Origin of the sequence: Mesorhizobium sp. KR2-14 (assembly GCF_040049255.1) — a bacterium.
In the GTDB taxonomy this organism is placed as follows: domain Bacteria; phylum Pseudomonadota; class Alphaproteobacteria; order Rhizobiales; family Rhizobiaceae; genus Pseudaminobacter.
In genome coordinates this window covers 790,173-845,456 of record NZ_JBDZDR010000001.1, presented here as the reverse complement: position 1 = coordinate 845,456, position 55,284 = coordinate 790,173, and the positions used below count along the sequence as shown (strand labels likewise).

The window sequence follows — 55,284 nt, the reverse complement described above, 5'->3', positions numbered from 1 at the left end:
CTGCCTTGGTAGCGCCGTCGACCTGCAGATAGGCGACCAGGCCGCCGAGAACCTTCGGCGCGGGGCTGGGTTGAGGCTGCATATTGGCATCGTTCATGATGGTCCTCCGGTTTCATGCTGGGCTTATCGCTCCAATGACGACTGGGAACGTGTGGCGCCGACAGCGGCGGTCAATTTTCTGCGCGGTGTTTGTTGCAGGCGCGGCCGAAGTTCATGGCTCAAGCGGTGAGCTTCGGCTTAATCACCCGCTTGTCATCACAAGTTGGCCTGCAATTTTGCAGGCCCATATTGTGACAGTTCTGTGAACGGTTTATGTCGATCCCGGGGCAGATGTGGGAGCAGGGTGTGCGCTCCTTGCCCATTGCGGGGCATAAAATGATCAGAACCAAGCGCGTTGTTCTGTTTCTTTTCCTGATGTCGTTTTTCTATCCGATAAGGATGATCTTCGACTTGCACGGGCGTCAAAGGATTCTCTACATCCTGTCAGCGCTATGCGCCGCGCTGTTGTTCAAGCTCTATGACGACAAGGACACTTCAAGGAAATCTCTGTTTCTGTGGAGCTTGATCCCGGTTATATTCTTGTCTGTCTATGTTTTTGTCTTTGCCGTGTTCGGCAGCTTCGATTTCGGTGCGGTCGTCTACCACTTGCAGTCCGGCATGCGCGGCGGGCACCCGGACATTCGCAGCACGAAGTTACTGTATGTCGCGCTCTCCCTTGGCGGGTTCATTTTCTCGCTGCTCTATCTCAAGCGCCGTGACAGGCGTTTCCACTATGTGGATATCAGCCTCGCTTTGGCCTTGCTGGCTGCAAATCCCATCTTCTGGACCGCTGCCGATTTCTATCTGAGCCCGCCAGATCCTACGCTGACCAACTTCTATGCCGCTCCTCCGAAGCACTTCCCCGATGGGCTGAAAAAGAAAAACGTCATTATCGTCTACGCGGAAAGCGAGGAGCGGACGTTTGCCGAGATCAGCCGGGGTCCCGAGACTTTCGCGGAAATGCTGGAAGTGGCGGCCACCGGCATCGAGGTTCAGGGAATACGCCAGGTGACGAACACCGGCTGGACCATGGGCGGTTTCATTTCTTCGCAGTGCGGTGTGCCGCTTCAGCCGCGCGGCTTGTTCAGCGAGAACAATTTTTCGAAGCAGCCGAGTTTCTTCAGCGGCATTGACTGCCTGAGCGACGTTCTGAGTGCGAACGGCTATCACACGGAGTTCATGTATGGCGGTGAAGGCTCATTCGCTGGCATGGCCCTGTTCCTGAACGGCCACAATTACAGCTTCCGAAGCGGTTTGCCGGATTATCGCGAAATCGCGGGCGACTACGTCAATACATGGGGGCTCTACGACGACACGTTGTTCGAACTCGCGCAGACGCGCATTGAAGCGCTGCAGGACCAAAACAGACCCTTCGCCTTTTCCATCGCCACGATCGGCGGGCACGCACCCAAGGGCCATGTAACACGGACTTGCCGGCAGAATCTTGAGCAAGGCGAACTGAGCGAAATGCAGTTCGCCATCAAGTGCACCGGTTATCATATCAAGAGCTTTCTGGCTCACCTGGCGCAGAGGGGCCTTCTGGAAAACACCATCGTCGCCATTCAAAGCGACCATCTTATCATGGACAACGAGCATTCCCGCGAGCTGAACCGCAAGCGGCGGATGAACTATTTCAGCATGTCAGGGGATGGCATCGCTCCCGCCGTGATCAATCGCGAGGCGGCAATGTTCGACGTTTTCCCGACACTGCTGCAGGCGCTGGGTATGGATCTGCCCGGCGGACGCGCGGGAATAGGTGTTTCCTTGTTTGCCAAGGAACAGAATCTCGTCGAAACTTATGGAGAGGACAAGCTGAGCGGAATGCTTCGCCGCGACTGGATGCTCAGCCGCAGATTGTGGGGCGACCCGGAGAGCTAGTGCAGGAACGCGCGCGATGAAGCGGCGCAGCATTCTAGGAAACTGCAATTCCCGAGTCGGGGGAGGAGAAAAAATGCGGCGGGCTGTCGGATAACGTACGGCTGGCGCGTCCTTGCCAGGTAACCGATGTGAGGAGAACCGGAATGTCCTATGTCGACGGCTTCGTAGTTGCGGTCCCCCGGCAGAAAATCGAATCCTACAAGGAACTGGCGCGGAAGGCCGGCGAGATCTGGAAGGAATATGGTGCGCTCGCCTATGTGGAGTGCATCGGCGATGACGTGCCCTATGGCGAATTGACCTCGTTTCCGCGGGCCGTTCAGGCCAAGGAGGACGAGGTGGTGGTCTTTTCCTGGATCGTCTACGCCTCGCGCGCGGACCGCGATGCCATCAACGCAAAGGTCATGGCCGACCCGCGGCTGGAGCGCGAGATGAATTCCATACCGTTCGACGGCAAGCGCATGATCTATGGCGGGTTCGAAGCCTTCATGGGGCTGGACTAGCGCGCGCTTCCCATTCTGCCGCCGGCTCCAGTCCTGCGGGAGCCGGCGCGGGGCTGCGCGGGTGCCGGCCGGCGCCCTCAGTCCTCCAGGACGAAAGTGATTTTCAGGTTGACGCGGTATTGCGTGATCTTCCCGCCGCTGACCGTCACCTGCTGCTCCTTCACCCAGGCGCCGGCTATGTTCTTCAACGTCTTGCTGGCGCGCTCTATGCCCAACTGAATGGCGTCTTCGAAACTCCTGTCGGACGAGGCGCTGATTTCAGTGATCTTGGCGACAGTCATGGCATCCTCCCTGATCTTTGATGCGCGGGCCGAGGGCCTGCGCAGGAGGAAGCTAGGGCGTCCCCGGCCGATGTCATCGGCCGGCTATCCTGTCGAGCGGGATTTGTGGGGTCGCGCGGGAGGCGGGGCAAGCGCCCCGCCCGGTCAATGCCCCGGCCGGCCGGTCTTGCCCGGACGCCGCTTGGCGGCGCGCTCATCGGCGGGGTCTTCGTAGGAGCCTACGCCGATCTTGGCGCGCTTGATCGGCTTGGCGCCTTCCACCGGCTGCTCCGTGCGGCGCACGGTCATCTCGTCCAGGCTGTTCTTGCGGAACAGGGATTTCGTGCTCTTGCCGTGATCGTCCGGCAGGCCGTAGTCGGCACCGTGGGCTTCCTGCGCCGACTGCTTCTTGAACAGCGAACGCGAGACGGCGCCGGCAGGCTTGGCCATGTCGGTGCCCGGGCCCATGTCGTCGATATGCGGCTTCTGGAACAGCGACTTGCCGCCGGTGTCGTCGACTGCCCGGTGCTTGGCGATGCCCTTGTTGTGCTTGCCCTTTTCGCGTCCGGAGACCGGGCTTTCCATCTCGGCATATTTGGCCAGCGGGTCGTCCGAGACGGAAAGTTCCAGCTCGCGCAGGCGCTTGATCTCGTCGCGCAGGCGCGCGGCGCGCTCGAAGTCGAGATCGGCGGCGGCGTCGCGCATCTGCTTGTCCAGCGCTTCCAGATGCGCCTTGAGATTGTTTCCAACCATGTTGCCGTCGGCGGCGAAGTCGGAAATGTCTGCGCGGACGTGGTCCTTCTCGTAGACGGACTCAAGGATGTCGGCGATGCGCGACTTGACGCTCTCGGGCGTAATGCCATTCGCCTCGTTCCACGCCACCTGCTTCTCGCGGCGCCGCGTGGTCTCGGCCATCGCCCGTTCCATCGAGCCGGTTATGTTGTCGGCATAGAGGATGACCTTGCCGTCGACGTTGCGCGCGGCGCGGCCGATGGTCTGGATGAGCGAGGTTTCCGAACGCAGAAAACCTTCCTTGTCGGCGTCGAGGATGGCGACGAAGCCGCACTCGGGAATGTCGAGGCCCTCGCGCAGCAGGTTGATGCCGACCAGCACGTCGAAGGCGCCGAGGCGCAGGTCGCGCAGGATCTCGATGCGCTCCAGCGTGTCGATGTCGGAGTGCATGTAGCGCACCCGAACGCCGTTCTCGTGCAGATATTCGGTCAGGTCCTCCGCCATGCGCTTGGTCAGCACGGTGACCAGCGTGCGATAGCCCTTGGCCGTGGTGGCTCGGATCTCGCCCAGCACGTCGTCGACCTGACTCTTGGCCGGGCGCACCTCGACCGGCGGGTCGATGAGGCCGGTCGGGCGGATGACCTGCTCGGCGAAGACGCCGCCGGATTCCTCCAGTTCCCAGCCTCCGGGCGTAGCCGAAACCGCCACGGTGAGCGGGCGCATGGCGTCCCACTCCTCGAACCGCAGCGGGCGGTTGTCCATGCAGGAAGGGAGACGAAAACCGTATTCGGCCAGCGTCGCCTTGCGGCGGAAGTCTCCGCGATACATGGCGCCGATCTGCGGCACGGTGACGTGGCTTTCGTCGATGAACACCAGCGCATTGTCGGGAATATATTCGAACAGCGTCGGCGGCGGCTCGCCCGGCGCGCGGCCGGTGAGATAGCGCGAATAGTTCTCGATGCCGGCGCAGGAGCCGGTCGCCTCCAGCATTTCGAGGTCGAAGCGGGTGCGCTGTTCCAGCCGCTGCGCTTCCAGCAGGCGCCCGGCCTTTTCCAGTTCGACAAGGCGGTGCTGAAGTTCTTCCTTGATCGACTTGATGGCCTGGTTCAGCGTCGGGCGCGGCGTCACATAGTGCGAATTCGCGTAGATCTTCACGCTCTTCAGGTCGCCGGTCTTCTGGCCGGTGAGCGGGTCGAATTCGGTGATCTGTTCGATCTCGTCGCCGAACATGGAGATGCGCCAGGCCGAGTCTTCCAAGTGGGCCGGGAAGATCTCGATCGTGTCGCCGCGCACACGGAACGAGCCGCGCACGAAGTTGATGTCCTGGCGCTTGTATTGCTGGGCGACGAGGTCGGCGAGCAACTGGCGCTGGTCGAGCCGGTCGCCCACCTGCATCTGGAAGGTCATGGCCGTATAGGTCTCAACCGAACCGATACCGTAGATGCAGGAAACCGAGGCGACGATGATGACGTCATCGCGCTCCAGCAGCGAGCGCGTGGCCGAGTGGCGCATGCGGTCGATCTGCTCGTTGATCGACGATTCCTTCTCGATGAAGGTATCGGTGCGCGGCACATAGGCCTCTGGCTGGTAATAGTCGTAATAGGAGACGAAATACTCGACCGCGTTGTCGGGGAAGAACTTCTTGAACTCCGCATAGAGCTGCGCGGCCAGCGTCTTGTTGGGCGCGAGGATGAGGGCGGGGCGCTGGGTCTCCTCAATCACCTTGGCCATGGTGAAGGTCTTGCCCGAGCCGGTGACGCCGAGCAGAACCTGCGTGCGCTCGCTCTGGCCTACGCCTTCGACAAGGTCCTTGATCGCGGTCGGCTGGTCGCCGGCCGGCTCGAAGTCGGAGACCATCTTGATGGCGACGCCGCCTTCGGACTTTTCTGGGCGTTCAGGCCGGTGCGGCACCCAGGCCTTGCCATTTTTGTGCAGCGGGTTGCCGCTCTCGATCAGTGCCGAAAGCGCTGCCACGGTGGCGGTCACGCCGGCAGGCGCGAGGGTTTCCGCCTCTTCCAGGCTGATGTCCATGCCCGCGACCGGATTGAGGCCGGCGGCGGCGCGCTCCTTGGCGGTGGCGGCACCGCCCATCGACGTGCCGCGCGCCGTTCGCGCGGGCGCGGCGGAGCGCTCGGGAACCTTCTTCGCGGCCTTGGGCTTGGTCTTCTCTGCCTCCCTGGAAATCTCTTCGGCCCAATCCGCGATGGAGCCACTCAGGGGCGTGCCTGATAGCTCAGGCTGCGGGGCTTCGCCAAAACCCTTGCGCTCGAGGGGCTCGGCTGCGTCGAGGAAATCGGTCAGCGCGCTTCGGCGTACGCCCTTCGCAGGGCGATCGTCGCGGCTCGCCGGCGGGCGCAGAGATTTTTTTTCGGGGGATTTGGCCATGACCGGGAATATGGTAGGAGTTCGAAAAAATGAAAAGAGCAAGCAGGACAAAAGACCGCTTGGACTATAGCTGCTGACAGGGCGGTGTCAGGAAAGCAGGACCAAGCTCGCAGATCATCGACTCTACGTGCTTACGCCAATGGATCGGAGCTCCGTAGGGAGCGCTGCACTCCGTGGCAACGCCTGCAAACCCTGAACCGGTCCGAAAATTCATGAAGATTGCCCATCTTATGAGCCATCCGGCGCTGAACGGCGTGGCAACCAGCACGAAGATGCTGATCGATCAGCAGCTTCGGGCAGGGTATGAGGTCATGCTGGTTTGCCCGCGCAATTCCTGGATCGCGAAGCAGAGCTTTGCCGGTCGGCTGACAATGATGGCGAGCACCTTCAAGACCCTTCCGGCCGATCTGCGCAATACGGGCTATCCGATCCGCGATTGGGGCCGCACGCTCGTGCATGCGCATGGCAGCAGGGCCAACAAGATGGCCATGATCTTCACGCTGTCGGACGGCGCGCCGCTGGTGATGACTGCGCATGCGCGCCAGTTCCAGATTCCATGGCGGTTTGCCCACGCGGTTGTCGGGCTTTCGCGACAGACGGCCGACTATTACACGCGCCGGCTGCTGGTTTCGCCGCGCCGCATGCATATCGTTCCAAACATGTTCGATATCGGCCCGCTTCAGCCGGTTACGGCGGACGCGAGGGTCGAAGCGCGCCAGAAGCTCGGCATTCGCCGGGAGGCGCTGGTGCTGGGCAGCGTCGGGACAGTCGGTGCACGCAAGCGGCAGGTGGACATGCTGCGCGTCCTCAAGCGCGTGGTCGCTTCGGGCGTCGACGCGGAACTGCTGCTGATCGGGGGGCTGGACGAAGGCGATGTCATGCGAGGGTGGCGCGAAGCCATGGACGATCCTGCCGTGAGCGGGCGCGTGCACCTCGCTGGCCAGCGCACGGACGCCGTCGCACTTGTACCCGCCATGGACATCTTTCTTTGCACATCGGTTCGCGAGGAAGCCCCGATCGCGCCCCTTGAAGCCATGGCACAGGCGATTCCGGTGGTTTCCACCGATGTCGGCAACATGGTGGATCTGTTGCCTTCAGAGCGCGTCCGCCCGATCGGCGACGTAGAGGGTATCGCTCGGGCCGTGGAGCCGCTTGCCGGGAACGATGGGCTGCGCGTGCGCGAGGGGCTGCGCGACCGCCAGATAGTGGCCGACAAGCTCGCGCCATCCTCCATCCTACCGCAGATCGAGGGCATCTACCGCGCTGCGCTCGGCCGGGCGCGTGATCGCGGCTGGAAGCATTTCAAGAACCCCGCCGATCGATGGCGACCCGAAGGGGAGTAGCCGCCGGCAAGGGCTTTTGCCGGTCGGCCTGGAGACGAGTGCGCTGACTGGGGCGATCGTTCACCCGTAACGCCATTTCAGGCCGAGTATGGTGGCGATGAACAGGAACGTCACCACGTTGGACAGTATCACCGGCCACGAGCCGATGAACACGCCGTACACGACCCATAGAACGACGCCAGCAGCCAGCGCGCCGGTGGTGGCCCATGAAATGTCGGTGGCTTGCCTGTCGCGGAGGATTTTCGAGATCTGCGGCAGCCAGGCGAAGGTGGTCATGGTTGCGGCGACCGAACCGACAAGCTCGATGGAAGGAAACAAGGCAAGGGCTTTCGAAACAGGAGAGGATTGCAGGATCCATTGCAGAAAGCCTGATTCGTGTGAAGTTATGATGAGGGGCCGCTGCTCCAACCGGATGAAACTTCCGTGGCTTGTTTTCCGCCGCCCGCGTGATCGGCGCCTCTTCCAAATTCGGCGCAGGAATGGCTGTAACACGGCAGCGGCCTTTTTCGCCCAACGCCAGTGTTTTGAAGGGGGTTGGTTGAAACATTTCCCGTCATGGAGTGGCAGCGAAGCAGTCCGACGGCCTCGCGTGCTGCCAAATATGACTTAAATAAGCCTCTGTTTTAGTTCGGTAAATTCACTTTTCGTGATTTGCGGTTCTCGGTCTGCGTCGCCTATCTCAGGGATGTCCGGTGCATGAGCCGTCTTCCACGAAGCGCGCTGCAGAGCCGGGCGAAAACCAGAACGGAGTATTTGTCATGAAGAAGATTCTTGTAGCCGCCGTCGCTTCTCTGGCCTTCATGGGTGCCGCTTATGCCGGAACCGTCGAAGGCGTGGTGCAGTCGGTCGACACGACGACAAAGACAATCACGCTCGAGGACGGCACGCAGGTCGTCGCCGGCGCGGACATGGCCGCAGAATCCCTCGACGCGCTGAAGGCCGGCACCAAGGTCAAGGTGACGCTCGACGAAGGCTCGACCAACGCCACGGCCGTGGAAGTGGTGGAGTAATCTCCTCCGCTCTGACTGGGGATATCGGGCCGGCCCTTCGAGGGCCGGCCCATTTTGCGTCTGGTAACATCTGGGCGATCCCCGCCGATTGCGGAGCAACCCATTCGGCTGTGGCGCGTTACCGGCTGGTCGTGCGCCCGGATGCGCCGATCTCGGCGCACTTCCGGCGCAAAAACGGGAGAAGACCTCATGAAGACCATCCTCGGAACCATGCTCGTGTCGATGTTGATCGTGGCGCCGGCGCTTGCTGGCGAAATGCAAGGCAAGATCAAATCGATCGACATGAAGAAGCACATGATCATGATGGACGACGGCATGTCGGTCACCGCGAAGCCCAATGTGAAGCTCAACCAGCTCAAGGCCGGCGAGCGGGTCAAGATCACGACCGACAGTGACCAGATGGCAACTTCGATTGAGAAGATGCAATAATCTCGCTGCAGACTTCAAAGGCCGGCCTGTATCTCAGGCCGGCCTTTGTGTGGCATTTCGCGGCTGCGCCTCCAAGCGCTGATGCGCTGCACCTTTCCAGTTCAAGGAAATAGCGGCTCCTGCGCCATCTGAAGGTGCAGTTCCGCGCCGGCCCAGGGATGCGCCTCGCACACCGCCTCGTTGAGCTCGACGCCTAGGCCGGGCTCCTTTGATGGAATGACCTTGCCGTCTTGCCACTCGATCTTCTTCTTCAACAACTTCTCGTGGAAACCGTCCCACTGCTTGAGCGATTCCAGGATGAGGAAGTTGGGCAGCGTTGCTGCAAGCTGGATGTTGGCCGCGCCGACGATCGGCCCGCAATAGCAGTGCGGCGCGACCTGGATGTGGTAGGCCTCGGCCATGGCCGCGATCTTCTTGGTTTCCAGAATGCCGCCGGAGCGGCCGAGGTCCGGCTGCAGGATGGAGGCGGCGCGGTTCTCGATGACGCGCGCGAATTCCCACTTGGTCGTTAAGCGCTCGCCCGTGGCAATGGGAATCGACGTGCCCCGCGCAACCTGCGCCATCACCTCCGGCATGTCCGGCGGCACCGGCTCCTCGAACCACAGCGGATCAAAGGGCTCTATTGCCTTTGCCATGCGCAGCGCGCCCGAGGCCGTGAACTGGCCATGCGTGCCGAACAGAAGGTCGGCGCGGTCGCCCACCGCGTCGCGGATCGCTTTCAGCATGCGCACCGAGAGATCGATGTCACAGAGGCGCGGTTGGTGGCCGTCGAAAGCCGTGTATGGCCCCGCCGGGTCGAGCTTCACCGCATTGAAGCCTTGCTCGACATAGGCGAGGGCGCATTGGGCCGCGAGGTCGGGGTCGTTGTAGACGTTCTTGTCCCGGTTTTCTGCTTCGGCCGGCACCACGCTGCCGGCGGTCGGGTAGAGATAGGTGTAGGAGCGCAGCGCCTCATGCACCTGGCCGCCCAAAAGCTTGTAGATGGGCTTGCCGGCTTCCTTGCCGATGATGTCCCAGCAGGCGATTTCCAGCGCCGAAAAGCAGCCCATGACGGAAATGTCCGGCCGCTGCGAGAAGCCGGACGAATAGGCGCGGCGGAAGAAGGTTTCGATGTCGTGCGGATCGCGCCCGACCAGATAGCGCTCGGCGAGGTCCTCGATCATGCGGGCGGTGACATGCGGGCCGAAGGTGGCGTTGTAGGCCTCGCCATAGCCGACCACGTTACTGTCGGTCGTGAGCTTGACGAAGATGAAATAGCGGCCGCCGATCCCCGGAGGAGGGTTGCCGACGACGAAGGTTTTTACGTCGGTGATCTTCATGCGTGGTCCTCCAAAATCATCTCCGCGCCCTTCCAGCCGGTCATGATGGAAGCTGCATTGGTGTTGCCACTGATGTTGTCGGGGAAGATCGAGGCATCGACGATGCGCAGGCCCGCAAGGCCATGCACCCGCAGGCGCGGATCGACCACGGACTGCGAGGCGTCCGGTCCCATGCGGCAGGTCGAGACGGGGTGATAGACCGTGCCGCTGCGCTTGCGGAAATCGGCGATCTGCTCGTCGTCGCTCACGCATTTCGGGCCGGGCAGCACCTCTTCCGTGATCACCTCGCTCATCGCCGGCATGGACGCGATCTTGCGCACGAATTTTACCGCCGCGAGCATTTCGGCCACGTCTACCTCGGTGGAATAGGCGTTGGGCACAATCTTTGGATAGGCGAGCGGGTTTTTGGAGCGGATCGTGATCGAGCCGCGGCTCGACGGCCGGCAGTTCGACAGGCCGATGGAAAAGCCCGGCCAGGGGTCGGGCGTCAGGATGGGGCGCTCGCCCGGCTTCGGCAGCACGGTCGAGAACGCCTGGAAATAGAGCTGCATGTTGGGGCGCGGCTGGCCTTCATCGGTACGGAAAAAGCCGCCGCCCTGGTTCATGCTCATCGACAGCGGGCCGGTACGCAGGAGAAGGTATTGCATGCCGACCAGCATCTTGCCCCACCACGGCCGCAGGGTCTGGTTCAGCGTCGGCAGCCGGCCCTTATAGGTGTAGTTGATGCCGAGATGGTCCTGCAGGTTGGCCCCGACATGGGCATTGGCGAGCACCACCGGGATGCCGAGGTTCTTCAAGAGATCGGCCGGGCCGACGCCGGAAAGCTGCAAGAGTTGCGGCGTGTTGACCGAGCCGCCGCACAGCACCACTTCGCGGCTGGCGCGCGCGGTAACCGTGCGGCCGTTATTCAGATATTCGATGCCGACGGCGCGCGTGCCCTCGAAGAATATCTTCGTCGCCAGCGCGTTGGTGACGACTCGGACATTGGCGCGCTTCATGGCCGGGCGCAGGAAGGCGCGGGCGGCGGACCAGCGGCGGCCGTTTTTCGTGTTGATCTGATAGACGCCGACGCCTTCTTGGGCAGCGCCGTTGAAATCCTGATTGAGGGCGAGGCCTGCCTGCTGGCCGGCCTTCAGGAAGCGGTGGGTGAGGGGATGCACGCGGCCGCGATTGTCGGTCACGTGGATCGGACCGCCGCGGCCGCGCCATTCGTCGGCGCCGGCCTCGTTGTCCTCTATTGCCTTGAAGATCGGCAGCAGGTCGTCAAAACCCCAGCCGGGATTGCCCGCCGCTGCCCAGCCATCAAAGTCCTCGCGCTGGCCCCGGATCCAGACCATGGCATTGATCGAGCTGGAACCGCCGAGCAGTTTTCCGCGGGGCCAGTGGTCGGCATTGCCGGCAAGGCCGGGGTCGGGCTCGGTCTTGTAGTTCCAGTTCACCGCCGGGTCGAAGAAGGTCTTGCCGTAGCCCAGCGGCATCTGCACGAAGAAGCGGCGATCTGTGCCGCCGGCCTCCAGCACCAGCACCGAAAACCGCCCGTTGGCCGACAGTTTTTCGGCCACCACGCAGCCTGCGGAGCCAGAGCCGACGACAATGAAATCATGATCTTGCATGAGAAATCCAAGGCGGTCCGCAAACTGGCTGAAGTATCGATTCAAGCCTAGACCTCATCTCGTCGCCTCGGCCTATGGGCTACCGGCATGGCTTGTGAAAAAAGCGACGGGTGGAGCTGTCGCGAATGACGAAACTTGCCCCGCACGGCTGCAACTGCCATCCATGGCGCAGACATGTTCGGAGATTCCAGATGCCCCATTACGCAGACGGCCAGCCGACGGGCGAGCTTACCTTGCGCACGCTGGCGATGCCGGCCGACGCCAATGCCGCCGGCGACATTTTTGGCGGATGGGTGATGGCGCAGATGGACCTTGCCTGCGGCATCCGCGCCGCCGAGCGCGCCAAGGGCCGCGTGGTGACGGCGGCTGTGAAGGAAATGTCGTTCGCCAAGCCGATGAAGATCGGCGACACGCTGTGCATCTACACGCATGTCACGCGCGTCGGCCGCACCTCGGTGACGTTGAAGGTGGAAGCCTGGGCGCAGCGCTATCTCACCGACCTGATGGAGCGGGTTACCGACGCAGATTTCGTCATGGTGGCGCTGGACGGCGAGGGCAAGCCGAAGCCTGTGCCGTTGGAGGCTTAAAACTCCTAGCGCAAAGGCCACTCTGTCAGTAAGGCAATGAGTGGCTCAGGCAGTGGCTGGCCGGGCAGGTGTTCAAAATGCTTGATATCTGTTCGGCCATCGAAAAACCGATAGAACTCGTAATGGTCGTCGTGAATTTCGACTTCGATCGGGGCAGGCTTCGCCTCAGTCCAATGGGCCGAAATCGTGGCCCAGTAGCCTTCTCCCACCTCGTTTGGCGGTAGCAATCGACCACTGGCAAATGCCAAAAAGTCTTCAGTGTTCTTTGTCGTCTCGGCCGAAAAATCCCTGACCTTTTCAGCTATCAGCCGCTCGATTTCAGATATCGCTTCCTGCCACGACGTGATCATGGCTCCGCCTAGCTTTTCGGGTTCGCCAGATCGAACTTCATCCGCGCCTCGGTCACGCGCGCGGTGTTCTTGCGTGCCCATTCCCCTAGCGCGGTGACCGGCAACAGAAGCTCGCGGCCCAGGCCGGTCAGCTCATAGTCGACGCGCGGCGGGGTGGTGGGCAACACGGTGCGGGTGACGAAGCCGTCGCGTTCCAGCCCGCGCAGGGTCGTGGTCAGCATCTTCTGCGAAATGCCGCCGATGATGTGGCGCAGCTCGTTGAAGCGCATCGGGCCTTTGCCCAGCTGGCTGACGACCAGCACCGTCCATTTGTCGCCCACGCGCTGCAGGATATCGCTGACGGCCCTGCAATCCTCGCTGCGATGCTGGTGCCTCGGTTTCAAAAAAGTGCCTCCTTGCGCACCTGAAAGGTGGTTTCCTATATAGTTCTAGTATCCATTGGATACCAGATTTCAAAAGGAGAGAATTACAAATGCCAAAGCTTAAGATCGGTATTGTCGTGGGCTCGACGCGCGCCGCGCGCTTTGCCGACAAGCCAACCGAATGGATCGTCAGTCTGGCCAAGGCGCGCGGCGATGTCGAGGTCGAAGTTGTCGACCTGCGCGACTATCCGATGCCATTTTTCGATGAGGCGGTTTCGCCGGCCTGGGGCCCCTCGCAGAGCGAAGTCGCTCGCAAGTTCCAGGAGAAGGTCGCTTCGCTCGACGGCTTCATCTTCACCGCGGCCGAATACAACCACGGCCCGACCGCCGTGCTGAAGAACGCGCTGGATTACGCCTACAACGAGTGGAACAAGAAGCCGGCCGGTTTCATCGGCTATGGCGGCGTGGGCGGGGCGCGTGCCGTGGAGCAGCTGCGCATGCATGCGGTGGAACTGCAGATGGCGCCGACCAAGGCTGCCGTTCACATTGTCTGGGGCGACTTCCTCGCTATTCGCGAGGGCAAGAAGATCGAGGAATTCGAGCACCTGAACCAGGCCGGCAAGGCCCTGCTGGACGAGACGATCTGGTGGGCCAAGGCGCTCAAGGCTGCGCGCGATGCCGATGCGGCTGCCGCCAGCAAGGCTGCCTGAGCAGCAGGAACACTTCCTCCCAGGGACGGGCAGGGCGGCAGCGATGCCCCCCTTTTTGTCGGTTCGCTCTCGGCCATCGTGAATGGCGTCCTGAAACCCGCCGTTCCTGTTGGAGTGCATTTTGCGGTGCCTGCACCGTTGTCGATTTTACCGGTGGTGAGGCATGGATTCCCGACACTCTCCGCTCGTTTCACTCGCTCACGAGGTCGGGAATGACGGCTGCACCGGGGCTGTCAACGGTACTTCGACGTTGGTGATTTGCAGAGGCAATCCGTACACGCCGTCATTCCCGACCTTGTGAGCGAACGCAGTGAGCGGAGAGTGTCGGGAATCCATGCCTCGACCGGCGGCAGCCAGATGCGGTTCAGAACGACATCCCCGTCGCGCGATCAGCTCGGAGATAGCGAAACAACCGTCGGGCTGCATTCCCGCCGTGATTCAAGCCGATCCCGCAACTGGCTGTCTTGTAACGCGAAATGCACCGTCAAGCGGTGCTCATGCGCCCGCCAGCTTGGCCGCCAGCACCTTGTCGATGCGGCGGCCGTCCAGGTCGACGACCTCGAATCGCCAGCCCTGCGCGTCGACGCATTCGCCCGTGGTCGGCAGGTGGTGCATATGCGCCAGCACATAGCCGGCGACGGTTTCATAGTCGCGGTGCTCGGGCAGCTCGATGCCGAGATGATCGGCCATTTCATCCGCCGGCATGAAGCCGGCCAGCAGCCATGAGCCGTCCTCGCGCTGGACGGGCGCAAAATCGTCCTCGTCCGCGTCGGCGCGGAACACGCCGGTGATGGCTTCCAGGATGTCGGCCGGGGTGACCACCCCCTCGAAGTGCCCGTATTCGTCGTGCACCAGCGCCATCGGCACGTCGGATTGCTTGAGGATGGTCAGCACGTCGAGCGCGTCGGCCTGGTCGTGGACGATCGGGGCGGTGCGCACATGCTTGGCGGGGTCGAATGGCTGGCCGGCCAGGATCGTAGCCAGAATTTCGCGCGTCTGCACCACACCCACCATGGCGTCCACGCTGCCCTCGCCGGCAGGGAGACGGGAATGGTAGGTCTCTATCAGCATCTTGCGGATCGCGGCTTCGTCGGAGTGAAGGTTTAGCCAGTCGACTTCGGTGCGCGGGGTCATCAATACGCGCACGGCGCGGTCGCCGAGCCGCATCACGCCGGCGATCATGCGGCGCTCGTCGGATTCGATGGTGCCGTGATGCTCGGCCTCGGCAACCAGCATCTTGATCTCTTCGTCGGTAACCTTTTCCTCGCTGGTGCCGCGCTGGCCCAGAAGCCACAGCACGGCGCGCCCGGAGACATCGAGCAGCCAGACCAGCGGCGCGCCGATCATCGCCAGCACGCTCATCATGGGCGCGACGCGCGCAGCCACCGTCTCCGGGTTGCGCAGCGCGATCTGCTTGGGCACGAGCTCGCCGATGATGAGCGAGGCAAAGGTGATGATCGCCACGACCACACCCACGCCGAGCGTATTGGCAACACCTGTCGATACGCCGTTTTCCAGGAGGAACTGGCTGAGGCGCTGGCCGAGCGTGGCGCCGGAAAAGGCGCCGGACAGGATGCCGACCAGCGTGATGCCGAACTGCACCGTCGAGAGGAAGCGGCCGGGATTGGAGCCGAGTTCCAGCGCGTGACCGGCACCCTTCACGCTGCGGTCGATCATCGCCTTGAGGCGGGCCGGCCGCGACGAGACGATAGCCAGTTCCGACATGGCCAGAAGGCCGTTCACGCAGATGAGGACAAGAACTATCGCAAGTTCGACGTATAGCATCGCCGCTCCATAGCACCACGTCAGGCCAATCGGAAATAGGGCGGCTGCGTTATTTTGCGCCGAAGGCGCGGCTGGCCTTGTTGAAACTGCTGCCCAGATTGCTAGCGGCAGGCGACATAGCCGTTCCGGCGCGGCTTGATGTCGAAATGAAAATGGTTGCGGTGGTCGTAATTGTATCCCGGTCCCAGCACCGTTGTGAAATAATCGCAGCCATCAGCGCGCACGGTGTTGAGAAAGCCCTTTTCGCGGAATGCGAACCAGCCCGGCTTGCGCACGTCGATGTCGCGCCCATTGCCGAGTTCTATGCGCATGACATCGAGAGCATTGCCCCTGGAATGCTCCGATGGCGTGGTGGTACGCGCGATGCGCCGGCAGGAATAGCTCGAGCCCTGATGGATGGTCTTCACGCCCGACCAGTAGCGCCAACGTGCGGCGGGCACCAGCTCGTTGCGGGTCCAGCGCGAGAAGCTTGCAGCCATGCGGCAGCTCAGCGTCGCGGCGGGCTTCATCTTCACGCTGCCTATGGCCGAGACCTGCACCGGATAGTCCACCCGGCAGGCGCCGCCGTCGTTGATCGGGGCGAGGTCGCGAAAGGTCACGCCGAGCCGCTTCAGGTCGTTGCGGCAGGCGACTTCATCAGCCGGCAAGGCAGTGCCGGGCTTCAATGGCGTATCGAGCCGCGGATAAGCGACCATCATCGGGTTGGAGGGCACCAGCGTTTGCAGGCCGGTCGTGGACGGTCGCGCGACGGGCACGCGCGGAACGGCGGCGGCAAGCGTCACGGACGATTGATCCGGGGGCGGGGCGGGCTCGAACGGCTGTTGCGCCGAGGCCTCGCCGAACTCCTCGTCTTCGATGTCCGGAATGGCAAAGGTCGGCTCGGGGGAGTTCGGGATTGGATCCGGCGGTGCGACATTGGCCACGGGCAGCGCGGCGGTCCGCATCCCGACATCGACTTCCGGGCGCAGCGTCATCACGCCGTCGGTGCTGCATGAGGCGACTGCGGCGACGACCATCGCGGCCGAGGCGGTCGCCAGGGCGCGTGCGACGCCGAGCCGCCGCGCGCCTTTGCGCCAAGCTCGAAATTTGCGGGCCATCGACTGGCTCCCTGTCCTGAAAGCGGCAGGATAGGGCGCGAGAGTAAATGAAAGGTCAGCGGGCGTGTTTACGGCTGCGGCGAGATTGCGGCGCAGCGCTTAAGGCTTTCGTTGGCAGGCAGAGAACGGCTTTGCTCAGGCGCCGATGGCTTCCAGACCTTCCTCGAGCCAGTCGCCCAGCATCGGCATGCCGAGCAGATATTTCGCGGTGCGATTATTGCTTCGCCGCCGCGCCTCGGCCACCGCCTCCCGGAACTCGGAGGCATCGTAGTCGCCTCGGCCCACCCAGGTCAGCGCTACGAGCTCGGCCGCCTCGTCCACATTGAGGTCGTCGATCAGTTCCCGAAGCTCTTCTTCGGTGAAGTTGACGGCTTCTTCCTCCGCCAGGCCGTCATGGGCGTGGGTGTCGCGCGTATGGCCGTTGAGCTCGATCTCGTGCTCGCTGCCGTCGGTGTAATCCTCGTTGACTGCCGCGCTGATCGCTTTTGCCTTTTCGATGAAAAGACGCACAGTGTCAGGACCGATTGTCAGTTCCCACTCCCTTTCGGGCTTGTGCTCCACGGGCGTCGTCCTCATCGACCTCCAGCGGATGATATCCTATTTGCGAGCCACGTCACGCGGGATGTTTGCGCGGGGTCCAGGCGGGCGCATTGACTTGCCGATGCGATGCCCCGAAATGTCCGATCTTCCAAGCAAGGGCCCGCCGAATGAACCTTCTGTTGTCTCCCAAAGTCCTCCCGATCCTGATGCTGGTGGCATCGAACGTCTTCATGACGTTCGCCTGGTACGGACATCTGAAATTCAAGACGGCGCCGCTCTATGCGGCGGTCGTGGTGAGCTGGATGATCGCCTTCTTTGAATATTGGCTCGCCGTGCCCGCCAACCGCATCGGCAGCGAAGCCTATTCGGCAGCCGAACTGAAGACCATCCAGGAAGTGGTCACGCTTACCGTGTTCGCGGTGTTTTCGGTGTTCTACCTGAGAGAGTCGCTGACCCTGAACCACGCGCTCGGTTTTGCCATGATCGCGGGCGGGGCGGCGCTGATCTTCAGGGCGTAACCGCTGCCTTCCTTGCCAGCATGGCGGGCAACAGCTCGACGGCAAGGATGGCAACGAAGATGAGTCCACAGCCCGTCAGCCCAGAGGCGGGCAGACGTTCGCCCAGGAACAGCGCCCCAAACAGCGCGGCGAAAAGCGCTTCCGAAGACAGGAAGATCGCGGCCTGCGGCGCCGTGGTGTAGCGCTGGCCGATCACCTGCAGCGTGAAGGCGATGGCGCCGGAGAAGATGCCGGCATAGACGATTTCCGGCGCGGCAACGCGGATCGCGCTCCAGTCGATCGGCTCATGGACCAGCGCAATGGACATCCCGGCGACGGCGCATACGGCAAACTGCGTGACCGCCAGCGTGATCGGCCGCCCGGTGCCCGAGGCGGCGCGGGCGATGAAGATGACCTGCAGCGCGCAGAAGGCGGCGGCAATGACCGTGAGCCAGTCGCCAGGGGTGAGTTGTTCGATCGAGCCGCCGGAAAGGAACCAGATGCCGGCGAGAGCCGTCAGGGCCGCCGGCCAGACGATCGGATGCGGCCAGTTGCGAAACAGGATTACCGCAGACAGCGGCGTCATCACCACATAGAGCCCGGTGAGGAAGCCGGAATTGGTAACGGTGGTTGAGAGAAGGCCGATCTGCTGGAAGGCGATGGCGCCCAGCATCATCAAGCCGACCCAGAGGAAAGCAAGCCAGTTGCGCGTGGTGAGCGCATGTTCGGCGCGGCGCGCCTCGCGGATCGCGAAGGGCAGCACCGCAAGCGTCGCCAGAACGAAGCGCAGGCCGATGAATACGAACGGGCCGACCGACTCCATGGCGGACGACTGGGCAACAAAGCCCATGCCCCACATGGCACCGGCAAGCAGAAGAAGCAGATTGGCCTGAAGTCGTGTCATTTTAAGTGGGAACCGGCGCTCGAATGGTGGAGAAGAAAGGCGGCTTGTCATAGCATCGCGGCCCGTGGCGGCAAGGGCCAGAGTCGGCATTGCTGAGGCCACGCGCGAATGGGGGCTTTTACGATGCGGCCGTTTCTGATCACGGCGTTTCTCTCGCTTTGCGGTGTGTCCGCGGCATCGGCCGACGCCTACAAGGCGATCAAGGATTTTGAAGTGCTGTGTTCGGCGGCCGTGACATGCCGCATCCAGACGCTGGCGAAGTCGCCGGCGCAGCCGGTGGTTGCCTCCTTTTCCATGGTGCGCAAGGCCGGGCCCGATGCGCCGCTCGATCTCGTGGTGACGGCGCAGGATGAGTTGAAACCGGGCAGCGCCGTTGCATTCGCGGCCGACGGCAAGACTGTGCTGACCCTGCCGGTGGCAAGGGCCCGCCGAAGCGAGGATGGCGAGTACAGCTTTGCCGGTGACGCCGAGACGCTGACGCTGCTCGATGCACTGCGCAAGGCCAGCAAGCTTGAGCTGACCTATGTTTCCGCAGCCGGCGAGGGGCGCTCGACCTTCTCGCTTTCCGGCCTGGTCGGATCATTGATTTTCGTTGACGAGGCGCAGGACCGCCTCAAGGCCCGGGATGCCCTGCAGGTCAAGGGCGAAGGCGCGAGCCCGACCATCGACGTGCGGGAAGTCTTGTCCATAGCGGATATTCCGGAGGCCCTGCGCGGCCGCTTCCAGGAGGGCGGCGAGTGCGGCTTCGACGATGAGAGCCGCTTCGGCCCGGGCGGATTCGACGCCGGTTTCGATGAGGGCTTCCGCCTGCTCGCACTGCCCTGCGGCGAGGGCGGTGCCTACAACCAGCCCTTTGCGTTTTTCCTGGAGCGCGACGGTGCCTTCGAGCGGCTCGCCCTGCCCGACATGTCGGAAGAGGGCCCGACCACCGTTTCCCAAGCTTGGAACATCGAGTGGAACCACGCGGTACGCACTTTGACAGCCTTCTTCAGAGGACGCGGCATCGGCGATTGCGGAAGCTGGAACAAATGGCGGCTGCGCACCCAGATGGAAGGCCCGGCCTTCGTGCTGAAGGAAGCCCGCGCCAAGGGCGACTGCGACGGCAACTACGCCGGCGGGCCGATGGAATGGCCGGCAACATGGCCGGTGGCCAAGAAATAGCTGGCGGAAACAGCCGGCAGTGCCTTGCCGCGCGGCCGGCTATTTCGCCCGCGACAGGCGAATGACCTGGCCGTTTTCCTCGTCGGTCAATAGCCAGACCGAGCCGTCCGGTGCCACCCTCACATCGCGGATGCGCCCGAAGGCATTCTTGAACATGCGTTCCTCGCCGGTGATCTTGCCCTGGGCGTTGCGGGTGAGCCTCGCGACCAGTTCAAATTTCAACGCGCCGACCAGGAGGTCGTCCTTCCATTCGGGGAACATCTTTCCTTCGTAGATGGCAAGCCCGGAAGGCGCGATCGAAGGGTCCCAGTAATAGAGCGGCTGCTCGTAACCCGGGGCGGCGGTGCCGATGCCGATCTTGGCGCCGGAATAGTCGCGTCCGTAGGTGATGACCGGCCAGCCATAGTTCTTGCCCGCTTCCGGCCGGTTGACCTCGTCGCCGCCCTTCGCGCCGTGCTCGGTGGTGATGAGGCCACTGGTCAGCGGATCGTAGGCCGCGCCCTGAATGTTGCGATGGCCTTTGGACCAGAGCGCGGGCAGGCCCTTCTTGCCGTCGGAATAGGGATTGTCGGGCGGAATGGAGCCGTCGGGTTCGATCCGCAGTACTGCGCCCGCGCTGTCATGCATGTCCTGCGCGCGCTTTGCGTCGCCGCGGTCGCCCGTGGCTACGAAAAGGGTGCCGTCCGGGGCGAAAACGAGCCGCGAGCCGAATTGCAGCGGCGAGGCGGTCTTGCGCGCCATGGAGAAGATGACTTTCACATCTTCGAGACGGGCGCTCTCGCCCTGGCGCACGAGTCTTGCCCGGGCCACGGCGGTGCCGGCGCCGCCCTTGCCTGGCTGCGCAAAGGAAAAGAAGATCAACTGGTCGGTGGCGAAATGCGGCGACAACACCACGTCCAGCAGGCCGCCCTGGCCAAACGCCGCAATCTCGGGAAGGCCCTTGACGGGCGCGGACAGCTTGCCCTGAGAAAGGATGCGCATGCGCCCCGGCCGCTCGGTGATCAGCATGTCGCCTCCTGGCAGGAAGGCGAGGGCCCATGGATGCTCCAGCCCGCTGGCCACGACTTCGGCGCTGACCCGAGCCTTCTGCGTGTTGAAAATCTTTGGTGATGCAAGGCTGTTGCCGGCCGTGAGCAGGCCGAAACCGAGCAGGAGCCAAAGGACGCCAAGGGCGAGGGTTCTTCTCAAGGCCATAACTCCGACATAGGCGACATTGCCTCCCGGGCAAGAAGACGTCGATGCCGGGGGGCTTGGCCGGCGCCGATCGAAGCGCTCTTCCCAAGCGCGCAACCCTAACGGTGCATGATCGGCGTTATACCGTTTTTTAAGGTGAAAAATTTGCGAACGTCGCTATATTGGGTCGAAATGCATCAACGGTTCGTGCGGCCCTTGCCGCTGGACCGTTTTCTTTTTGTGCCGGCCCACGTTTTTTCAAGCAGGAATTGCAGCGGGGGAAGGTGTTTTGAGGAAAGGCTGACTATCATGAACAAGGTCCCCATGACCGCCGCCGGATTCGAAACGCTGAAGGAAGAACTGCGCTGGCGCCAGCAGGACGAACGTCCGCGCATCATCGAGGCGATCTCCGAGGCGCGTGCCCATGGCGATCTGTCCGAAAATGCGGAATATCACGCCGCCAAGGAAGCGCAGAGCCTGAACGAGGGGCGTGTCAACGAGCTCGAGGATCTCATTGCCCGCGCCGAGGTGATCGACATCTCCAAGCTGTCCGGCGACAAGATCAAGTTCGGCGCTACGGTCAAGCTGGTCGACGAGGAAACGGAAGAGGAAAAGACCTACCAGATCGTCGGCGACCAGGAAGCTGACGTGAAGGCGGGACGCATCTCGATTTCCTCGCCCATTGCGCGGGCGCTTATCGGCAAGGAAGTCGGCGAGAGCGTCGAGGTCAATGCCCCGGGCGGGCCGCGCGGCTATGAAGTCGTCGAGGTCCAGTTCATCTGAGGTAGCCAAAGTGGCCGGACATGAAAACGCAGCCCGTGGTCCGGCCACGGCCATCGGCGAGCCTGCTCCCGACATGGCCCGCGTCGAGGTGGTCGCTCCCAACCTCAAGCGCCGCCTTTCGGGCGTGACCAGCACGATCATCCAGCTGGTTCCCATCCAGTCGCAAAGCGTGGGCATCGCCACCTTCGGGCCAGGCCTGCCGGATACGCTGCCGCGCATGCGCTGGTGGCAACTCTTCTCACTATGGAAGCGGCCAGGCTCGGGGCGCAAGCGCATCTGGCATGCAAGGCGCAACACCGAGATGCTGACGGGCCTGGTGCTGAAGCTGCTTGGGGCGCCGCTGTCGCTTGTCTTCACCTCCGCCGCGCAGCGCGAACACACGCGCTGGACCAGGTTTCTGATCCGGCAGATGGATGCCGTGATTGCCACCAGCAGCAAGGCAGCCGCCTATCTCAAGGTGCCCAGCACCGTGGTGATGCACGGCGTCGACACCAGCAGATTCACGCCGCCAAAGGACAAGGCCGCCGCGCTGAGCGCGCTCAGGCTCGATCCGACGCGGAACTATGTCGGCTGCTTCGGCCGTGTGCGTCATCAGAAGGGGGTCGATCTCTTCGTAGACGCCATGATCGAGCTTCTGCCGGGCCGGCCCGGCTGGTCGGCGGTGATATCCGGACGCGCGACTGCCCAGCACGCCGGGTTCGAGCAGGAACTGAAACAGAAAGCCGCCGCAGCAGGACTTGCCGACCGCATCCTGTTTGTCGGCGAGGTTGCGGACATCACGCCCTGGTTCGGAGCGATGTCGCTCTACATCGCACCCCAGCGTTGGGAAGGGTTCGGGCTCACGCCTCTCGAGGCGATGTCGAGCGGCGTGCCGGTTGTGGCGACCGATGTCGGTGCCTTTTCTGAGCTGGTCGTTGAAGGCGTGACCGGAAACGTCGTTGACCGCGAGGACCTGCCGGCAATCATCGCGGCTGCCGGCCGCCTGATGGATGACGAAGCCGTCCGCAAGGCCGCGGCTGAAGCGGCCCTTGCGCATGCACGCTCAGCCTTTCCGCTGCGGCGCGAAGCCGATGGCATTCGCACGGTCTATGACCGGGTCTGGTCGAATGGGTAGGGCAATGGTCCCGAAAGGTTGCCTTTCGGCCAGGCCGGCTATTCCGAAGGCATGCCATCCTTCGAGAGACGATAGAGCTTCGCCTCGGTCATGAAGACGTAGCTCGACAGCATCACGGAATAGATCAGTCCCGGTGTGCCGCACAGGAAAAAGCGCTGGGCGAGATAGAATTTGAGAAACTGCGCTAGCGGCTTCAGCATGATCTTTGAGAAGCTGGAGGTCTTCCCGCGCTGGTGTCCGGCAAGTGCCTTCAGCCTCGAATAGCCATTCATCTTGCCAAAATCCTGATTGATGGAAAGGTTGCGGAAGTGAAGGATGCGACCTCGCGTCAGCTTCCTGACCTGACCTTCGACCCTCAGGGATTCATGCACGGCCAGGCCCTGGTCGTAGCTCGCCCTGTCCTTGCGCACCAGGCGTACGAGGTGCTCTGCATGCACGGCGGCCGGGGGGTAGCCGTAGCCCGGAAGATATTCCGGCCGCTTGATCGAATACCCCGCAACGTCCGGGTGATCGAAATTCCCGGCCAACAGCTCGGCCCTCAGTTGCTCGTCCAGGCGCTCGTCGCAGTCCAGGTTCAGGCACCAGGCTGAGGTGCACTGCTCCAGCGCAAACTGCTTCTGTTGGGCAAAGCCCGGCCATTCCCGCTGGATGAGGCGGATTGGAAAGCCGCGAGCCGTGTAGTCTGCAATCAACTCCAGCGTGCCATCGGTCGATCCTGAATCGACGATGACGATTTCCCGGCAGATATCGAGGCTGTCGAGGCAGTCCCCCAGCACCGATGCTTCGTTCTTGGAAATGATGTAAGCTGAAATCGGAGCGATGTTACGCGTCATTTTTTTGCCTAGGGCTGCCGATAATGCGGTGGCTTGAGCTCGAATGTGTGCAGTTTCTTTAGGGAATGCCGCGGCGATGGTCCAGACCGCGCCTCGGAACGAATATTCAACAGTATTCGGATCCTGGCATGAAACTCTACCTGATCAATCTCGACCGATCTGCCGACCGTCTCGCCTGGTTCAGGAAACAGATCGAAGGCATGTACATCGACCTGGTGCGGGTGCCGGCGGTGGACGCCAGGGAACTGCCCGACGCGGAGCTGGAACGGCTTCGCGGGCTGTCTTCGGGGCGCAATTCCTTATCCGCTGGTGAAATCGGCTGCTTTCTGAGCCACCGCAAAGTGTGGGAAATGGTCGTCGCGGAAAATGCGCCCTGGGCCTTCATAGCCGAGGACGACATCCATTTTTCCAGTGATGCGGGGAACTTCTTGCGTTCGCACGAGTGGATTCCGGCTGGTACGGATATCGTCAAGGGGGAGGCTACGCTGAAGCGGGTCGAGATGGGCCACGTGGTGGAGGCTACGCCGTTCGGGCACGAGTTGCGCCGACTGATTTCGTATCACTTCTGCGCGGGAGGGTATTTTGTGACACCCCGGACAGCTCGGCGATTGCTGGCCGCAACCGAGCGGAACTGCGAGCCGGTCGACGAGATAATCTTCTCCCCGAAATACGGAATTCTCGGTGAACTCCATGCCCTGCAGTTGGTGCCCGCGATCTGCATGCAGCACAACCTCGTTTTCGGTTCGTCGGCAGACGAACAGATGGCCAGCACACTGGAGACGGATAGGGTCAGCTTCCATCGCCACGATCCAAGAAGCCCCAGGCTTCGGGGGTGGGGCAAAATTCCTCGGGAACTTGGCCGCGTCGGGCGTCAGATCGCCGTTTCCGTGCGCAGGGCAGCTCTTCTCGCGACCGGTCGCCTCATTTTCCGGACCGTACCCTTCAGCCCCAGGGGATGAGCATTTCTCTCGTCATCCAGCCGGCCGGGCGTGCGCGGAGGCCTATCCACGCACGCGCCCATGCGGGGGTTACATCGGCCTGAAATCGGGGGCGATCCTCAGCGCTTCCTGACGCCAGACATCCCCGTATTCGACATCCTGCCAGTCCTTGAACCAGGGACCGCCGCTCGTGTAATGCACAGCCTTGGGCGGGCCATCGGCCGGTTTCTCGTTCCATCCCTCCAGCCAATTCCACTCCATCGGCAGATCGCCGATTTCGTCGTCTTCCGCCCACTGCATGCGATGCAGGTAGGCACCGGATTCGCGGTTGGCGAGTTCCGCTGTCAGCCTGCGGGTCGATGGATGGGCGCAGTTGAAAAACATGAAGGAAGACCAGTTCTTGCGCGGGTAGCTCGTCTGCGCCTTGCCGTCCATCTTCAACCCTTCCTTCGGTCGGTAGTCATGCTTGACGCACATGACGGCCTTGGTCGGGTCCTGATAATCTCGCAGTTCGGCAAGGTCCCCGAAGAACAGAAAGTCGCAGTCGCAGAACAATGCCCATCCTTCGAAATTGGCAAGGTGTGGCGTAAAAAAGCGTGAATATGTAAATTCTGTCGAGGCAAGTGGATCAATGTCGCGAGAGTAGAGGCCTCTGGCGACAAGGTCGTTCAGCTTGATCGGCTGAATGTCCAGTGGAGTAGAGGCATTCTTCAGGGCTGTGCTTTTCGCGACCTCGTATGCGATTGACTCACGAGAATCCCAGCCGATGAATATCTTCAGCGTGTCGTTCATGCCGAGTATCCAATCTGATTGTTCCCCAGAAAGGATTATGCACGAATTTTTTTCGCGAAGAACTGATATTTATTCCAGTATTATTACGCGGCCGTGATCCACCTGTTCCAAGACCCATCGGCGCTCGTCGGCCCAGGTATGTTGCTGCCATCCCTCCCAGGTGAAGCCGCAGATTTCTATGCGCCACTCGTCTGCTGGGTGGTGTTCGAGAGCGTGCCAAATCCCGAAAAAACCGGTGCTTGGAAAGAACTCGCGCATTTTGGCTTCCGGCAATCCGAGTGCGCGGCAGCCCTGTTCGTAGAACTGCGGAGGCATGATCCGTATTTCCTTGCCCGCGCCTCCGAACACCTCGATGCCTTTGAGCGTATATTCGGCTCGTTTGCCCTTCAGGCGGGACAGAAACGAGACCTTTATGAAATATCGCCGAACTATGAGCGGGTGATAGGGAAACACCAATTCCCTGGCGGCCTGAAAGATAGGCGAGGTGATCAGCTCAGGAGTTTTCAGCCGCCGCCGCATGGGTGGTCCGGTGTTGGCCATCAGCAACCGGTCGGTCTTGACCCCGCTCAGGCCAATTCCGGCCTTCGGATCATTGAAGCGGATTACGAAGTCGGCGCTGTCGACATGCTCGGAAAGGTCGCGCGAAAGCGGACCATTACCGACGATTACCATGCGTTTTCTGGTATCGGTCGTTCCCAACGTTTCTCCTTGCGGAATTCTCGCTAACTATATGCTTCTATGGCCACCAATCCTTCGTTCTTCACCTGGCGGATGGTCAGAGCAGTGCGCACGGTATCGACATTGGGCGCGGAGGCAAGATCCTCGATCACGAAGTTCTGGAAGGTGGTGAGGTCGCTTGCCACGCAATGCAGCATGAAGTCGGAGTCGCCCGAGACCATCCATGCCTGGCGCACGATCGGCCATAGGCGCGTCCGGTCGGCAAATGCCTTCAGCTCCGCCTCGGCGTGGTGATGAAGGCCCACCAGGCAGAAGGCCACCACGTCCATACCAAGCGCGGGGGCGTTGAGCAGGGCGCGATAGCCGCGGATAATGCCGGAATCTTCAAGCCGCTTGACCCGCCTGAGGCAAGGCGGGGCCGAGATGCCCACCCGCCGCGACAGCTCGACATTGGTCATGCGCCCTTCATTCTGCAGTTCCTGCAGGATCTTCCAGTCGATCGCGTCGAGGTCGGCCTTCAGCGGCATGTTGGTTTTCCAGTGCGGTGGCGCAAGAATCTGTCGCCATCGTGTAATTAAACTATAAGCGGGGCGGCGTCAGGCCCACGCAGCGAAATTTTCTACTGCCTTTCGGGGGTGCTTCGCTGCGTCAGGGGCCGCGCGGGCAAAGCTTTCCGGGGACGGTCGATTCGTCGCCTTGCTGCCTGCGCCGCCAACACTTAGATTAGCGCGAAATATCAATCCGCATCGCTACGTGCCGCCCCAAGTTCATGAAGGCCTTTACATGACGACCAAACATGCGCCCGTCCTTATCATCGGCTCCGGTCCTGCAGGTTATACGGCTGCCATCTATGCGGCGCGCGCCATGCTGAAACCCGTGCTGGTGGCCGGGCTGGAGCAGGGCGGCCAGCTCATGATCACCACCGATGTCGAGAATTATCCCGGCTTCGCAGACCCCATCCAGGGTCCCTGGCTGATGGGCGAGATGCTCAAGCAGGCTGAGAATGTCGGCGCCGAAATCGTCAATGATCTGATCACCGAAGTGAATCTGGACGTGCGGCCCTTCCGTCTGAAGGCGGATTCTGGCGCCGAATACACCTGCGATGCGCTGATCATCGCCACCGGCGCCAAGGCCAAATGGCTTGGCATTCCCAGCGAGCAGACCTTCATGGGCTTCGGCGTCTCGGCCTGCGCCACCTGCGACGGCTTCTTCTATCGCGGCAAGGACGTGGCGGTGGTGGGCGGCGGCAATTCGGCTGTCGAAGAAGCGCTGTACCTCTCCAATCTTGCCAGAACCGTCACCGTCATCCATCGGCGCGACGATTTCCGCGCCGAGCGCATCCTGCGCGAGCGCCTGCTGCAGAAGGACAACATCAAGGTCATCTGGAATACGGTGGTGGACGAGATCACGGGCAATCCGGGCAAGCCGCCGCTGCCGCCTTCCGCGAGCGGGCTCAAGCTGCGCAACGTCGTGACCGGCGAGCACAGCGACCTGCCTGTCGATGGCGTGTTCGTGGCGATCGGCCATGCACCGGCGGTCGAGCTCTTCGTCGGCAAGCTCAAGCAGAAGCCGAGCGGCTATCTCTGGACCGAACCGGATTCAACCCGCACCAGCGTGCCTGGCGTATTCGCGGCCGGCGACGTCACCGACGATGTCTACCGCCAGGCGGTTACGGCGGCCGGTCTCGGCTGCATGGCGGCACTGGAAGCCGAAAAATTTCTTGCCGGAATAGAAGTTCATCGTGAAGCCGCGGAATAAGCCAGAACAGAACAACGTCAGGGTAGGTCGGCGCAGCGAGGCGCTCGACTGGGACAAGCTGCGCGTGTTTCACGCCGCGGCGGAAGCCGGCTCGTTCACACATGCGGCCGAGACGCTGCGCCTTTCCCAATCGGCGATCTCGCGCCAGGTAAGCGCGTTGGAGAGCGAAGTGGGGGTGGCGCTGTTCCACCGCCATGCGCGCGGCCTGGTCTTGACCGAGCAGGGCGAAATGCTGTTCCGCACGGCGCACGACGTGCTGATGAAGCTCGAATCGATCAAGTCGCGACTGAGCGAGGCCAAGGATCGGCCTTCCGGCGTTCTCCGTGTCACCACTACGGTGGGGCTTGGCGCCGGCTGGCTGACGGAGCGCGTGCAGGAATTCCTCGAGCTCTACCCGGACATCAACCTGCAGCTCATCCTGGCCAATGAGGAGCTGGACCTGACCATGCGCCAGGCCGACTGCGCGCTGCGGCTGCGCCAGCCCCAGCAGCCCGACCTGATCCAGCGCCGGCTGTTCACGGTGCATTTCCACCTCTACGCCTCGCCGTCCTATGTGAACAAATACGGCAAGCCGGAAAGCATGGCCGAACTGCGCAACCACCGCATCGTCACCTTCGGCTTGCCGGTGCCATCGCATCTCAGCGAGTTGAACTGGCTGGAGACCGTGGGCGACTTCGAAGGCGGGCAGCGCATCGCCAACCTGCAGATCAACGACATCTTGTCGATCAAGCGTGCGGTGCAGACCGGAGCTGGCATCGCCATGCTGCCGGACTATGTTGTGAGCAAGGATTCCGGCCTGGTCCAGGTGCTGCCGGAAACCGAGGTGCCGTCCTTCGACACCTATTTCTGCTATCCGGACGCGATGAAGAACCAGGCGAAGCTGCACGTGTTCCGTGACTTCGTCATCGCCAAGGCGCGCAACTGGCCCTATTGAGTCGGCCGCGCCGATCCCTTCCCATGTGATCGCTTGTTCTGGTGTCGCGCCACGGCGTGAGGCGTGGCACCCAGCCGCGCACCGTGCGCCGATAGGCCTCGTATTGGTCGCCGTAGCGTCGCGCCAGCGTCGGCTCTTCGTAAAAGTGCACGAAGGCGAAGGTGGCCGCCCATGCCGCTGCCGCATAGAGCGCGACGGCCCAGGAGGCGAAAAGCAGCGCCTGTCCGAGAATGATCGCCAGCACTGCCACATACATCGGGTTGCGCACATACCGATAAGGCCCGCCGACGACCAGCCGCTCGGTGGGCGCCACCGGGGCAGGGGTGCCGGCCCCCTCCAGGGCGAAACGGGCGAAGGCTTGAAGCAGCACCGCGGCGCCCGCCACGACGAGCAGCAGACCAAGCGGCACCGCGCCAGCCACGGATGAGAACGGCCGACCATAACGCTGGGTAAGCAACCAGGGCACAACACCGGCCACGACGCCGGGCGCAAGGATGAAGAAGACGGCACTGCCGGCGATGGCGAGAGGCCTGCGCATGTTTCACCCCCTGCATTCAGCCCCTGTTAGGGAACTGAGATTAGCCTGATCAACTCTGCGGCACTCGAGGCCGTCGGGCACTCGGGCCAACTCCGTTCGCAGCTCGAAAATCTCCTGGCCCTATCGACTGGTCCAAGTTTGGGCCACAGCCTGCGTCATTTTGCATGGGTGCCTTGCAAGGAAGCGGCTTGTTTCCCCAGCAGGTATAGCCCATATACCAACCATCTCCTGGGCGCGTTCCTCCTCCCATTAGCGCCCTAGAGTGTTCCCCTCTGGAGGTTTAGCCTTAATCGGCACTTCCAATCAAACTTAGCCGGGTCTTTTGATCCGGCTTTTTTTGTGCCCGAAATCCAGTGCGCCTATGTAACCACCCTCCAGTCGGCCGGAACTCGGTCGCTGTATGTCATTGGATACGACGCGCCGCCGCGCCGGAAGGCCGTAGTGTAACCGTGACATGTAACCTCTCGTAACCTGTCTCGCCGTGCCACCCTTTGCTATGCATGTTCAGGACGCGGCGTGCGAGCCTTCGTGAGATGGGGGCATCACACGAAAGCTCGAAGCTCAGGCAGCCGCCGCGTCCGACTGCTTCGCCGCAACAGGCGGAGCAGTTCGTGTCTGAATTGATTGCGGCGGACCTGACGTGCTGCCTCCTCCCCACCCCAAACCAGGGCGGCATGGTCCGCGAGTCGGCGTCCGGGATTGTCCGGGCGCCGATTTTTCTGTTCGCTCTTGGCGAAGCCGCTCATGCAGCGTTCAGGCCGCCTTGCCGCTGGCGTTCATGGCCTCGTCGGCCAGCCGGCCGGTCAGTTCCGCCATGTGGTCGAAACTCGCGCGATAGCTGGCGACGCCGGCCGTTGCCGAACGCAACTCGATGATGAGGTCGCCGATCTCCGCTTGTGGCATCGTCGCTTCCACCACGTCCCATCCCGGCCAGCCCGGCCGGGCGTCGTAGCCCAGGATCTGACCGCGCCGTTGCGGCACGATGCCGGTGATGCGGGCGGTGGCTTCCGAGGGCGTAAATATCTCGACCTTCATGATCGGTTCGAGCAGCACCGGCGAGCAGGCGGTCATGCCTTCCCGCATCGCAAGCTTGGCGGCCATCTGGAAGGCCATGTCCGAAGAATCGACGGTGTGGTAGGAGCCATCGGCAAGATTGACCGCGATGTCCACGATCGGAAAGCCGAGCGGGCCGGAGCGTAGAAAATCGCGAACGCCAGCCTCGACCGACGGGATATAGGTCTTGGGCACTACACCGCCGGTGATCGTGTCGGTGAACTCGAAACCCGTGCCGCGGGGCAGGGGTTTTATGTCCAGGACCACGTCGCCGAACTGGCCATGCCCGCCTGACTGCTTCTTGTGGCGGCCCCGCTGCTGGGTCGCCTTGCGTATCGTCTCGCGGTAGGGAACCGCCGGCGGCTTTGCCTCGACCGGAATCTGGTACTTGCCTTCCAGCCGCTCGACGGTGACGCGCAGGTGCATTTCGCCGTGGCCCATCAGCACCGTTTCGCTGGAATCCTGCTGATGGCGAAGCGACAGCGACGGGTCTTCCTCCGCCAGTCGCTGAATGGCGGCCGACATCCTGACGTCGTCCTTGCGCTCCTTCGGGCGCACGGAGAAGGCGAATACCGGATCGGGCATTTTGAAGGTGGCGAGGGGCTGCGTTCCACCCTTGCTCGTGGTCAGCGTCTGCCCGGTTCGCACACTGTCAAGCTTGCCGAGTGCCACCGTTTCACCGGCCGCGGCCGAAGCCTGCTTGGCCTGGTCCTTGCCGAACATGCGGTAGATGCCCGACACCTTGGCGCTGGCGCCGCCGGGCAGGAACAGTTCCGCGCCGTCTGCCACCGAGCCGGACAGGATGCGCGAGACCGAGAGCTTGCCGCCGTGTGGTGTGTGGATGGTCTTCATCACCTGCACCACGGTCTGGCCGCTGTTCGGCGCGCCGAGCCGTTGCCTGGTCGTCTCCACGTCGGGCGCATCATGGCGGATCGTCTTTAGCAGGCGCAGAACGCCATTGCCCTTTTCGGCCGACCCGATCAGCACGGGCGTCACCGCGCCGCTGCGCAGGTCTGCGGCAAGGTCGTCGAAGACCGCGTCCTTGGGCGGCTCGATCTCTTCCAGCAACTGCTCCATCAACGCGTCGTCGTGATCGGCCAGTCTTTCGAGCATTGAAAAGCGCGCCTCTATCTCACGTGCCTTCTCGTCGCTCGGGATCTCGGCGATCTCGCTTTCAGAGTATTCGCGGTAGATGTAGGCCCGCTCCAGCGCCAGGTCGATCGAGCCCACCACGATGCCCTCCTTGCGCAGCGGTATCTGGCGCAGCAGCAGCGGTGTCCGGCTGGTGGGCTGCAGCATCTTCAACGTTTCGCGCACGCCCACTTCGGCCTTGTCGATCTTGTTCAGGAACAGGATGCGCGGCACGCCGAGCTCGTCCAGCCTGCGCATGATGAGCTGCAGGGCCGGCACCTTCTTCTGGTCCGCTTCGGCCACCACCAGCGCCAGGTCGCAGGCCGCCAGCACCGGCTCCGCCTCGAAGGCGAATTCGATCGAGCCGGGGCAATCCACGAAGGTCAGGCTTTCGCCCATGAAGTCGGTGGTGGCGAATGTAGCCTCCACGCTCATGGCATGCGCCCGCGCCTCGGGCGAATGGTCGGATACGGTGTTTCCGGAAGAGATCGGATTCTGACGCGGAATTGCGCCCGTGCGGGCCAGAATGGCTTCGAGAAGGGTGGTTTTGCCGCTAGAAAAGGGACCGACGATGGCGATGCATTTCGGTCCCGTGCGTCTTCCTCCAGCGCGATTGCCCATGATGATGCGACCTCCTCCTGATGCGTGAACACCCAGGCGGCGGCCGGCCTGTTCCGGCCGTCGCGTGGCGGGTTCGTAAGCTCCGCCAAGCGGCATCGTCACACGGGCCGAGGTAGAGGGCAAGGAAATTGAGCGCCGGAGGCTGCGCTGTCTGCGCCATCCGATGTCGTTGTCGGCTCATTGGGCCATCGGCACCGGCGTCCAATATTCCGACCGACGGGGAACCAGAACGACAACAGTCGACCCGATCGAGGAGGAGAAGCCGAAATATGACGAATGAACTGGAGTTTCTGAGCCGCGAGGTCGTGCGCGGCCGCCTGTCGCGCCGCGATTTTCTCGGCCGCGCTGCGGCCCTCGGCGTGACGGCCACGCTTGCCAATACGCTGATCGGCAGCGCCGCGCGTGCGGCCGGCCCGGTCAAGGGCGGCATCCTGAAGGCCGGCATGGTGGGCGGTGAATCCACCAACAGCCTCGATCCCGGCACCTGGGCGAGTCAGGTTCCCTATACGCTCGGCCGCTGCTGGGGCGAGCAGCTTCTGGAAGTCTCGCCCGCCGGCGAGATCGAGCCGCGCATCGCCGAGGAATACGATGCCTCGCCTGATGCCAAGACCTGGACCTTCAAGATCCGCAAGGGCGTGACCTTCCACAACGGCAAGGAACTTACGCCGGCCGACGTGGTGGCTACCCTGGAGCGCCATGCGGACGAGAACTCCAAATCCGCCGCGCTGCCCTTCGTCAGCGACTTCGAAAGCGTCAAGGTCGACGGCGGCAATGTCGTCATCGTGCTGAAGGAGCCGAATGCCGACCTGCCTTACGTCGTCGGCGACTACCACCTGATGATCCAGCCGAACGGCGGCAAGGACGCTCCGACCGCCGGCATCGGCACCGGCCCCTACAAGGTGGTAGCCAACGAGCCCGGCGTGCGCCATGTCGGCGAGCGCTTCAAGGACTATTGGGCACCCGATGCGCGCGGCCATGCCGACCAGATCGAGATCACGGTGATCAACGACGCCACGGCGCGCATGTCAGCGCTGCAGGGCGGGCAGGTGCACATGATCAACCGCATCGAGCCCAAGATCATCGAGATGCTCAAGCGCGTGCCGGGCGTCACGATCCGCAACGTGCCGGGCAAGGGGCACTATGTCTTCATCGCCCATTGCGACACCGCGCCCTTCAGCAACAACGACCTCAGGCTGGCGCTGAAATATGCCGTCGACCGCGAGGAAATGGTGCAGAAGATTCTCGGCGGCTACGGCTCGGTCGGCAACGACATGCCGGTGACGGCGGCCTATGCGCTATTCTCCGACGACATCGAGCAGCGCACCTACGATCCCGACAAGGCGAAGTTCCACTTCAAGAAGTCGGGTCATGACGGGTCGGTGCTGCTGCGCACCTCGGACGTTGCCTTCCCCGGCGCGGTGGATGCTGCCCAGCTCTACCAGCAGAGCGCTGCCAAGGCCGGCATCAACATCGAGGTCAAGCGCGAGCCCGGCGACGGTTACTGGTCCGAGGTCTGGAACAAGCAGCCCTTCTCCATGTCCTACTGGACGGGCCGGCCGACGCAGGATCAGGTCTATTCGATCGCCTATCTGTCGCAGGCCGAGTGGAACGACACGCGATTCCTCCGGCCGGACTTCGACAAGCTGATCTTTGCCGCCCGCGCCGAGCTCGACCAGGCCAAGCGCAAGGAGATCTATCGCCAGGCGGGCGTGATGCTGCGCGACGAGGGCGGTGTGATCATCCCGATGTTCAACAACTATGTCGACGCCACCAGCGACAAGGTCGGCGGCTGGGTGGATGACCCGAACGGCGAGCTGATGGGCAGCCACGCGCTGACCAAGTGCTGGCTGGAGGCCTGACGGGTTCTATTCTCGGAAGCGGGAAACTCACCGCACGACAATAAAAAAAACCCGGCGGAAACGCCGGGTTTTTCTGTTTCGGGGCAACCGTTTGGATCAGGCCAGCGAGGCCGTGAAGCGCTGGATGCGGCTGCAGGCTTCTTCCAGAAGCGCCTCGGAGGTGGCGTAGGAAATGCGGAAGTTCGGGCCAAGGCCGAAGGCCGAGCCGAACACCACCGCCACGCCTTCGGCTTCTAGAAGCTCGGAGCAGAAGGTCTCGTCGCTGTCGATCACCTTGCCGGTCGGCGCGGTCTTGCCGATCAGCGCCGCGCAGGACGGGTAGACGTAGAACGCGCCTTCGGGCGAGGGGCAGGTGATGCCGCGCGCCTGGTTCAGCATCGACACGACCAGGTCGCGGCGCGCCTGGAAGATCGCCTTGTTCCTGGCGATGAAGTCCTGCGGGCCGTTCAGCGCTTCGACCGAGGCCCACTGCGCGATGGTGCAGGCGCCAGACGTCTGCTGGCCCTGGATCATGTCCATGGCCTTGATGAGCTCGATCGGGCCTGCGGCGTAGCCGATGCGCCAGCCGGTCATGGCATAGGCCTTCGACACGCCGTTCATGGTCAGCGTGCGGCTGTAGAGCTGCGGCTCCACCTCGGCGATGGTCTTGAAGACGAAATCGCCATAGGTCAGGTGCTCATACATGTCGTCGGTCAGCACCCAGACCTGCGGGTGCCGCAGCAGAACCTCGGCGAGCTCCTTCAGCTCGGCCTCGGTATAGGCCGCGCCCGAGGGGTTGGACGGCGAGTTGAGCACCAGCCACTTGGTGCGCGGGGTGATCGCCTTTTCCAGCGCCGCGCCGGTCAGCTTGAAGCCGTTGGCGTCGGTGGTCTGGGCAAAGGTCGGCGTGCCGCCGCACAGCAGCACCATCTCGGGATAGCTGACCCAGTAAGGGGTGGGAATGACCACCTCGTCGCCGGGGTTCAGCGTCGCCATGAAGGCGTTGAACAGGATCTGCTTGCCGCCGGTCCCGACGATGGTCTGCTCGGGCTTGTAGTCGAGGTTGTTCTCGCGCTTGAACTTGCTGGCAATCGCCTCGCGCAGCGGCGCGATGCCGGACACCGGCGGGTACTTGGTCTCGCCGCGGCGGATCGCCTCGATCGCCGCGTTCTTGATGTTGTCCGGGGTGTCGAAATCGGGCTCGCCCGCACCAAGGCCGATGACGTCACGGCCTTTCGCTTTCAGCTCGCGCGCTTTCTGGGTCACCGCGATGGTCGCAGAAGGCTTCACGCGGGAAAGGGCGTCGGCAAGGAAGGCCATGACTTTTATCTCCATTCATGGGCGCCTGAAATTTGGCGGCGTTTTTCATGTCGGATTGCGCGCAAAATCGCAAGTGCTGCGTCAAAAAGGACGGGACAAATCGTCCAAAGGTTCATCTCGTTAATGCGCGGTAAAACCTTGTATGCAAATGTTGCCCGTCAAATTTGGAGCAAACAAGAATCGTGTCTCGCACTGTCGGGTCGGCCCATATCATCCGACAGGATGGCGGAGTTTCCAAGGGCGCTTGGGGAGCGTTCGTGCTGGAAACCGCATTCCAGCCAATTTTCGCCTTCCAGCCGGGCAGCAAGCCGAAGGTGGTGGCCTATGAAGGGCTGGTTCGGCCGTCCCTGGGTGGAGAGCGCATTTCTCCGGCAATCTTCTTCAGCGCGGTGGCGGCTTCGGAGCGCCTTGAGGTCGAGACGCTGACGCGCACGCTGCATCTGTTCAACGCTGCCGCCTTTCTGGCGACGGAAGCGATGATTTTCGTCAATTTCGATCCGTCCCTGTTCACCGAGCAGTCGGTTGCAGACAGTTCGCTGCAGGACATGCGCATGGTGATGGGAAAGGCGGGCATCCATCCGCGCCGCGTAGTCTGCGAACTGACCGAGCAGAAGGCAGCCTCGCCCGAGGCGCTGAAGGCTTTTGTCAATGCGCTGAGAGCGAACGGGTTGAAAGTCGCGATCGACGACTATGGGGCCGAGGATTCGGACATCAAACGTGTCGAGGCGCTGCGTCCGGATATCGTGAAATTCGACGCGCAGTGGATCAGCCACATGATGGGCTCGGGCGCGGGGTTTGCGCTTCTGACCGCCATGGTGGAAAAGTTTGCCGAGCAGGGCATCACGACCGTCTTCGAGGGCATCGAGGAGGGGTGGCAACTGGAACTCGCGGAAAAGTCGGGCGCCTCGATGGTGCAGGGCTTTGTGCTGGCGCGGCCCGAAATCGTTTCTTCCGAACTGGCCATCAAGAACGCCTTCAAGGCGAATGAGCCGGGTTCGGCACCGGCATCGGCCATACGCAAGTCGCCCGGTCGAAAGAAGCCGACATGACCAGTGCGGCCGCAATCCGCGAGTCGATCGTCACCGACGAGATCGGCATCGCGACCGCGGTTTTGGGGCCGTACCGGCTTAAGAGCGTCTTCCAACCGATCTTCTCACGCTCTGGGGGTACGCTGCGGCTGACGGGCGTGCAGGCCACAGCGGCAACGCTGGGCAATGGACGGCCAATCGGCAGCGGTGCGGATCTCGCTGTGGCAACAACGCGTGAGGCCGCCATGGCCGAGCCCCTGAGCTTGGCGCTCCACCTGCGCAACTATGCCAATATCGGCGTTGCCGGCCTGGACCTGCATGTGGATTGTGTTTCCTGCCCGGGCGTCGACCTCCTGTCTGTTCTGACCACCGTGCCGATGGCCGGGTGGGACGACATCGTCCTCGGTGCCGAAAAGCTGGTCTGCGAGATCGCCCCGGCCCAAAGCCGGGACTACGCATTCTGGCAAGCCATAGACGACTTGCGCTGGAAAGGCGTTCGCCTCGCCGGCACATTCGGCGCCGAGCGGAAGTTTCCTGCGGAGGTCGTGCCAGACATCGTCCGGATCGACGGCGGCTGGCTTGGCAAGATCCGCACCGAGGCAACCGCGCAACTGCTGGTGCCGGTGATCTCGATACTGCGTCGCCGCGGCGCAAAGATCCTGATCGATGGCATCGACACCGCAGGGGAATTGCAGGCCGCGGTCGAGATGGACGCCGATCTGTACCAGGGCAGTTTTCTGGCTCGTTCGGTCCCGGCCGGCGGAGTGCTGGACGACGCACCGCTGTCGCTGGCGGGCCTGCTGGCCGGCGGCAGCAACGTCGTGGCCCTGCGCGGCTGACGCATCACCAGCGTTGATCCATCCGCCAAAACAAATCACTGGATGCTTCGACCGCCGGGGGCAATAGTCTCCTCCTCAACGAGGGGAGGCGCGACGTGATCAAGCTTTACGGAATGGTCGATAGCGGCAATTGCTACAAGCCGAGGCTGCTGCTGGCCAAGCTCGAGCAGCCATTCGAGCATGTCGAGGTCAGTTCCCACACGGGTGCCACGCGTTCGGCTGAATATATGGCCAAGAACCCCAACGGCATGGTGCCGCTGGTGGAACTCGAGGACGGCCGGCTGCTGGCCGAGTCCAATGCGATCCTGCTCTATTTCGCCGAAGGGACGCCGCTGCTGCCGACAGACCGCTATGCGCGCGGACTGGCCTATCAATGGCTGTTCTTCGAGCAGTACAGCCACGAACCCTATATCGCAGTGCGCAAGGCGCTTCTGACTGTTCCGGGGCGCGCCAAGGATGCGACGCCCGAGCGCCTGGCGCTGACGCTGGAGCGCGGCAACAAGGCGCTGGGCGTGATGGAGAAGCACCTTTCCGGGAGCGACTTCTTCGTGGGCAACACCATGAGCGTGGCCGACATTGCGCTCTACGCCTACACGCATGAGGCCGGCAAAGGCGGCTTCGATCTCTCCGCCTATCCGGCGGTGTCGGACTGGCTGGCGCGCGTGGCAGCCGAGCCCGGCCATGTGCCGATCGAGTGGCTGCCCTGAAGTGCTCATCCAGGCAGTCACATCCGGCGATTTTTCGGCAAACAAAAAAGGCGAGGAATTACCCCGCCTTCCGTGTCCCAATCGGGCTGATCAGGAGTTCGCTGGCCAGGTCCGGCGGCAATCTGCCGCGTCGGCTTTCCGGCCTTGACCTCCGGCGCGCTTGTCGCGCAGCCGCCAGTACATCCGTGACTTGCCGCGCGCTCCGAGCCCTGCGGCCGGCGCGCGCTACGAAATCAGCCGGCCTTGGAAAGAGATCCAGCAGCGGACTTGCCTGTGCGGCGGTCCTGCTCGATCTCGAAATTGATCTTCTGGCCTTCGGTGAGGCTGGTCATGCCAGCGCGCTCGACAGCGGAGATGTGGACGAAAACGTCCGCGCCGCCATTGTCAGGCTGGATGAAACCGAAGCCCTTGGTTGCGTTGAACCACTTTACGGTGCCGGTTGCCATGCTGTGTATGTTCCTTGCGTTTGCAACGTAGTTTGACAGGTGGCCGATGGCCAAAATCCAGTCGTTGGTATCGAGATTTTGGAGATAGACGTCAGCAAACGCGATAATATCGCGAGTATACCAGATCGATCGGCCGAAATATCAACGTGGCTGATATATATCGTCTTGGCTGCGAACACAAGAGGCGTCTCGCCCGAAATAGCTTTTTGGGGAAAGTCCACCGCTTTCGAAGAGGTGGGCCGCCCGCGCCATTCTTCCGGCCATTTCCCGCCATAGCGCGGTTAGAGCCGGGGCGGTATGCGCCGGCTCTAATGGAGATGTCGGTGAAACGTGTCTTGCTTGGTCTTTGCCTGTCGCTGGTGGCCTATGAGGCGCAGGCGATTTCCCGTTACGATTCAATGAACATGACTTGCACGCAGGTCCAGTCCGCCATCGAGCAGGAGGGAGCTGTGGTGCTGCGCTTCCGCTCCCCGCGCGACGCTTCCATCGAGCGCTACGACCGATTTGTGCGCGACCGCCGCTTCTGCAAGCACAATGAGCGCGCCGAAACCACCATGGTGCCGACCGCCGACCGCAAGGCATGCGCGGTGCGCGAATGCCGCCTGTTCGAGCCGGAGCGCCGGCCGAAGCTCTTGCGCCGCCCCTAGAGTGTGCACGCTAGAACCCGAACGAGCCTTGCGCGGGCGGCGGCGGGCCAAGCTGCACGCCTTCCAGTTTCAACAGCCGCTCCTTGGTGGCCGAGCCGCCGGGGGCCGAAAAGCCGCCGATCTTGCCGCCGGCGGCAAGGATGCGATGGCAGGGCACGACGATGGGAACCGGGTTGGTGCCCAGCGCCTGGCCGGTCTCGCGCGCTAGCCCGGCATGGCCGGCCCGGCTCGCCAGTTCGCCATAGGTGGTCGTCTCGCCAAAACCCAGCCGGCGCGCGGCGTCGTAGATGGAAAGTCGGAAGGCATCGGCAGTGCCGAGATCGACCGCGATGCCGGAAAAGTCGACCGCTTCGCCCGCGGCATAGCGCCGGATCGCCGCGACAGCCTCGGCCACGGGCGGCGGAAGATCCTCGGCCGGGTACTCCACCGGCCGGGTGCCCACGGCGCCGGGCAGGGTGGCCAGCAGGCGCCTCAGCGTGGCGGCGCGGTCGCGCTCGGGCAGTTGCACCCGCGTCAGCCCGCGCGCGCTCCAGGAGATGCCGATCCAGCCCAGCCCGGTTTCGAAGAGGTGATAGGGAAGGGGAAAGGACATGAGCCGGCCACCTGTTTCGCGCGCCTTATATCACGGTTAATCCCTGGGACAAACAGCGAACAAATGCTTTTCTTTACTCTCTGAAACAGCAGTTGATCGGCCGCTCTATTGCGATTTTGCACCCGCGTGTTGCCCAGGCTGGATGCCTCATGTAAGAGATTTTCGGGCGGGACTGATATTTTTGAAACGATTGCAGTGAGAGCGGGCTTGCCCAAATTGCGGATTTCCCTGGCTGTCGGCGTCGCGCTTTCTGCGGCAAGCCTGTCGGCCTGTACTTCCACCGGAAACGGCACCTCGCCGGACCTTTCGCTGAGCATGGCGCCTGCCTACGAGCAGGAAATCGACATTCCGCTGCCCGAAACGGTGGCCGTGCTACCCAGCTCCTATGCGCCGGTCGAAGGCGCGCCGGTGCCGCTGGTGGCCGAGGCAACTGAGGCTCCGGCCGAGGGCGTCGCGCAGGTGGCTGAGGCGGCATTGCCCGAAGCCACGCTTCCGCCCCCCTCGCGGCCGGGCGACATATTGGCGGCAGCAGTGCAGCAGCAGAAGCAGCAGCCGGCCGGCACGCAGGTGGCGTCGCTGGAGCCGGTGGCGCTGCCCAGCGCCTATGCCGCGCCGCAGGCCGGTGCGCCCTCCGGCAATCTCGACCAGCTCATCGCCAAGTATGCCGCGGTCTACGAAGTGCCGGTGGACCTGGTGCGCCGCGTGGTGCGGCGCGAGAGCAATTTCGACCCGAGCGCCTACAGCAAGGGCCATTGGGGCCTGATGCAGATCAAGCATTCCACCGCGCGCGGCATGGGCTATGACGGCCCGGCCGACGGCCTGCTCGACGCCGAGACCAACCTGAAATATGCGGTGAAATATCTGCGCGGCGCCCTGCTGGTGGCCGATGGCAACCATGAGCGCGCCGACAAGTTCTACCAGCGCGGCTATTATTACGACGCCAAGCGCAAGGGCCTGCTGAACGAGACCGGCCTGGGCATCGACCGCCACCGCATGCGCCGCAAGGAAGAGGTCGCCGAGACGGCCCAGCCGCAGGCCGATTTCCCGCCGGCACCTTCGGTCCTTCCGGCCTCGGTGCAGGGCGAATTCCCGCCGGCCCCGGCCGCGCCGGAAGCTATGCCGGTGGCAGCCCCTGTTGCCGACCAGCCGGTGCTCACGCCGGCAATCGCGCCTGTGCCCACTGCTGCCCCCGCACCCGCCGGCGCCGCCTGATTCTTTATCTGGGCGCTGGCGCGCTTCGTCATCGCCACGCCCGGTTTTCACCGTCTGGCCATTTCAGAGAACCTGGGAAGACGGGCGGTCGTCGGACGCGCTCATCTAAGTAAATCTTGCGGCCCTTCGACCGCCCGTTCGATGCTCTTGCCCCCGCTCCGGCCCTCCGCTATGGCTCCGGGCGTTCGTCATTCGAAAAGCCAAATCGTTGGCTTTTCGTCCGCTTCGCGGACCATTCCTCACCCTCCACATTCGCGTGGCCAGCCGCCGCCAAGGCCCGGGCTTGGGGGTTCATCACCCAGCAGCGCCACCGTAGCGCCACCAGCCCGGACATCGTCGGCCTCCACGCGCATCCGGTTCATGACCCGTGTTCCCGTGAGGCCGATGCGGAGGATTATAAGGGGGGCCGAAAGGCGGGGATGAAGAAATTAACTTCACGGCGTTGATGATTGTAAAATCAACGACTTACAGCAAAATCGCGTTACAATTCATCCACGCAATCTTCTTCTGGCCGGTAAGCGCGGCCCTCGGTGACAAAGTAATGTGGGTGTGGTTCTAATTCAAGGGTAGAATCGGTAGTAGACAGTTAGTGTAATCATGTCTGTTCACAATATGTACGGATTGTGTACTGTACAAAAGGCGCTTTGCCGAATTTATAGCTTGGGGAGCAAGGATGACAGAACGTTATGTGAGTGCCCTCAATGAGATAGAGGGCCTTATTGGCAACCCGCCTGTTACAAGCCGGATACTAGAAATCGACCCATTGTCGGCGCGAGTTATTTTGGAGCAGAGGAATAAAGGAAATCGGCCACCTAAGCCGAATAAGGTTCAGCAATTTTCGTCAGATATTGGATTAGATCGCTGGGGGCTGACCGGTGATACTATAAAGTTTGGTAGCGACGGTAGATTGCTCGACGGCCAAAATCGGTTAGCCGCTTGTGTGCGAGCCAACCGCAGTTTCAGAACGCACGTCGTGTTCGATATCGATCCTGCTTTGTTTGGTCGAATGGATATAGGAAAGCCTCGAAATGCGTCTGACGTGCTGCATATTGCAGGGTATAAGTATGCTTCTACGCTGGCGTCAGCGCTGCGGTGGGCATATCTGCTCGACACGAACCCCTACAATCGAGACACCCTAAAGCCAGACTTTGTTCTGGACCTCGCTAGATCAAGATATCCTGATATTGAGCCCTTTCTTTCGAAGGGGCGGGCATTGAATCGACAGTACGCACATCCGGCGGGTCAGGCTGCTGCGCTCCTCTTTAAATTTTCGAAGTCTGATCGGTCCAAATGCCTTGAGTTCTATGACGCATGGATGGCCGGAAAACGTAACGGGCAACATCAGATCATCGACACAATGCAGGCCCTACTGCACTCTCAAAAGGTCAACAACAACGGCAGAATGCACGAACTGGTTCGCGCTTCCATAATCATCAAGGCGTGGAATATTTTCCGCCTTGGACAAAAGGGTTCTCTTGCCCAATTGCAGGCTGCCATGAACTCACCAATTGAAAAGGTCGGCTGACTTTAGGCCGCCCATCAAAGATGCTCCTGCAGCGGCCGCGCCTCCAGGCTGCCGGCCTCTAGCGCGGCGATGGCTTCGGCCACCGCCTCCATGTAGGCTAGGTGGTCGCTAATCAAGTTTTACGCTTGTCATTCAAGTAGTTTCGGCCTGATTCAGAGTGAGGGGTAGAAAATGACTAAGCTTCCGAAGAAGTTCGTTGATCGCGTTGCGCCGGGTCTCAAGAAATATCAGCGAATAGCGTTAAGTCAGCAGAAAGCAGACGTTGCCGAGGCGGACACGGTCACGCTGGTCAAGGACGTGCTTGCGGACGTTTTCGGCTACGACAAATATGACGAGCTGACTGCAGAGCACCAGATCAAGGGGACGTTCTGTGACTTGGCAATCAAGATTGCCGGTCAACTTCGGTTGCTTATCGAAGTCAAATCAGCAGGATGCGCGCTTTCTGAGAGTCACCTGAGGCAGGTCATCGACTACGGCGCTCACCAAGGAATACATTGGGTAATTCTTACCAATGCCATCGAGTGGCGTCTGGTCAGAATTTATGTCGCCAATCAAATCAGTCACGAAGAGGTCTGCCGGGTGGCCTTCACGGAGTTGAATGCGCGAAACGAGGACCATCTCCAGCAACTGTTCCTCTTCGCCAAAGAGGGGCTGACGACAGATGCGATGGATGCATTCCATCAGCAGGCTCAGCTGTTCAATAAATACACGGTGTCCGCGATCATTCGCTCGGAGCCAGTCATCTCAATTGTCCGCAGGGAAATCCGTAGGCTGTTTCCGGACATCAAGGTCGGTAACGAAAACCTTGCGGCACTTATTGAGAACGAAGTGGTCAAGCGGGACACTATGGAAGGCGACAAAGCCAAGGAAGCTTCTGCCCGCATAAGAAAGGCGACGAACAAGCTCGCCAAGGCAAAGGCCTCGAAGGTCATGGCCGAGGCCGCCGAGTAGCTGGGCTACCGGCCAGAGGAGGCGAGGGCGCGCGAACGTCGCCCCCGTCCTTAAGCGTCATTAAGCGCTAGGCTCAAAAATACTCCTGCAGCGGCCGGACCTCCAGGCTGCCCGCCTTGAGCGCGGCGATGGCTTCGGCCACCGCGCCCATGCCGGCCAGCGTGGTGTAGTAGGGCACCTTCTGCATCAGGGTCGCGCGGCGGATCGATTTCGAATCCGACACCGCCTTCTGGCCGTCGGTTGTGTTGAACACGATCTGGATCTGGCGGTTGCGGATGGCGTCCTCGATATGCGGGCGGCCTTCCAGCACCTTGTTGATCTTTTCGGCCTCGATGCCGTTTTCGGCCAGGAAGCGCTGGGTGCCGCCGGTGGCCAGCACCTTGAACCCCTGTTCGGCCAGGCGCTTGACGGGCGCCAGCACGCCCTGCTTGTCGTCGTCGCGCACCGAGACGAACAGCGTGCCGGAGCGCGGCAGGTCGACGCCGGCGCCAAGCTGGGCCTTGGCGAAGGCCAGCGCATAGTCGCGATCCAGCCCCATGACTTCGCCGGTGGAGCGCATTTCGGGCCCGAGCAGGATGTCGACGCCGGGGAAGCGCGCAAACGGGAACACCGCTTCCTTGACCGCGATGTGGCCGGGCGTGCGCGCGTCAGGCCTTGCGCCGTAATGGGCGAAGGCTGAGTCCAGCGTCTCGCCGGCCATGATGCGGGCCGCGACCTTGGCGATCGGCTTGCCCACCGTCTTGGCCACGAAGGGCACGGTGCGGCTGGCGCGCGGGTTCACTTCCAGCACATAGATGGTGCCGTCCTTGATGGCGTATTGCACGTTCATCAGGCCGCCGACCTTGAGCGCGCGGGCAAGGGCCGCCGTCTGGCGCTCCAGTTCCTCGACGATTTCGGCGGACAGCGAGTGGACCGGCAGCGAGCAGGCGCTATCGCCCGAATGGATGCCGGCCTCCTCGATGTGCTCCATGATGCCGGAGACGAAGACTTCCTCGCCGTCGCACAGGCAGTCCACGTCGACTTCGATGGCGTCGGTGAGATAGGTGTCGAACAGCAGCGGGTTTTTTCCCAGCAGCGTGTTGATCTGGCCGGTCTTGTCGTTCGGGTATTTCTGCTTGATGTCCTCGGGCACCAGGCCGGGCACGGTGTCGAGCAGGTAGGTCTGCAGCATGCTCTCGTCGTGGATGATCTGCATGGCGCGGCCGCCCAGCACGTAGGACGGGCGCACCACGAGAGGGAAGCCGAGCTCGCCGGCCACGGTGCGCGCCTGCTCGACCGAGTAGGCGATGCCGTTCCTGGGCTGGGTGAGGTCGAGCTTCTGCAGCAGCTTCTGGAAGCGGTCGCGGTCTTCGGCGAGGTCGATCGCGTCGGGCGAGGTGCCGAGGATCGGGATGCCGTTCTTCTCCAGCGCTTCGGCCAGCTTCAGCGGGGTCTGGCCGCCGAACTGCACGATGACGCCGACGAGCTCGCCGCGGCTCTGCTCCATCTTCAGGATCTCGATCACGTCTTCCGCCGTCAGCGGCTCGAAATAGAGCCGGTCGGAAGTGTCGTAGTCGGTCGAGACCGTCTCCGGGTTGCAGTTGATCATGATGGATTCGTAGCCGGCCTCGGCCAGCGCGAAGCAGGCGTGGCAGCAGCAATAGTCGAACTCGATGCCCTGGCCGATGCGGTTCGGCCCGCCGCCGAGGATCACCACCTTCTTGCGGTCGGAGACGCCGGCCTCGTTGGCGGGCTGGCCGGCAAACGGCACCTCGTAGGTGGAGTACATATAGGCGGTGGGGGAGGCGAACTCGGCCGCGCAGGTGTCGATGCGCTTGTAGACCGGGTGGACGCCGAGCGAATTGCGCAGCTGAGCGACCGCCTTGGCGGTCTTGCCCGTCAGTGAGGCCAGGCGGGCGTCCGAAAAACCCATGGCCTTGAGCATGCGCAGGTTCACCGCGTCTTCCGGCAGGCCGTGCTCGCGGATGCGCTCTTCCATGGCGATGATGCCGGCGATCTGCTCCAGGAACCACGGGTCGATCTTGCACATGGCGTGCACGTCTTCCAGCGAGGTGCCCATGCGGATGGCCTGGGCGACCATGCGAAGCCGGTCGGGCGTAGGCGTGCCGAGTGCGGCGCGGACGGCGTTCTTGTCGTCGCCGTGGCCGTAGCCGGGGATCTCGATCTCGTCGAGGCCGGTGAGGCCGGTTTCGAGGCCGCGCAGGGCCTTCTGCAGCGATTCCTGGAAGGTGCGGCCGATGGCCATGACCTCGCCCACCGACTTCATGGCGGTGGTGAGGGTGGGCTCGGCGCCGGGGAACTTTTCGAAGGCGAAGCGCGGGATCTTCGTTACCACGTAGTCGATCGACGGCTCGAAGGAGGCCGGGGTCGCGCCGCCGGTGATGTCGTTCTCCAGTTCGTCCAGCGTGTAGCCGACGGCGAGCTTTGCGGCGATCTTGGCGATGGGGAAGCCGGTGGCCTTGGAGGCGAGCGCCGACGAGCGCGACACGCGCGGGTTCATCTCGATGACGACGAGCCGGCCGTCCTCGGGGTTGACCGCGAACTGGACGTTGGAGCCGCCGGTCTCGACGCCGATCTCGCGCAGCACCGCGATCGAGGCGTTGCGCATGATCTGGTATTCCTTGTCGGTCAAGGTCAGCGCTGGCGCCACGGTGATGGAATCGCCGGTGTGCACGCCCATCGGATCGATGTTCTCGATGGAGCAGACGATGATGCAGTTGTCCGCCTTGTCGCGGACGACCTCCATCTCATACTCCTTCCAGCCGAGCACGCTTTCCTCGATGAGGACTTCGGTGGTCGGCGAGGCATCGAGGCCCGACTGCACGATCTCGAAGAATTCCTGGCGGTTGAAGGCGATGCCGCCGCCGGTGCCGCCGAGCGTGAACGAGGGGCGGATGATGGCCGGCAGGCCGACCACGTCGAGCGCCTGGGCGGCCACGCCCATGGCGTGCGAGACATAGCGCTGCTTGCGGTCGCCTTCGCCGAGGTTCCACTGCGTTTCGAGCGCGTCGAGGGCGGTGTCGGAGGCGCCGGAGGCCTTCAGTTCGGCGCGCTCGGCCTCATGCTTCTTGCGGTCGGCGTCCTTTACGTCGGTGGCGTTGGCCAGCATCGAGCGCGGCGTCTCCAGCCCGATCTTGGCCATGGCCTCGCGGAACAGGGCGCGGTCCTCGGCCTTGTCGATGGCGTGCGCGTCGGCGCCGATCATCTCGACATTGTAGCGCTCGAGCACGCCCATGCGGCGCAGGGAAAGCGCGGTGTTGAGCGCGGTCTGGCCGCCCATGGTGGGCAGCAGCGCATCCGGGCGCTCCTTGGCGATGATCTTGGCGACGACCTCGGGCGTGATCGGCTCGATATAGGTGGCGTCGGCCAGGTCCGGGTCGGTCATGATCGTGGCCGGGTTGGAATTGACCAGGATGACGCGGAACCCTTCCTCTCGCAGCGCCTTGCAGGCCTGGGTGCCGGAATAGTCGAACTCGCAGGCCTGCCCGATGACAATGGGCCCTGCGCCGATGATCAGGATGGACTTGATGTCGGTGCGTTTTGGCATGGGCGGGGTCCGTTCGTCTTTGGCTCTACACGAAACCCCGGCGCGGGAACGCCCGGCCGGTGGGGATGCAGAGTCTGTTGTCAGGCTAAGGGCGCCTTATAGGCAAATGCCGGCACGCTTGTAACCCCAAATATGCGTGAATCTTTGCGACTTTTCGGCATGGCTGCCATGCGGACGGGGAGGAGCCTGAAACGTAGCTCTGCTTCGGCCGTACGGCCTTCGCAGGACACGTGAGGATGCAGGCGGAAACTTGCTTGCCGTTGGGTGCGGGAAAGCTGATTGCGACCTTATCGCGGTCGTTCGTCTCCACCTGCTTAAATCCAGTAAGCTGACGTTCCCCTTGGCTCTCAGGCTCGCCGCTGGCTTCGACGGGCGTCCTCGTGCAGGTTCTATTGGGTCGGCACGGTTTATAGGGGCTTCCTCACTGGAACATCCGCGGAATATGGTCTGCCCATGTCTTTTCTCTAATCAGTTCGCCGTTCTTCCGCAAAGTCTTGGTGAAAGTGACGTGGAAATATGAGGCATCCGACTCGATCCGTGCCTTGGTCGAGAGGTCTATTTCATTGCCCTTGATGGTAAAAATATTTCTACGTTCGCCTTGGTAGCGGGCGTTGGCGGGCATGGCGTCATTGACGTCCCATCGGTATGACTCGCTGGATCGGTATTTGTCGTCACGAATGATCCAGGCAATGTCGCTGGCGGTCGTGAATGTCGAATCGCCGGTTTGTTCATTGCGGAAACTGTTGAATACAGGGCCGTTATTTTCCAGCTCTTTGCCAAAAGGTGCCGCATCGCTGGGCTCCGGCGGGGGGAGCATACAAGCCTGGGTCGTTTCGTTTTGCGTCGGCACCACCGGCAATTCGAGCCATGTGTCGTTGCTCAGCAAAAGACTGGTGGTGCCCGGCGTAGGGCTGGGCCAGATCATGGGGAATTGCGCGTTGGCGACGGCCAGGCGGATACGATGGCCGGGTTTGAAGCGCCATGTGGTGAAGTGAACCGAGGTGGTCAGCGTAGTCGGTTCACCGGGTATCAGCGCCACAGGCTCAAGCCGCGAAAAACGCTGGGAAGGATTGATGATCGCGCCGCTGACCAAGGACACCTTGCCATCCGGAGCGACATCCTCCAAACGCACTGTCCACTGGTAAAAAGGAGCATCTGCGGCCACGCGCAAACGCACTTGTGGCAGGCCCATGATTTCCAGGGCCTCCGCCAAGGGGGCAGAGTCGTAGACCAGACTGTGGGCGTCGTCCGTTGCCATGTCGCCCGTTTGTTCGCCCCACCAACCACCGGCTGCCATCCCGCTGCCGGCGCGGTAGAGCAGGGTTTGGGCGGTTTCCAGCGCTGCAGGGACATTGCCCAGATGTTGCGCGGTTTGAGGGTAGAGCCGTTGGGTGGTGCTGCTGTCCGATGGCAACTGCTTATCGCAGCGCCAATAACCGGGGACAGTGGCCAGATCGGTGGCAGGCGCGTGCCCGGTACGCATGAATGCCATCCAGCGGGGCTCATCCAGAATCCCATCGTCTATTCCCTTGAGCCAGTAATCCCACCAGCGCAAAGCCTTTTGCCGCCACTCGTAGTTGGGGCCGGGGACGCCGTATTCAGGCCATGCGTGGTTCCATGGCCCGATTTCCGCAATGACCGGCGCCTTGGCGGTCCGACCCACATCCATGACGAAATCCCGGTAGCCGTCGAGCAATCCCCCGATCAGATAGGTTGGAACCTCCAAAGGGGCTTTGAACTTGAGGGACTCCTTGCGCCAAAAATCGCCATCCTGTTGCTGGCGCAGCCAGGTGAATATCCAGGGTTCCCTGTCGAAACGATTCCGGAAATAATCTTCATCAATGCGGTAGTCCGGGCTTTGCGGCATCGCATTATCAGTATCAATTTGATGCGCATAGGAATCTATGTGCAAAGCGCCGTCGATGTAGTGCACGTCATTGTAGAAAAGGTCGGTCGACCCATGCGCCGCAATGATGGCCTTGAGCGCAGGCGGTTTTCTGTGGGCCGTCATCAGTGAGTTGAAGGCACTCCATGAAAGGCCATACATCCCCACATTGCCATTGGACCAGCTCATTTTGGACAGCTGGGCGATCAATTCCTCCGCATCGGAAATCTCCGCTTCGGAATACTCGCTTTCGGGAATGCCGCCCTCACTGCCTCCCGTACCGCGCACATCCACACGGGCAACAACATAGCCGCGCTTGGCAAAATATGAGCCATATTCATAATCACCAAGGGTGAAAAAATCATCCTTGCGATATGGCAGCATTTCCATAATCACCGGGAAGGTTTCTCTGGGCTCTTTGGCCACGGGCCGGTAGTAGGTCACAGCCAAGCGCACGCCATCTTTCATTTCGAGCGTGCTGTTCTCCAGAAAAAATTCGTAGTGCGTGACGTCCGCTGACGCCGCGGCATCTCCCGAGCAGCCGAATAAACCCCCTATGAGGAATAGACAAACTGCTAGTTTCCCCAAGATGTTTGCCCTCAAAGCTATCATTTGTCCCACGGTGTTTTGTGTTGTTTGCAGCTGCTAATGGCACGTGTCAGCCTGGTGGTTGATTCACGGCTTCGGCGCCCGTGTGCAATCGCCCGCAGTCATAACAGTGGCCGTGGTATTTTGCGCGCCCGACACGATGCGAACGTGCGGCCGCCGCCGCGGGCTCTGCTTTCTCACAGATCCGGCGTTGCCGAGCAGCCGCGATCGGCTACGGCGCGCTCGGCCGATAGGCGGATGCGTCGGTCGTGAAGTGGGCATGTCCCCACGAAGCAAGCTGCTTCCCGATGATCGCAACCAGACGTCGGTCCACTGCACCTGCAAGCATCGGTATGTTCATCGCGAGCCTGTAAGCCAGGAGGCGGCTACCGGCCACCGCTGCGGCGATGCCGTAGCAGGCCTTGTCCAGCGCATTGGGAACCACTCCCATGCCTGCGGCCCTCGCCGCATCCCCGCCCGCATAGTTCTTGACGAAGAACACCTTCGAGAACCCTTTCTCCACACGGTCGAAGACGCGGGATGTGAGGGAGTTGTCCGGCGGGAGATAGGCGCCGAGCGTCGCGCGCAGCAGATTGCCGCAGGTATCGTCATCGAAGCCCGACCGCAGTGTCGCGAGGCTCGCGGCCATCAGCGTCACGATCTCCTTTGGCGTGGTCGCCAGGAGAGTCTCGGGCAACCCGAGCAGGTAGCAACGGTAACGGCTGAGTTCGACGCGGGCCCGCTCCTCGGCCGTGAACTCGCTGCGGCCCTGACGCAGCACGCCGGCTGCCATCATGGTGACCGATATGAGACCGGCCGGCATCTGATCGACCTGCGGGATCGGGACGCCGTAGACCGAGACGTCCCAGCGGCCCTTGCGCATGGCGTTGAAGCGCACCATCGCATGCATCAGGCGAACCATCGCCGCAGCACGGAAGCCATCGCCGCCGCGGGCAAGCGCGCCGGGCAGCACCGAGGTCGCGAAGAAGGTCGCCGTCTCCTTGACACGCCTGGCTGCGCTCTCATTCGAAAGCGCGCCAGTCAGCGCCATCGGGAGCGCAGCGTACCGGTTCATGAAGGTCGCGATGAAGGCGGCGCGGATGGCAATGGGGCTCATGATCGCCATGGCCGCCCGCTCGAGACGAGCTCCTTCCTCCACCATTGCCATGTCCAGCCAATCGGGCACCGTTTCCATCGCCGCGATGAAGGTGCGCAGTTCCGGCGGGGCGTCGGCAACGGAATCAATGCCGTTCTTGCAGGCCTGATCGACCATGTCGATCAGGCGCTTGAAGCCATATTCCGGCATCAGGGCGGCATAAGGATCGGCCACGCGATCGCCCATGAAAGTGTAGGCGCGGATGAGTGTCATCAGGCGGTCATCAGCGAGAAGCTGGGCCCGCTCTGCCTCGCTTGCAGATCGCAGTTCATTCGGATCACCGGCAGCGCCGGCAAAGCGCTCCGGTACGGCATCAAAATCCACCGCCCCGTAGATCGAAGGCGTGGCAATGGCTTGTGACCGCACCTGGTCCCAAATCTGCTGCTTATCCATGCTGCTCATCCCGATCGGAGCCGTGTCGAAGCGGCTCCCTGGAGCAACGCCGGGCGCACAATAGGAAGCAACACTTAACTCCAGCTTACCCGTGCGCACGCCCGGTTCCGGCGTTGCTTGACGAACGGCCGATGCTATCTGCCGGGCAGCTTCCTCTCCATTTCCGCCAGTCCCCGCCGGCGCTCCAGTTCCGCCTCGCTCGGGTTTTCCAGCCCGAAGTCGCCGGTCTCGACCTCGCCGGCGCGTCCGTAGGTCGCGATGATGACGCCGTTGGGCGTGACGAGGCTGTCGGTCAGCTTGAGCGCCGCCGGCATGGTGCCGGACCCGAACAGCTTCTTGCCGCTGCCAAGCACTACCGGCATCACGATGAGCTGGATGCGGTCGATGAGGTCGTGCTGCAAGAGTTGCTGGATGAGTTGGCTGGAGCCCTGGATGAGCAGGTCCGGCCCGTCGCCCTGCTTCAGTTCGCGCAATGAAGCGGGGACGTCCTCGCCGAGCCATGTGGTGTTCTGCCAGGTGAGGCTCTCAGGCTTGTGGGTGGCGACATATTTGGTCACGCCGTCGAACAGCGGGCCGATCGGATCGTCTTTCGCATAGGGCCAGTGAGCGGCGAAGATGTCATAGGTGCGCCGGCCCAGAAGCAGGTCGAAGGGTCGCTCGAACAGCTTGCCCATGACGCCGCCCACTGCCTCGTCGAAATGGGGCACCGCCCAGCCTTCATGCTGGAAGCCGCCGGTGGGGTCTTCCTGCGGGCCTCCAGGTGCCTGCATGACCCCGTCGAGGCTGACGAACACCGTGGCATTGATGGTTCTCATGATGTGTCTCCCTGAACTCACGGGCGCCAGAATGCCCGAGGACAGCCCAAGGACGCACGGCGCGCCTTGGTGCCGACATGCACGAGATCGATTTTGCGGGAGAATGCATTTGCGCGCCAGAGCTTGAGAAGTGGCGGCTCTGGGCGGGTCGATCAGCCCAGAACGAAGTCGTAGATCAGCTTCAGGTTAAGCACCGCGATGACCACGGCAATGACCATCGCGAAGGCGCTGAGCCAGCGCGGCGCCACCAAGGCGCCCATCTTTGCCTTGCTGGCGGTGAAGATGACCAGCGGGAACACCGCAAAGGAAAGCTGCAGGCTGAGCACCACCTGGCTGAGGATGAGGAGCTTGGCCGTGCCGCTTTCGCCGTACCAGACGGTGACGGCGGCGGCCGGCAGGATGGCGATGGCGCGGGTGATGAGCCGGCGCAGCCAAGGCGCCAGCTTGATGCGGATAAAACCTTCCATGACGATCTGGCCGGCGAGCGTTGCCGTGACGCTGGAATTGATGCCGCAGCAGATGAGCGCGACGCCGAACAATATCGGCGCCATCGACAGGCCGAGCAGCGGGGCAAGCAGCGCGTGCGCCTGGGCAATATCTTCGACATCGGTCTGGCCGACCTTGTGGAAGGTGGCGGCGGCGAGGATGAGGATCGAGGCATTGATGAGCAGGGCGAAGGTCAGCGCGATGGCGGAATCCCAGGACGCGAATTTCAGCGCCTCGCGCTTGTGCTCGATGGTTTCGCCATAAGCGCGCGTCTGGATGATGCCGGAATGCAGGTAGAGATTGTGCGGCATGACCGTGGCGCCGAGGATGCCGAGCGCCAGATAGAGCATTTCCGGGTTGGTGACGATCTGGGTGGTGGGGGCGAAGCCGCGCACCACCGAGCCCCAGTTAGGGTCGGCCAGTGCGATCTGGATGGCAAAGCAGGCGGCGATGACCGCAAGCAGCGTGATGATCAGCGCCTCGACCCAGCGGAAGCCAAGCTTCTGCAGGTAAAGGATGAGGAACACATCGAGCGCGGTGATGAGCACGCCCAGTTCCAGCGGAATGCCGAAGATGAGGTTGAGGCCGATAGCCGTGCCGATGACCTCGGCAAGGTCGGTGGCGATGATGGCGATCTCGGCCATGAACCACAGGCCGTAGGAAACTTGCTTGCCGTAGGCATCGCGGCAGGCCTGGGCAAGGTCGCGGCCCGAGCCTATGGCAAGCCGGGCGCAGAGCGCCTGCAGCACGACCGCCATGATGTTGGAGATCAACGCCACGAACAGCAGTGCATAGCCGAATTTCGAGCCGCCGGCGAGCGAGGTGGCCCAGTTGCCAGGGTCCATATAGCCGACGGCGACGAGATAGCCGGGGCCTATAAAGGCAACGGCCCGACGCCAGGTCGGGCCGTGGGTTCTGACTGAGATAGAGCGGTGTACGTCCGAAAGCGATGCTTCGCCTCGCGGCTGGCGCCAGCCCTCGGCGGTTTCGGTGGCGGTGCGGCTGGATAAATCCATGCAATGGTCTTTTCGGGTTATTCGCAATTGCAAATCATTGGCAATATAACATGGGAGCGATCAAGGCCGAAACAAGGCTGGCGCATGCGATTTTGGCTGACTGCACCGGTTCCGGGGGCCGCAAGACGCGTCGGCGGCGATGCCCGGAAGGGCAGCAGCGCGTGCGGGGAACGGGTGCGGAGGTGATGCGTTGGTGCCGAGCCGGGCCGACCCGGCGGCAACGCAGGAGCAGCGAGATGGGAGCGAACCAGGCACCGACGCCGAAAGGCAAGGAAGCGGCCAAAGGCCTCAGGAAGGCGGCGGCCGGGGACGAGCGCAAGGTGGAGGCCCGCACCGGCCACGAGCTGAAGAAGGGCGAAAAGCGCTTCGAAGAGCGCGCGAAGAGTTCGGACGGCAAGAGCGCCGGCACAAAGCAGAAAGGTTGAGGGTCGGCCGGCGGCTGAGTTTCAGGCCCGCGCCTCCGGCGGTCGCCCGGCCGCGGTAAATGGAACTTCACCCGCTTGATGCAACCGTTTGAGGTGTTCATCGGTTTCAGGCAGAGCGGCGCAACAGCAAGTGCGCCGCATGAGGACAGGAGGCGCGTGCATGCTTTGGAGAGGGCGCCGGCAGAGTGACAATGTAGAGGACGAGCGCGGCGGCGGCGGCTTCGGCATGGGGCCGGGCGGCGGCTTCCGTATTCCCGTGGGCGGGGCGACCGGCGGCGGCCTTTCGCTTTCCGGCATCATCTTTCTCGTCATCCTGTTCCTGGCGCTCAGGGCCTGCGGCATCGATCCGGTCGAGATACTAGAAGGCGGCGGCGGGATGGGAACGGGCGGCGGCCAGGTGAGCCGCACCGCGCCGCAATCACAAGACGAGATGAAGCAGTTCGTGTCCACCGTTCTGGCCGAGACCGAGGACGTGTGGAACGGCATCTTCCAGACCAACGGCCGGACCTATGAGGAGCCGAAGCTGGTGCTCTTCTCCGGCCATGCGCGCTCGAACTGCGGCTTTGCGTCGTCGGCGGCCGGTCCGTTCTACTGTCCTGACGACCACAAGGTCTATATCGACCTGTCCTTCTTCGACCAGCTCGACCGGCAGTTCGGCGCTTCTGGCGATTTCGCGCAGGCCTATGTGCTGGCGCATGAGGTCGGCCACCATGTGCAGAACCTGCTGGGCATCCTGCCCAAGGTCAACCGCATGCGGCAGTCGATGGACGAGGAACAGTCCAATGCCGTGTCGGTTCGCGTGGAACTGCAGGCCGACTGCTTCGCCGGCATCTGGGGGCATTACACGGCGCAGAAGGGATTGCTGGAAAAGGGCGATCTGGAAGACGCGCTGAACGCCGCCAAGCAGATCGGCGACGACACGCTGCAGCGGCGTTCGCAGGGCTATGTGGTGCCCGAAACATTCAACCACGGCACCTCGGCGCAGCGGATGAAATGGTTCAACCTCGGCTTCCAGAGCGGCAAGCTGCAGGATTGCGACACGTTCAACAACCCGGTGTGAGATGCCGTGGGGCGCGTTGGCGTGGCGGCAAGAGTTGCCGGGTTCGGCCTGTCGCCGCTAGCCGTCGACCCAGTCGAGCGGCACCGCAAGGGCTTCGGCGAGCCTGGCCGCGGTTTCGGCAGAGGCCGTTCGGCGGCGGGCCTCGAGATCCGAAAGGAAGCCCTGCGTCAGGTCGGCCTTTTCGGCAAGCTCGCTTTGGGTGAGGCTGCGCCATTTGCGCAGTGCCTTGAGGCGACTTTCGCCGCGCAGGATCGCCATTGAAAGCTCGGCCGGAAAAGGCTCCGTCCCGTGCAATTCAGCCTTGCGGGCGTCGTAGATGGCGATATCGGCCGCATCCTCTGCGGCCTGGTCGGCGGCCTGCACGAGTGCCTCGTACTCGGCCCTGGGAAGGACGACCATTTCCTCCCCGCCGGGAGTTTTGATGATCTGGGGCGCGTTCATCTCTTTTGATCCTGATTCCGGCGATAGGTGACCGTGTCGCGCTTGCCGATGTAGATGGCCAATATGGTTGTCCGGTCCTCGTCGAAGATGACGCGATAACGGCCGATCCGCAGGCGGAAACCATCGCGTCCGACGAGGCGCTTCACGTCGCCCTTGCCACTGATCGCGTAGTCGACCAAGCCGTCCGACACCTGCCTGCGCGCCGCGGCGGGGAGATTGTGCAGATCTCGCGCCGCCGAAGCGGTCAGCACAATCGTCTTCATGCGACGATATTGCTATATTATCGCAAGAGCGCAAGCCGCGCAAAGATTTCCACTCTGGCTTCTTACTGCCCGGCCAGCGCCGGTTCGGCCTGGCGGGCGCGGATGGCCTCGACGAAGCGGCGGAACAGGTAGTGCGAGTCCTGCGGACCGGGCGAGGCCTCGGGGTGGTGCTGCACCGAGAACACCGGGCGGCCGGTGAGCGCGATGCCGCAGTTCGAGCCGTCGAACAGCGAGACATGGGTTTCCACGACGCCTTC

General features: G+C 62.6%; 53 protein-coding genes and 1 pseudogene (2 of these 54 running past the window's edge). 24 read left to right on the top strand and 30 right to left on the bottom strand.

Annotated features, from left to right (window positions below):
* Nucleotides 1-97, bottom strand: the start of a protein-coding gene (locus ABLE86_RS03940) for a glyoxalase/bleomycin resistance/extradiol dioxygenase family protein (RefSeq protein WP_348777590.1). 338 nt of this gene lie to the left of the window's left edge; the window shows 97 of its 435 coding nt (coding positions 1-97); it begins with the start codon at nt 95-97; the stop codon falls past the left edge of the window.
* Between the two features lie 278 nt (nt 98-375).
* Between ABLE86_RS03940 and ABLE86_RS03935 the strand changes: the two genes are divergently transcribed.
* Nucleotides 376-1,917 carry a sulfatase-like hydrolase/transferase gene (locus ABLE86_RS03935; RefSeq protein WP_348777589.1) on the top strand — a complete coding sequence of 514 codons (1,542 nt, stop codon included), beginning with the start codon at nt 376-378 and terminating at the stop codon, nt 1,915-1,917.
* A 143-nt stretch (nt 1,918-2,060) separates the two neighbouring features.
* Nucleotides 2,061-2,417, top strand: coding sequence for a DUF1428 family protein (locus ABLE86_RS03930; protein WP_348777588.1), 357 nt, complete (start codon nt 2,061-2,063; stop codon nt 2,415-2,417).
* Nucleotides 2,418-2,494: 77 nt separating this feature from the next.
* Here the strand turns inward: ABLE86_RS03930 and ABLE86_RS03925 are convergent, their stop codons facing one another.
* The gene (locus tag ABLE86_RS03925) at nt 2,495-2,698 is read right to left on the bottom strand and encodes a dodecin family protein (RefSeq protein WP_348777587.1); all 204 of its coding nucleotides are present in this window, start codon (nt 2,696-2,698) and stop codon (nt 2,495-2,497) included.
* A 144-nt stretch (nt 2,699-2,842) separates the two neighbouring features.
* Nucleotides 2,843-5,794: an excinuclease ABC subunit UvrB gene (gene uvrB / locus ABLE86_RS03920; RefSeq protein WP_348777586.1), complete on the bottom strand. Its 2,952-nt coding sequence runs from the start codon at nt 5,792-5,794 to the stop codon at nt 2,843-2,845.
* A 212-nt stretch (nt 5,795-6,006) separates the two neighbouring features.
* On the opposite strand from uvrB, the gene ABLE86_RS03915 reads away from it, so the two are divergent.
* Entirely contained in the window at nt 6,007-7,137 is a 1,131-nt protein-coding gene (locus ABLE86_RS03915; RefSeq protein WP_348777585.1) for a glycosyltransferase family 4 protein, read from the top strand.
* Between the two features lie 60 nt (nt 7,138-7,197).
* Here ABLE86_RS03915 and ABLE86_RS03910 read toward each other — a convergent pair whose 3' ends face one another.
* Complete coding sequence (locus ABLE86_RS03910; protein ID WP_348777584.1) at nt 7,198-7,455, bottom strand: SemiSWEET transporter; 258 nt, start codon at nt 7,453-7,455, stop codon at nt 7,198-7,200.
* 440 nt (nt 7,456-7,895) lie between these two features.
* On the opposite strand from ABLE86_RS03910, the gene ABLE86_RS03905 reads away from it, so the two are divergent.
* Both ABLE86_RS03905 and ABLE86_RS03900 read left to right on the top strand, forming a co-directional pair.
* On the top strand, nt 7,896-8,147 hold the full coding sequence (locus tag ABLE86_RS03905) for a DUF1344 domain-containing protein (RefSeq protein WP_348777583.1): 252 nt from the start codon (nt 7,896-7,898) through the stop codon (nt 8,145-8,147).
* Nucleotides 8,148-8,336: 189 nt separating this feature from the next.
* Nucleotides 8,337-8,576 carry a hypothetical protein gene (locus ABLE86_RS03900; RefSeq protein ID WP_348777582.1) on the top strand — a complete coding sequence of 80 codons (240 nt, stop codon included), beginning with the start codon at nt 8,337-8,339 and terminating at the stop codon, nt 8,574-8,576.
* Between the two features lie 101 nt (nt 8,577-8,677).
* Here ABLE86_RS03900 and ABLE86_RS03895 read toward each other — a convergent pair whose 3' ends face one another.
* Nucleotides 8,678-9,895: a mandelate racemase/muconate lactonizing enzyme family protein gene (locus ABLE86_RS03895; RefSeq protein WP_348777581.1), complete on the bottom strand. Its 1,218-nt coding sequence runs from the start codon at nt 9,893-9,895 to the stop codon at nt 8,678-8,680.
* Nucleotides 9,892-11,508 carry a GMC family oxidoreductase N-terminal domain-containing protein gene (locus ABLE86_RS03890; protein WP_348777580.1) on the bottom strand — a complete coding sequence of 539 codons (1,617 nt, stop codon included), beginning with the start codon at nt 11,506-11,508 and terminating at the stop codon, nt 9,892-9,894. The genes ABLE86_RS03895 and ABLE86_RS03890 overlap by 4 nt, the downstream gene beginning before the upstream one ends.
* Nucleotides 11,509-11,699: 191 nt before the next feature.
* Here ABLE86_RS03890 and ABLE86_RS03885 point away from each other — a divergent pair, with 191 nt between their 5' ends.
* Nucleotides 11,700-12,095 (top strand): acyl-CoA thioesterase, encoded by a 396-nt coding sequence (locus ABLE86_RS03885; protein WP_348777579.1) that lies wholly within the window; start codon nt 11,700-11,702, stop codon nt 12,093-12,095.
* Nucleotides 12,096-12,100: 5 nt separating this feature from the next.
* Here the strand turns inward: ABLE86_RS03885 and ABLE86_RS03880 are convergent, their stop codons facing one another.
* Complete coding sequence (locus ABLE86_RS03880) at nt 12,101-12,445, bottom strand: hypothetical protein (RefSeq protein WP_348777578.1); 345 nt, start codon at nt 12,443-12,445, stop codon at nt 12,101-12,103.
* Between the two features lie 8 nt (nt 12,446-12,453).
* Entirely contained in the window at nt 12,454-12,828 is a 375-nt protein-coding gene (locus ABLE86_RS03875; protein ID WP_348777577.1) for a helix-turn-helix domain-containing protein, read from the bottom strand.
* An 89-nt stretch (nt 12,829-12,917) separates the two neighbouring features.
* On the opposite strand from ABLE86_RS03875, the gene ABLE86_RS03870 reads away from it, so the two are divergent.
* On the top strand, nt 12,918-13,517 hold the full coding sequence (locus ABLE86_RS03870; protein WP_348777576.1) for an NADPH-dependent FMN reductase: 600 nt from the start codon (nt 12,918-12,920) through the stop codon (nt 13,515-13,517).
* Nucleotides 13,518-14,012: 495 nt separating this feature from the next.
* Here ABLE86_RS03870 and ABLE86_RS03865 read toward each other — a convergent pair whose 3' ends face one another.
* From ABLE86_RS03865 to ABLE86_RS03855, 3 genes are all read right to left on the bottom strand, one after another.
* Entirely contained in the window at nt 14,013-15,302 is a 1,290-nt protein-coding gene (locus tag ABLE86_RS03865) for a hemolysin family protein (RefSeq protein WP_348777575.1), read from the bottom strand.
* Between the two features lie 101 nt (nt 15,303-15,403).
* Entirely contained in the window at nt 15,404-16,399 is a 996-nt protein-coding gene (locus ABLE86_RS03860) for an extensin family protein (RefSeq protein WP_348777574.1), read from the bottom strand.
* Between the two features lie 135 nt (nt 16,400-16,534).
* Nucleotides 16,535-16,960 carry a DUF3775 domain-containing protein gene (locus tag ABLE86_RS03855; RefSeq protein ID WP_348777746.1) on the bottom strand — a complete coding sequence of 142 codons (426 nt, stop codon included), beginning with the start codon at nt 16,958-16,960 and terminating at the stop codon, nt 16,535-16,537.
* Between the two features lie 146 nt (nt 16,961-17,106).
* On the opposite strand from ABLE86_RS03855, the gene ABLE86_RS03850 reads away from it, so the two are divergent.
* Nucleotides 17,107-17,457, top strand: a complete 351-nt coding sequence (locus ABLE86_RS03850; protein ID WP_348777573.1) for a DMT family protein — start codon at nt 17,107-17,109, stop codon at nt 17,455-17,457.
* Here ABLE86_RS03850 and ABLE86_RS03845 read toward each other — a convergent pair.
* Entirely contained in the window at nt 17,447-18,340 is an 894-nt protein-coding gene (locus ABLE86_RS03845) for a DMT family transporter (protein WP_348777572.1), read from the bottom strand. The two genes, ABLE86_RS03850 and ABLE86_RS03845, sit on opposite strands and share 11 nt — an antisense overlap.
* Before the next feature lie 123 nt (nt 18,341-18,463).
* On the opposite strand from ABLE86_RS03845, the gene ABLE86_RS03840 reads away from it, so the two are divergent.
* A complete protein-coding gene (locus ABLE86_RS03840; protein ID WP_348777571.1) occupies nt 18,464-19,501 on the top strand; it encodes a DUF1176 domain-containing protein in 1,038 nt (345 codons plus the stop codon).
* A 39-nt stretch (nt 19,502-19,540) separates the two neighbouring features.
* Here the strand turns inward: ABLE86_RS03840 and ABLE86_RS03835 are convergent, their stop codons facing one another.
* Nucleotides 19,541-20,689, bottom strand: coding sequence for a PQQ-dependent sugar dehydrogenase (locus ABLE86_RS03835; RefSeq protein ID WP_348777570.1), 1,149 nt, complete (start codon nt 20,687-20,689; stop codon nt 19,541-19,543).
* Nucleotides 20,690-20,983: 294 nt separating this feature from the next.
* On the opposite strand from ABLE86_RS03835, the gene greA reads away from it, so the two are divergent.
* Complete coding sequence (greA, locus tag ABLE86_RS03830) at nt 20,984-21,457, top strand: transcription elongation factor GreA (protein ID WP_348777569.1); 474 nt, start codon at nt 20,984-20,986, stop codon at nt 21,455-21,457.
* 73 nt (nt 21,458-21,530) lie between these two features.
* On the top strand, nt 21,531-22,571 hold the full coding sequence (locus ABLE86_RS03825; protein ID WP_348777745.1) for a glycosyltransferase family 4 protein: 1,041 nt from the start codon (nt 21,531-21,533) through the stop codon (nt 22,569-22,571).
* 38 nt (nt 22,572-22,609) lie between these two features.
* On the opposite strand, the gene ABLE86_RS03820 is transcribed toward ABLE86_RS03825, so the two are convergent.
* A complete protein-coding gene (locus ABLE86_RS03820; protein WP_348777568.1) occupies nt 22,610-23,404 on the bottom strand; it encodes a glycosyltransferase family 2 protein in 795 nt (264 codons plus the stop codon).
* Between the two features lie 128 nt (nt 23,405-23,532).
* On the opposite strand from ABLE86_RS03820, the gene ABLE86_RS03815 reads away from it, so the two are divergent.
* Nucleotides 23,533-24,363 carry a glycosyltransferase family 25 protein gene (locus tag ABLE86_RS03815; RefSeq protein WP_348777567.1) on the top strand — a complete coding sequence of 277 codons (831 nt, stop codon included), beginning with the start codon at nt 23,533-23,535 and terminating at the stop codon, nt 24,361-24,363.
* A gap of 69 nt (nt 24,364-24,432) precedes the next feature.
* Here ABLE86_RS03815 and ABLE86_RS03810 read toward each other — a convergent pair whose 3' ends face one another.
* The 3 genes from ABLE86_RS03810 to ABLE86_RS03800 all read right to left on the bottom strand — a co-directional run bounded on the left by ABLE86_RS03810 (nt 24,433) and on the right by ABLE86_RS03800 (nt 26,339).
* A complete protein-coding gene (locus ABLE86_RS03810; RefSeq protein ID WP_348777566.1) occupies nt 24,433-25,134 on the bottom strand; it encodes a glycosyltransferase in 702 nt (233 codons plus the stop codon).
* A gap of 69 nt (nt 25,135-25,203) precedes the next feature.
* Nucleotides 25,204-25,806 (bottom strand): hypothetical protein, encoded by a 603-nt coding sequence (locus tag ABLE86_RS03805; RefSeq protein WP_348777744.1) that lies wholly within the window; start codon nt 25,804-25,806, stop codon nt 25,204-25,206.
* A gap of 50 nt (nt 25,807-25,856) precedes the next feature.
* Nucleotides 25,857-26,339 (bottom strand): Lrp/AsnC family transcriptional regulator, encoded by a 483-nt coding sequence (locus ABLE86_RS03800; protein WP_348777565.1) that lies wholly within the window; start codon nt 26,337-26,339, stop codon nt 25,857-25,859.
* A gap of 256 nt (nt 26,340-26,595) precedes the next feature.
* Between ABLE86_RS03800 and trxB the strand changes: the two genes are divergently transcribed.
* Nucleotides 26,596-27,570, top strand: coding sequence for a thioredoxin-disulfide reductase (gene trxB / locus ABLE86_RS03795; protein WP_348777564.1), 975 nt, complete (start codon nt 26,596-26,598; stop codon nt 27,568-27,570).
* Nucleotides 27,554-28,504: a LysR family transcriptional regulator gene (locus ABLE86_RS03790; RefSeq protein WP_348777563.1), complete on the top strand. Its 951-nt coding sequence runs from the start codon at nt 27,554-27,556 to the stop codon at nt 28,502-28,504. Before trxB ends, ABLE86_RS03790 begins: the two co-directional genes overlap by 17 nt.
* On the opposite strand, the gene ABLE86_RS03785 is transcribed toward ABLE86_RS03790, so the two are convergent.
* Nucleotides 28,473-29,042, bottom strand: a complete 570-nt coding sequence (locus ABLE86_RS03785) for an isoprenylcysteine carboxylmethyltransferase family protein (RefSeq protein ID WP_348777562.1) — start codon at nt 29,040-29,042, stop codon at nt 28,473-28,475. The genes ABLE86_RS03790 and ABLE86_RS03785 overlap by 32 nt on opposite strands.
* 753 nt (nt 29,043-29,795) lie before the next feature.
* Complete coding sequence (locus tag ABLE86_RS03780) at nt 29,796-31,847, bottom strand: elongation factor G (protein WP_348777561.1); 2,052 nt, start codon at nt 31,845-31,847, stop codon at nt 29,796-29,798.
* 269 nt (nt 31,848-32,116) lie between these two features.
* Here ABLE86_RS03780 and ABLE86_RS03775 point away from each other — a divergent pair, with 269 nt between their 5' ends.
* Complete coding sequence (locus ABLE86_RS03775; protein ID WP_348777560.1) at nt 32,117-33,706, top strand: ABC transporter substrate-binding protein; 1,590 nt, start codon at nt 32,117-32,119, stop codon at nt 33,704-33,706.
* 96 nt (nt 33,707-33,802) lie between these two features.
* Here the strand turns inward: ABLE86_RS03775 and ABLE86_RS03770 are convergent, their stop codons facing one another.
* Nucleotides 33,803-35,005, bottom strand: coding sequence for a pyridoxal phosphate-dependent aminotransferase (locus tag ABLE86_RS03770; RefSeq protein ID WP_348777559.1), 1,203 nt, complete (start codon nt 35,003-35,005; stop codon nt 33,803-33,805).
* Nucleotides 35,006-35,187: 182 nt separating this feature from the next.
* Between ABLE86_RS03770 and ABLE86_RS03765 the strand changes: the two genes are divergently transcribed.
* The 3 genes from ABLE86_RS03765 (at nt 35,188) to ABLE86_RS03755 (ending at nt 37,579) form a co-directional block, all read left to right on the top strand.
* Nucleotides 35,188-36,054, top strand: a complete 867-nt coding sequence (locus ABLE86_RS03765) for an EAL domain-containing protein (protein ID WP_348777558.1) — start codon at nt 35,188-35,190, stop codon at nt 36,052-36,054.
* Complete coding sequence (locus ABLE86_RS03760) at nt 36,051-36,872, top strand: EAL domain-containing protein (RefSeq protein ID WP_348777557.1); 822 nt, start codon at nt 36,051-36,053, stop codon at nt 36,870-36,872. The genes ABLE86_RS03765 and ABLE86_RS03760 overlap by 4 nt, the downstream gene beginning before the upstream one ends.
* A gap of 98 nt (nt 36,873-36,970) precedes the next feature.
* A complete protein-coding gene (locus ABLE86_RS03755) occupies nt 36,971-37,579 on the top strand; it encodes a glutathione S-transferase family protein (RefSeq protein ID WP_348777743.1) in 609 nt (202 codons plus the stop codon).
* Nucleotides 37,580-37,812: 233 nt separating this feature from the next.
* Here the strand turns inward: ABLE86_RS03755 and ABLE86_RS03750 are convergent, their stop codons facing one another.
* On the bottom strand, nt 37,813-38,025 hold the full coding sequence (locus ABLE86_RS03750; RefSeq protein ID WP_348777556.1) for a cold-shock protein: 213 nt from the start codon (nt 38,023-38,025) through the stop codon (nt 37,813-37,815).
* Between the two features lie 317 nt (nt 38,026-38,342).
* Between ABLE86_RS03750 and ABLE86_RS03745 the strand changes: the two genes are divergently transcribed.
* A complete protein-coding gene (locus ABLE86_RS03745) occupies nt 38,343-38,672 on the top strand; it encodes a hypothetical protein (RefSeq protein ID WP_348777555.1) in 330 nt (109 codons plus the stop codon).
* Between the two features lie 10 nt (nt 38,673-38,682).
* Here the strand turns inward: ABLE86_RS03745 and ABLE86_RS03740 are convergent, their stop codons facing one another.
* The gene (locus ABLE86_RS03740) at nt 38,683-39,264 is read right to left on the bottom strand and encodes a methylated-DNA--[protein]-cysteine S-methyltransferase (protein WP_348777554.1); all 582 of its coding nucleotides are present in this window, start codon (nt 39,262-39,264) and stop codon (nt 38,683-38,685) included.
* 315 nt (nt 39,265-39,579) lie between these two features.
* Between ABLE86_RS03740 and ABLE86_RS03735 the strand changes: the two are divergent.
* From ABLE86_RS03735 to ABLE86_RS03725, 3 genes and pseudogenes are all read left to right on the top strand, one after another.
* A pseudogene (locus ABLE86_RS03735) lies at nt 39,580-40,239 on the top strand (lytic transglycosylase domain-containing protein); the annotation flags it as partial.
* Nucleotides 40,240-41,149: 910 nt separating this feature from the next.
* A complete protein-coding gene (locus tag ABLE86_RS03730) occupies nt 41,150-42,001 on the top strand; it encodes a hypothetical protein (protein WP_348777553.1) in 852 nt (283 codons plus the stop codon).
* A 171-nt stretch (nt 42,002-42,172) separates the two neighbouring features.
* The gene (locus ABLE86_RS03725) at nt 42,173-42,952 is read left to right on the top strand and encodes a hypothetical protein (protein WP_348777552.1); all 780 of its coding nucleotides are present in this window, start codon (nt 42,173-42,175) and stop codon (nt 42,950-42,952) included.
* 73 nt (nt 42,953-43,025) lie between these two features.
* Here ABLE86_RS03725 and carB read toward each other — a convergent pair whose 3' ends face one another.
* The 5 genes from carB to ABLE86_RS03700 form a co-directional block, all read right to left on the bottom strand.
* The gene (carB, locus tag ABLE86_RS03720; RefSeq protein WP_348777551.1) at nt 43,026-46,499 is read right to left on the bottom strand and encodes a carbamoyl-phosphate synthase large subunit; all 3,474 of its coding nucleotides are present in this window, start codon (nt 46,497-46,499) and stop codon (nt 43,026-43,028) included.
* Between the two features lie 421 nt (nt 46,500-46,920).
* A complete protein-coding gene (locus tag ABLE86_RS03715) occupies nt 46,921-48,852 on the bottom strand; it encodes a CocE/NonD family hydrolase (protein WP_348777550.1) in 1,932 nt (643 codons plus the stop codon).
* A gap of 352 nt (nt 48,853-49,204) precedes the next feature.
* A complete protein-coding gene (locus ABLE86_RS03710) occupies nt 49,205-50,521 on the bottom strand; it encodes an oxygenase MpaB family protein (RefSeq protein WP_348777549.1) in 1,317 nt (438 codons plus the stop codon).
* Nucleotides 50,522-50,655: 134 nt separating this feature from the next.
* Nucleotides 50,656-51,336 (bottom strand): dihydrofolate reductase family protein, encoded by a 681-nt coding sequence (locus ABLE86_RS03705; RefSeq protein WP_348777548.1) that lies wholly within the window; start codon nt 51,334-51,336, stop codon nt 50,656-50,658.
* Between the two features lie 152 nt (nt 51,337-51,488).
* Nucleotides 51,489-52,838 carry an Nramp family divalent metal transporter gene (locus ABLE86_RS03700; protein ID WP_348777547.1) on the bottom strand — a complete coding sequence of 450 codons (1,350 nt, stop codon included), beginning with the start codon at nt 52,836-52,838 and terminating at the stop codon, nt 51,489-51,491.
* Nucleotides 52,839-53,074: 236 nt separating this feature from the next.
* Here ABLE86_RS03700 and ABLE86_RS03695 point away from each other — a divergent pair, with 236 nt between their 5' ends.
* Both ABLE86_RS03695 and ABLE86_RS03690 read left to right on the top strand, forming a co-directional pair.
* Nucleotides 53,075-53,263, top strand: coding sequence for a hypothetical protein (locus ABLE86_RS03695; protein ID WP_348777742.1), 189 nt, complete (start codon nt 53,075-53,077; stop codon nt 53,261-53,263).
* A 160-nt stretch (nt 53,264-53,423) separates the two neighbouring features.
* A complete protein-coding gene (locus tag ABLE86_RS03690; protein ID WP_348777546.1) occupies nt 53,424-54,323 on the top strand; it encodes a neutral zinc metallopeptidase in 900 nt (299 codons plus the stop codon).
* Nucleotides 54,324-54,380: 57 nt separating this feature from the next.
* Here ABLE86_RS03690 and ABLE86_RS03685 read toward each other — a convergent pair whose 3' ends face one another.
* From ABLE86_RS03685 to carA, 3 genes are all read right to left on the bottom strand, one after another.
* Nucleotides 54,381-54,764, bottom strand: coding sequence for a helix-turn-helix transcriptional regulator (locus ABLE86_RS03685; protein WP_348777545.1), 384 nt, complete (start codon nt 54,762-54,764; stop codon nt 54,381-54,383).
* Complete coding sequence (locus ABLE86_RS03680; protein WP_348777544.1) at nt 54,761-55,027, bottom strand: plasmid stabilization protein; 267 nt, start codon at nt 55,025-55,027, stop codon at nt 54,761-54,763. The genes ABLE86_RS03685 and ABLE86_RS03680 overlap by 4 nt, the downstream gene beginning before the upstream one ends.
* 62 nt (nt 55,028-55,089) lie before the next feature.
* Nucleotides 55,090-55,284, bottom strand: the final stretch of a protein-coding gene (gene carA / locus ABLE86_RS03675; protein WP_348777543.1) for a glutamine-hydrolyzing carbamoyl-phosphate synthase small subunit. It continues 1,008 nt past the right edge of the window; only the last 195 of its 1,203 coding nucleotides appear in the window; its start codon lies off the right edge, out of view; the stop codon is at nt 55,090-55,092.

Bases quoted from the DNA above. Each gene is read 5' to 3' on its own strand.
- ABLE86_RS03935 (WP_348777589.1), top strand. From the start codon at position 376: ATGATCAGAACCAAGCGCGTTGTTCTGTTTCTTTTCCTGATGTCGTTT.
- ABLE86_RS03930 (WP_348777588.1), top strand. From the start codon at position 2,061: ATGTCCTATGTCGACGGCTTCGTAGTTGCGGTCCCCCGGCAGAAAATC.
- ABLE86_RS03925 (WP_348777587.1), bottom strand. From the start codon at position 2,698: ATGACTGTCGCCAAGATCACTGAAATCAGCGCCTCGTCCGACAGGAGT.
- uvrB (WP_348777586.1), bottom strand. From the start codon at position 5,794: ATGGCCAAATCCCCCGAAAAAAAATCTCTGCGCCCGCCGGCGAGCCGC.
- ABLE86_RS03915 (WP_348777585.1), top strand. From the start codon at position 6,007: ATGAAGATTGCCCATCTTATGAGCCATCCGGCGCTGAACGGCGTGGCA.
- ABLE86_RS03905 (WP_348777583.1), top strand. From the start codon at position 7,896: ATGAAGAAGATTCTTGTAGCCGCCGTCGCTTCTCTGGCCTTCATGGGT.
- ABLE86_RS03900 (WP_348777582.1), top strand. From the start codon at position 8,337: ATGAAGACCATCCTCGGAACCATGCTCGTGTCGATGTTGATCGTGGCG.
- ABLE86_RS03895 (WP_348777581.1), bottom strand. From the start codon at position 9,895: ATGAAGATCACCGACGTAAAAACCTTCGTCGTCGGCAACCCTCCTCCG.
- ABLE86_RS03890 (WP_348777580.1), bottom strand. From the start codon at position 11,508: ATGCAAGATCATGATTTCATTGTCGTCGGCTCTGGCTCCGCAGGCTGC.
- ABLE86_RS03885 (WP_348777579.1), top strand. From the start codon at position 11,700: ATGCCCCATTACGCAGACGGCCAGCCGACGGGCGAGCTTACCTTGCGC.
- ABLE86_RS03880 (WP_348777578.1), bottom strand. From the start codon at position 12,445: ATGATCACGTCGTGGCAGGAAGCGATATCTGAAATCGAGCGGCTGATA.
- ABLE86_RS03870 (WP_348777576.1), top strand. From the start codon at position 12,918: ATGCCAAAGCTTAAGATCGGTATTGTCGTGGGCTCGACGCGCGCCGCG.
- ABLE86_RS03865 (WP_348777575.1), bottom strand. From the start codon at position 15,302: ATGCTATACGTCGAACTTGCGATAGTTCTTGTCCTCATCTGCGTGAAC.
- ABLE86_RS03860 (WP_348777574.1), bottom strand. From the start codon at position 16,399: ATGGCCCGCAAATTTCGAGCTTGGCGCAAAGGCGCGCGGCGGCTCGGC.
- ABLE86_RS03850 (WP_348777573.1), top strand. From the start codon at position 17,107: ATGAACCTTCTGTTGTCTCCCAAAGTCCTCCCGATCCTGATGCTGGTG.
- ABLE86_RS03845 (WP_348777572.1), bottom strand. From the start codon at position 18,340: ATGACACGACTTCAGGCCAATCTGCTTCTTCTGCTTGCCGGTGCCATG.
- ABLE86_RS03840 (WP_348777571.1), top strand. From the start codon at position 18,464: ATGCGGCCGTTTCTGATCACGGCGTTTCTCTCGCTTTGCGGTGTGTCC.
- greA (WP_348777569.1), top strand. From the start codon at position 20,984: ATGAACAAGGTCCCCATGACCGCCGCCGGATTCGAAACGCTGAAGGAA.
- ABLE86_RS03825 (WP_348777745.1), top strand. From the start codon at position 21,531: ATGGCCCGCGTCGAGGTGGTCGCTCCCAACCTCAAGCGCCGCCTTTCG.
- ABLE86_RS03820 (WP_348777568.1), bottom strand. From the start codon at position 23,404: ATGACGCGTAACATCGCTCCGATTTCAGCTTACATCATTTCCAAGAAC.
- ABLE86_RS03815 (WP_348777567.1), top strand. From the start codon at position 23,533: ATGAAACTCTACCTGATCAATCTCGACCGATCTGCCGACCGTCTCGCC.
- ABLE86_RS03810 (WP_348777566.1), bottom strand. From the start codon at position 25,134: ATGAACGACACGCTGAAGATATTCATCGGCTGGGATTCTCGTGAGTCA.
- ABLE86_RS03805 (WP_348777744.1), bottom strand. From the start codon at position 25,806: ATGGTAATCGTCGGTAATGGTCCGCTTTCGCGCGACCTTTCCGAGCAT.
- ABLE86_RS03800 (WP_348777565.1), bottom strand. From the start codon at position 26,339: ATGCCGCTGAAGGCCGACCTCGACGCGATCGACTGGAAGATCCTGCAG.
- trxB (WP_348777564.1), top strand. From the start codon at position 26,596: ATGACGACCAAACATGCGCCCGTCCTTATCATCGGCTCCGGTCCTGCA.
- ABLE86_RS03785 (WP_348777562.1), bottom strand. From the start codon at position 29,042: ATGCGCAGGCCTCTCGCCATCGCCGGCAGTGCCGTCTTCTTCATCCTT.
- ABLE86_RS03780 (WP_348777561.1), bottom strand. From the start codon at position 31,847: ATGGGCAATCGCGCTGGAGGAAGACGCACGGGACCGAAATGCATCGCC.
- ABLE86_RS03775 (WP_348777560.1), top strand. From the start codon at position 32,117: ATGACGAATGAACTGGAGTTTCTGAGCCGCGAGGTCGTGCGCGGCCGC.
- ABLE86_RS03770 (WP_348777559.1), bottom strand. From the start codon at position 35,005: ATGGCCTTCCTTGCCGACGCCCTTTCCCGCGTGAAGCCTTCTGCGACC.
- ABLE86_RS03760 (WP_348777557.1), top strand. From the start codon at position 36,051: ATGACCAGTGCGGCCGCAATCCGCGAGTCGATCGTCACCGACGAGATC.
- ABLE86_RS03750 (WP_348777556.1), bottom strand. From the start codon at position 38,025: ATGGCAACCGGCACCGTAAAGTGGTTCAACGCAACCAAGGGCTTCGGT.
- ABLE86_RS03745 (WP_348777555.1), top strand. From the start codon at position 38,343: ATGTCGGTGAAACGTGTCTTGCTTGGTCTTTGCCTGTCGCTGGTGGCC.
- ABLE86_RS03740 (WP_348777554.1), bottom strand. From the start codon at position 39,264: ATGTCCTTTCCCCTTCCCTATCACCTCTTCGAAACCGGGCTGGGCTGG.
- ABLE86_RS03730 (WP_348777553.1), top strand. From the start codon at position 41,150: ATGACAGAACGTTATGTGAGTGCCCTCAATGAGATAGAGGGCCTTATT.
- ABLE86_RS03725 (WP_348777552.1), top strand. From the start codon at position 42,173: ATGACTAAGCTTCCGAAGAAGTTCGTTGATCGCGTTGCGCCGGGTCTC.
- carB (WP_348777551.1), bottom strand. From the start codon at position 46,499: ATGCCAAAACGCACCGACATCAAGTCCATCCTGATCATCGGCGCAGGG.
- ABLE86_RS03715 (WP_348777550.1), bottom strand. From the start codon at position 48,852: ATGAAAGATGGCGTGCGCTTGGCTGTGACCTACTACCGGCCCGTGGCC.
- ABLE86_RS03710 (WP_348777549.1), bottom strand. From the start codon at position 50,521: ATGGATAAGCAGCAGATTTGGGACCAGGTGCGGTCACAAGCCATTGCC.
- ABLE86_RS03705 (WP_348777548.1), bottom strand. From the start codon at position 51,336: ATGAGAACCATCAATGCCACGGTGTTCGTCAGCCTCGACGGGGTCATG.
- ABLE86_RS03700 (WP_348777547.1), bottom strand. From the start codon at position 52,838: ATGGATTTATCCAGCCGCACCGCCACCGAAACCGCCGAGGGCTGGCGC.
- ABLE86_RS03695 (WP_348777742.1), top strand. From the start codon at position 53,075: ATGGGAGCGAACCAGGCACCGACGCCGAAAGGCAAGGAAGCGGCCAAA.
- ABLE86_RS03690 (WP_348777546.1), top strand. From the start codon at position 53,424: ATGCTTTGGAGAGGGCGCCGGCAGAGTGACAATGTAGAGGACGAGCGC.
- ABLE86_RS03685 (WP_348777545.1), bottom strand. From the start codon at position 54,764: ATGAACGCGCCCCAGATCATCAAAACTCCCGGCGGGGAGGAAATGGTC.
- ABLE86_RS03680 (WP_348777544.1), bottom strand. From the start codon at position 55,027: ATGAAGACGATTGTGCTGACCGCTTCGGCGGCGCGAGATCTGCACAAT.